Origin of the sequence: Streptomyces sp. NPDC091972 (assembly GCF_044756385.1) — a bacterium.
Classification (GTDB): Bacteria; Actinomycetota; Actinomycetes; order Streptomycetales; family Streptomycetaceae; genus Streptomyces.
Genome location: NZ_JBIVSV010000012.1, coordinates 226927 through 282507, shown reverse-complemented (window position 1 = coordinate 282507; position 55581 = coordinate 226927). Strand labels below are relative to the sequence as shown.

Annotated in this window: 42 protein-coding genes (1 of these 42 only partly in view); 28 read left to right on the top strand and 14 right to left on the bottom strand. The window is 71.3% G+C overall.

Annotated elements, in window-relative coordinates; translation table 11 throughout:
* Positions 1 to 176 precede the first annotated feature (176 nt).
* Positions 177 to 1385: a cation:proton antiporter gene (locus tag ACIQJT_RS31615; protein WP_365456339.1), complete on the bottom strand. Its 1209-nt coding sequence runs from the start codon at positions 1383 to 1385 to the stop codon at positions 177 to 179.
* A 5-nt stretch (positions 1386 to 1390) separates the two neighbouring features.
* Positions 1391 to 1876: a TrkA C-terminal domain-containing protein gene (locus ACIQJT_RS31610; RefSeq protein ID WP_365456342.1), complete on the bottom strand. Its 486-nt coding sequence runs from the start codon at positions 1874 to 1876 to the stop codon at positions 1391 to 1393.
* A gap of 161 nt (positions 1877 to 2037) precedes the next feature.
* Here ACIQJT_RS31610 and ACIQJT_RS31605 point away from each other — a divergent pair, with 161 nt between their 5' ends.
* Both ACIQJT_RS31605 and ACIQJT_RS31600 read left to right on the top strand, forming a co-directional pair.
* Positions 2038 to 2985, top strand: coding sequence for a HAMP domain-containing sensor histidine kinase (locus ACIQJT_RS31605; protein WP_402649277.1), 948 nt, complete (start codon positions 2038 to 2040; stop codon positions 2983 to 2985).
* Positions 2985 to 3638: a response regulator gene (locus ACIQJT_RS31600; protein ID WP_402649276.1), complete on the top strand. Its 654-nt coding sequence runs from the start codon at positions 2985 to 2987 to the stop codon at positions 3636 to 3638. Before ACIQJT_RS31605 ends, ACIQJT_RS31600 begins: the two co-directional genes overlap by 1 nt.
* On the opposite strand, the gene ACIQJT_RS31595 is transcribed toward ACIQJT_RS31600, so the two are convergent.
* The 4 genes from ACIQJT_RS31595 to ACIQJT_RS31580 all read right to left on the bottom strand — a co-directional run bounded on the left by ACIQJT_RS31595 (position 3625) and on the right by ACIQJT_RS31580 (position 9045).
* Complete coding sequence (locus tag ACIQJT_RS31595) at positions 3625 to 4071, bottom strand: hypothetical protein (RefSeq protein WP_365456351.1); 447 nt, start codon at positions 4069 to 4071, stop codon at positions 3625 to 3627. The genes ACIQJT_RS31600 and ACIQJT_RS31595 overlap by 14 nt on opposite strands.
* A gap of 99 nt (positions 4072 to 4170) precedes the next feature.
* Positions 4171 to 7059: a SpoIIE family protein phosphatase gene (locus ACIQJT_RS31590; protein ID WP_402649275.1), complete on the bottom strand. Its 2889-nt coding sequence runs from the start codon at positions 7057 to 7059 to the stop codon at positions 4171 to 4173.
* A gap of 213 nt (positions 7060 to 7272) precedes the next feature.
* Entirely contained in the window at positions 7273 to 8727 is a 1455-nt protein-coding gene (gene argG, locus ACIQJT_RS31585) for an argininosuccinate synthase (RefSeq protein WP_053851041.1), read from the bottom strand.
* A 27-nt stretch (positions 8728 to 8754) separates the two neighbouring features.
* Positions 8755 to 9045: a LuxR C-terminal-related transcriptional regulator gene (locus tag ACIQJT_RS31580; protein WP_402649274.1), complete on the bottom strand. Its 291-nt coding sequence runs from the start codon at positions 9043 to 9045 to the stop codon at positions 8755 to 8757.
* Between the two features lie 273 nt (positions 9046 to 9318).
* On the opposite strand from ACIQJT_RS31580, the gene miaB reads away from it, so the two are divergent.
* The 3 genes from miaB to ACIQJT_RS31565 are packed head-to-tail and all read left to right on the top strand — an operon-like array spanning position 9319 to position 11936.
* On the top strand, positions 9319 to 10845 hold the full coding sequence (gene miaB / locus ACIQJT_RS31575; protein WP_402649273.1) for a tRNA (N6-isopentenyl adenosine(37)-C2)-methylthiotransferase MiaB: 1527 nt from the start codon (positions 9319 to 9321) through the stop codon (positions 10843 to 10845).
* A gap of 13 nt (positions 10846 to 10858) precedes the next feature.
* On the top strand, positions 10859 to 11152 hold the full coding sequence (locus ACIQJT_RS31570) for a hypothetical protein (RefSeq protein ID WP_402649272.1): 294 nt from the start codon (positions 10859 to 10861) through the stop codon (positions 11150 to 11152).
* Positions 11153 to 11168: 16 nt separating this feature from the next.
* Entirely contained in the window at positions 11169 to 11936 is a 768-nt protein-coding gene (locus ACIQJT_RS31565) for a class III extradiol dioxygenase subunit B-like domain-containing protein (RefSeq protein WP_402649271.1), read from the top strand.
* A gap of 156 nt (positions 11937 to 12092) precedes the next feature.
* On the opposite strand, the gene ACIQJT_RS31560 is transcribed toward ACIQJT_RS31565, so the two are convergent.
* Both ACIQJT_RS31560 and ACIQJT_RS31555 read right to left on the bottom strand, forming a co-directional pair.
* Positions 12093 to 12362, bottom strand: coding sequence for an antitoxin (locus ACIQJT_RS31560; RefSeq protein WP_365456366.1), 270 nt, complete (start codon positions 12360 to 12362; stop codon positions 12093 to 12095).
* A gap of 24 nt (positions 12363 to 12386) precedes the next feature.
* Positions 12387 to 12713, bottom strand: a complete 327-nt coding sequence (locus ACIQJT_RS31555) for a hypothetical protein (protein ID WP_402649270.1) — start codon at positions 12711 to 12713, stop codon at positions 12387 to 12389.
* Positions 12714 to 12896: 183 nt separating this feature from the next.
* Here ACIQJT_RS31555 and miaA point away from each other — a divergent pair, with 183 nt between their 5' ends.
* The 6 genes from miaA (at position 12897) to hflX (ending at position 21874) form a co-directional block, all read left to right on the top strand.
* The gene (gene miaA / locus ACIQJT_RS31550) at positions 12897 to 13835 is read left to right on the top strand and encodes a tRNA (adenosine(37)-N6)-dimethylallyltransferase MiaA (RefSeq protein ID WP_365456372.1); all 939 of its coding nucleotides are present in this window, start codon (positions 12897 to 12899) and stop codon (positions 13833 to 13835) included.
* 108 nt (positions 13836 to 13943) lie between these two features.
* Positions 13944 to 14447, top strand: coding sequence for a hypothetical protein (locus ACIQJT_RS31545; protein ID WP_053851049.1), 504 nt, complete (start codon positions 13944 to 13946; stop codon positions 14445 to 14447).
* 519 nt (positions 14448 to 14966) lie between these two features.
* Positions 14967 to 15836, top strand: coding sequence for a diaminopimelate epimerase (dapF, locus tag ACIQJT_RS31540; protein WP_402649269.1), 870 nt, complete (start codon positions 14967 to 14969; stop codon positions 15834 to 15836).
* Between the two features lie 287 nt (positions 15837 to 16123).
* Positions 16124 to 18319, top strand: coding sequence for a RelA/SpoT family protein (locus ACIQJT_RS31535; RefSeq protein WP_402649267.1), 2196 nt, complete (start codon positions 16124 to 16126; stop codon positions 18317 to 18319).
* Between the two features lie 385 nt (positions 18320 to 18704).
* Positions 18705 to 20243 carry a M1 family metallopeptidase gene (locus tag ACIQJT_RS31530; RefSeq protein ID WP_402649265.1) on the top strand — a complete coding sequence of 513 codons (1539 nt, stop codon included), beginning with the start codon at positions 18705 to 18707 and terminating at the stop codon, positions 20241 to 20243.
* A 134-nt stretch (positions 20244 to 20377) separates the two neighbouring features.
* Positions 20378 to 21874 (top strand): GTPase HflX, encoded by a 1497-nt coding sequence (hflX, locus tag ACIQJT_RS31525; RefSeq protein ID WP_053853178.1) that lies wholly within the window; start codon positions 20378 to 20380, stop codon positions 21872 to 21874.
* A gap of 184 nt (positions 21875 to 22058) precedes the next feature.
* Here hflX and ACIQJT_RS31520 read toward each other — a convergent pair whose 3' ends face one another.
* The gene (locus tag ACIQJT_RS31520; protein WP_402649262.1) at positions 22059 to 23288 is read right to left on the bottom strand and encodes a trypsin-like serine peptidase; all 1230 of its coding nucleotides are present in this window, start codon (positions 23286 to 23288) and stop codon (positions 22059 to 22061) included.
* A 393-nt stretch (positions 23289 to 23681) separates the two neighbouring features.
* Here ACIQJT_RS31520 and ACIQJT_RS31515 point away from each other — a divergent pair, with 393 nt between their 5' ends.
* The 4 genes from ACIQJT_RS31515 to ACIQJT_RS31500 all read left to right on the top strand — a co-directional run bounded on the left by ACIQJT_RS31515 (position 23682) and on the right by ACIQJT_RS31500 (position 31358).
* A complete protein-coding gene (locus ACIQJT_RS31515) occupies positions 23682 to 25310 on the top strand; it encodes a diaminobutyrate--2-oxoglutarate transaminase family protein (protein ID WP_402649260.1) in 1629 nt (542 codons plus the stop codon).
* 526 nt (positions 25311 to 25836) lie between these two features.
* A complete protein-coding gene (locus ACIQJT_RS31510; protein WP_402649258.1) occupies positions 25837 to 27840 on the top strand; it encodes an IucA/IucC family protein in 2004 nt (667 codons plus the stop codon).
* 39 nt (positions 27841 to 27879) lie between these two features.
* Positions 27880 to 28872, top strand: coding sequence for a GNAT family N-acetyltransferase (locus ACIQJT_RS31505; protein ID WP_402649256.1), 993 nt, complete (start codon positions 27880 to 27882; stop codon positions 28870 to 28872).
* A 416-nt stretch (positions 28873 to 29288) separates the two neighbouring features.
* A complete protein-coding gene (locus ACIQJT_RS31500) occupies positions 29289 to 31358 on the top strand; it encodes an ATP-dependent DNA helicase (RefSeq protein ID WP_402649254.1) in 2070 nt (689 codons plus the stop codon).
* 144 nt (positions 31359 to 31502) lie between these two features.
* On the opposite strand, the gene lexA is transcribed toward ACIQJT_RS31500, so the two are convergent.
* Entirely contained in the window at positions 31503 to 32282 is a 780-nt protein-coding gene (lexA, locus tag ACIQJT_RS31495; protein WP_365456399.1) for a transcriptional repressor LexA, read from the bottom strand.
* Positions 32283 to 32843: 561 nt separating this feature from the next.
* Between lexA and nrdR the strand changes: the two genes are divergently transcribed.
* The 3 genes from nrdR (at position 32844) to ACIQJT_RS31480 (ending at position 37334) form a co-directional block, all read left to right on the top strand.
* Positions 32844 to 33422 (top strand): transcriptional regulator NrdR, encoded by a 579-nt coding sequence (gene nrdR / locus ACIQJT_RS31490; protein ID WP_402649252.1) that lies wholly within the window; start codon positions 32844 to 32846, stop codon positions 33420 to 33422.
* A gap of 162 nt (positions 33423 to 33584) precedes the next feature.
* Positions 33585 to 36485, top strand: a complete 2901-nt coding sequence (locus ACIQJT_RS31485) for a vitamin B12-dependent ribonucleotide reductase (RefSeq protein WP_402649250.1) — start codon at positions 33585 to 33587, stop codon at positions 36483 to 36485.
* 141 nt (positions 36486 to 36626) lie between these two features.
* A complete protein-coding gene (locus ACIQJT_RS31480) occupies positions 36627 to 37334 on the top strand; it encodes a DUF6215 domain-containing protein (RefSeq protein WP_402649248.1) in 708 nt (235 codons plus the stop codon).
* A gap of 4 nt (positions 37335 to 37338) precedes the next feature.
* Here ACIQJT_RS31480 and ACIQJT_RS31475 read toward each other — a convergent pair whose 3' ends face one another.
* The gene (locus ACIQJT_RS31475) at positions 37339 to 37863 is read right to left on the bottom strand and encodes a TerD family protein (RefSeq protein ID WP_365456411.1); all 525 of its coding nucleotides are present in this window, start codon (positions 37861 to 37863) and stop codon (positions 37339 to 37341) included.
* A 149-nt stretch (positions 37864 to 38012) separates the two neighbouring features.
* Between ACIQJT_RS31475 and ACIQJT_RS31470 the strand changes: the two genes are divergently transcribed.
* From ACIQJT_RS31470 to ACIQJT_RS31460, 3 genes are all read left to right on the top strand, one after another.
* Positions 38013 to 38618 (top strand): YdbC family protein, encoded by a 606-nt coding sequence (locus ACIQJT_RS31470; RefSeq protein ID WP_365456414.1) that lies wholly within the window; start codon positions 38013 to 38015, stop codon positions 38616 to 38618.
* Between the two features lie 119 nt (positions 38619 to 38737).
* Positions 38738 to 39397 (top strand): histidine phosphatase family protein, encoded by a 660-nt coding sequence (locus ACIQJT_RS31465; RefSeq protein WP_365456417.1) that lies wholly within the window; start codon positions 38738 to 38740, stop codon positions 39395 to 39397.
* An 11-nt stretch (positions 39398 to 39408) separates the two neighbouring features.
* A complete protein-coding gene (locus ACIQJT_RS31460; protein WP_402649244.1) occupies positions 39409 to 40314 on the top strand; it encodes an ADP-ribosylglycohydrolase family protein in 906 nt (301 codons plus the stop codon).
* A 290-nt stretch (positions 40315 to 40604) separates the two neighbouring features.
* Here the strand turns inward: ACIQJT_RS31460 and ACIQJT_RS31455 are convergent, their stop codons facing one another.
* On the bottom strand, positions 40605 to 42152 hold the full coding sequence (locus tag ACIQJT_RS31455) for an MFS transporter (protein ID WP_365456423.1): 1548 nt from the start codon (positions 42150 to 42152) through the stop codon (positions 40605 to 40607).
* Between the two features lie 187 nt (positions 42153 to 42339).
* Here ACIQJT_RS31455 and ACIQJT_RS31450 point away from each other — a divergent pair, with 187 nt between their 5' ends.
* From ACIQJT_RS31450 to ACIQJT_RS31440, 3 genes are all read left to right on the top strand, one after another.
* On the top strand, positions 42340 to 42963 hold the full coding sequence (locus ACIQJT_RS31450; protein ID WP_402649241.1) for a TetR/AcrR family transcriptional regulator: 624 nt from the start codon (positions 42340 to 42342) through the stop codon (positions 42961 to 42963).
* Positions 42964 to 43045: 82 nt separating this feature from the next.
* Positions 43046 to 43747, top strand: coding sequence for a ribonuclease HII (locus ACIQJT_RS31445; protein ID WP_365456429.1), 702 nt, complete (start codon positions 43046 to 43048; stop codon positions 43745 to 43747).
* A 68-nt stretch (positions 43748 to 43815) separates the two neighbouring features.
* Entirely contained in the window at positions 43816 to 44463 is a 648-nt protein-coding gene (locus tag ACIQJT_RS31440; RefSeq protein WP_365456432.1) for a hypothetical protein, read from the top strand.
* A 272-nt stretch (positions 44464 to 44735) separates the two neighbouring features.
* Here the strand turns inward: ACIQJT_RS31440 and ACIQJT_RS31435 are convergent, their stop codons facing one another.
* Positions 44736 to 45368 carry a hypothetical protein gene (locus ACIQJT_RS31435; protein WP_053853209.1) on the bottom strand — a complete coding sequence of 211 codons (633 nt, stop codon included), beginning with the start codon at positions 45366 to 45368 and terminating at the stop codon, positions 44736 to 44738.
* A 293-nt stretch (positions 45369 to 45661) separates the two neighbouring features.
* Entirely contained in the window at positions 45662 to 47833 is a 2172-nt protein-coding gene (locus ACIQJT_RS31430; protein WP_402649237.1) for a RecQ family ATP-dependent DNA helicase, read from the bottom strand.
* 151 nt (positions 47834 to 47984) lie between these two features.
* Here ACIQJT_RS31430 and ACIQJT_RS31425 point away from each other — a divergent pair, with 151 nt between their 5' ends.
* From ACIQJT_RS31425 to ACIQJT_RS31410, 4 genes are all read left to right on the top strand, one after another.
* Positions 47985 to 50069 (top strand): DUF4192 family protein, encoded by a 2085-nt coding sequence (locus ACIQJT_RS31425; RefSeq protein ID WP_402649234.1) that lies wholly within the window; start codon positions 47985 to 47987, stop codon positions 50067 to 50069.
* A 695-nt stretch (positions 50070 to 50764) separates the two neighbouring features.
* Positions 50765 to 52678 carry a glycogen debranching N-terminal domain-containing protein gene (locus ACIQJT_RS31420; protein ID WP_402649302.1) on the top strand — a complete coding sequence of 638 codons (1914 nt, stop codon included), beginning with the start codon at positions 50765 to 50767 and terminating at the stop codon, positions 52676 to 52678.
* 141 nt (positions 52679 to 52819) lie between these two features.
* A complete protein-coding gene (locus ACIQJT_RS31415; protein WP_053852313.1) occupies positions 52820 to 53578 on the top strand; it encodes an NUDIX domain-containing protein in 759 nt (252 codons plus the stop codon).
* Between the two features lie 40 nt (positions 53579 to 53618).
* Positions 53619 to 55581, top strand: partial view of an ATP-binding cassette domain-containing protein gene (locus tag ACIQJT_RS31410; protein WP_402649231.1) — the 5' portion only. Its footprint extends 5 nt past the window's final position; 1963 of the gene's 1968 nt are visible here — the first part of the coding sequence; the start codon lies at positions 53619 to 53621; its stop codon lies off the right edge, out of view.

Below are 55581 nucleotides of genomic sequence, written 5' to 3'. Positions count from 1 at the left end.
CGGGGTGTCCGTCCTCGGTCCGGCGGCTCGGCCAATTCAACAGTGCTCTGCAACGGACGCCGGCCGCTGCGGGCGGACACCCCCCACCCCGTCCCCTCACCGCCGTACGCGTCTGCACGAGCGTCCACATGGCCCACCCAGGGGCGCGGCCGCCCTACGACCGAACCGGCCTCCCCTCAGGCGCCGTCCACTGTGACTCGGGGTGGGGTCTCTGGTGTTGTCGGGGTGTCGTGGCGGGAGGTCAGTTTTGTGGCCAGGGGTTCTGTGTAGCGGGCTGTGAGGGGGCCGAGGATGACCAGGATGAGGACGTAGGCCGTGGCCAGGGGGCCCAGGGAGGGTTCTATGCCGGCCGAGACCGCCAGGCCCGCAATGACGATCGAGAACTCGCCGCGGGCCACGAGTGCGCCGCCCGTGCGCCAGCGGCCCTTGGGGGAGATGCCGGCCCGGCGGGCCGCCCAGTAGCCGGTGGCGATCTTCGTGGCCGCAGTGAGCAGGGCGAGGGCGAGGGCGGGCAGCAGGACGGGCGGGATGCTCGCGGGGTCGGTGTGGAGGCCGAAGAAGACGAAGAAGACCGCGGCGAAGAGGTCGCGCAGGGGGCTCAGCAGGGTGTGGGCGCCCTCGGCCACCTCACCGGAGAGGGCTATGCCCACGAGGAACGCGCCCACCGCCGCCGAGACCTGGAGTTGCTGGGCCACGCCTGCCACGAGGATGGTCAGGCCCAGGACGACGAGGAGGAGTTTCTCGGGGTCGTCGCTCGACACGAAGCGGGAGATCAGGCGGCCGTAGCGGACCGCCACGAAGAGGACCAGGCCCGCGGCGCCGAGGGCTATGGCAAGGGTCAGGCTGCCGGCCAGGAGGCCCGCGCCCGCGACCAGGGCGGTGACTATGGGCAGGTAGACCGCCATCGCCAGGTCCTCCAGGACCAGGACGCTGAGGATCACCGGGGTCTCCCGGTTGCCCACCCGGCCGAGGTCGCCCAGGACCTTCGCTATGACGCCCGAGGAGGAGATCCAGGTGACGCCTGCCAGGACAACGGCGGCCACGGGACCCCAGCCGAGGAGGAGGGCCGCGGCCGCTCCCGGGAGGGCGTTCAGGGCGCCGTCGACCAGGCCCGCGGGGTAGTGGGCCTTGAGGTTGGTGACCAGGTCGCCGGCCGTGTACTCCAGGCCGAGCATCAGCAGGAGCAGGATCACGCCTATCTCGGCGCCGATCGAGACGAACTCCTCGCTCGCGCCCAGGGGGAGCAGGCCGCCCTCGCCGAAGGCCAGGCCGGCCAGGAGGTAGAGGGGGATGGGGGAGAGGCGGAAGCGGGCGGCGAAACGGCCCAGGAGGCCCAGGCCGAGGATGATCGAGCCGAACTCGATCAGGAGGACAGCGGAGTGCATGCGCTCTACTCCCGACCGAGGATCGCCGCCGCCGCGTCCACGCCCTCGCGGGTGCCCACGACGATGAGGATGTCGCCGCCCGCCAGGCGGAAGTCGGGGGCCGGGGAGGGGATCGCCTCGGCGCGCCGCAGGGCCGCGACGACGGAGGCTCCCGTGTCGGTGCGCATCCTAGTGTCGCCGAGGACCCGGCCGTTCCAGCGGGAGCCCGCCGCCACCTCGATGCGCTCGGCCACCAGGCCCAGGTCGGAGGCGTAGAGGAGGCTCGCGCTGTGGTGGGAGGGCTTCAGCGCGTCGATCAGGGCGCCCGCCTCGGAACCCGTCAGCCGCAGCGACTGGGCGCAGGAGTCGGGGTCGTCGGCCCGGTACACGCTCACCGTGCGGGCACCGTCGCGGTGCGCCACCACGGAGAGATGGCGGTCCTCGCGGGTCATGAGGTCGTACTGGACCCCGATGCCCGGCAGCGGCGTCGCCCTCAGGCGTGGAGCAGACACGTTTCTTCCCCTTGTGGTTCGAGTGATCGCGGGTGCCGGGTTCGCATGCTGTCAGGTCGCCGTACGGTGGCGATATGGGTGACGTGACGGATATACGCGAGCGGCCGGCACCGGCGAGGCTGGGGCCTCGGGTGTGGTACGGGAGGAGTGAGGGCAGGGCCGTGTCGCTGTTCTGGCGGATCTTCTCGCTCAACGCCGCGGGCCTCGTCGTCGCCACCGCGCTGTTGCTGGGGCCGGTCACCGTGTCCACGCCCGTCCGGCAGGGGGAGGCCGTGGTCGTCCTCGGCGGGCTCGCCCTGCTGCTGGTCGCCAACGCCCTCGTGCTGCGGGTCGGGCTCACCCCGTTGCAGAAGCTGGGGCAGGCCATGGCCGCCGCCGATCTGCTGCGGCCCGGGGTGCGCGCCCCGGTCTCCGGGCCCGCCGAGACGGCCGCGCTGATCACGACGTACAACACCATGCTCGACCGGCTGGAGGCCGAGCGGGCGACCGGTGCCGCCCGCGCCCTCTCCGCGCAGGAGCGGGAGCGGCACCGCATCGCGCGGGAGCTGCACGACGAGGTCGGGCAGACGCTGACCGCCGTCCTGCTCCAGTTGAAGCGGGTCGCCGACCGGGTGCCCGAAGAGCTGCGGGAGGACGTGGGGCAGGCGCAGGAGGCGACCCGGGCCGGGCTCGACGAGATCCGGCGGATCGCGCGGCGGCTGCGGCCCGGGGTGCTGGAGGAGCTCGGGCTGCCGAGCGCCCTGCGCTCCCTCGCGGCCGAGTTCACCACGCACGGGCTGACCGTGCGCCATCACGTCGGCGGCGAACTGCCCCGGCTGACCGAGGAGTCGGAACTGGTGCTCTACCGGGTGGCCCAGGAGGGGCTCACCAATACCGCGCGGCACTCCGGCGCCGACCGCGCCGAAGTGCGGCTCCAGCCGGTCGCGGGAGGAGTCGAACTCCTCGTGCGCGACAACGGCAAGGGGCTGGGCGGGGCACCCGAAGGGGCCGGGATCCAGGGGATGCGGGAGCGGGCGCTGCTGGTCGGGGCGGGGTTCTCGGTGCGGGGCGGCCCCGGGCGGGGGACGGACGTACGGCTGCGCGTACCGGTCCCGGCGGTGGTGCGCTGATGGCCTCGCCGACCCGTGTCCTGCTCGCCGACGACCACACCCTGGTACGACGGGGGGTCCGGCTGATCCTGGAGGGGGAGCCGGACCTGACCGTCGTGGCCGAGGCGGGGGACGGTGCCGAGGCGGTCGAGCTGGCACGCGCGCGTGAGGTCGATCTGGCCGTGCTGGACATCGCGATGCCGCGGATGACCGGGCTCCAGGCGGCCCGTGAGCTGTCCCGGCGGCTGCCGGACCTGCGGATCCTGATCCTGACGATGTACGACAACGAGCAGTACTTCTTCGAGGCGCTCAAGGCCGGGGCCAGTGGGTACGTGCTCAAGTCCGTCGCCGACCGGGACCTCGTCGAGGCGTGCCGGGCCGCCGTGCGCGGTGAGTCCTTCGTCTACCCCGGGGCCGAGCGGGCCCTCGTCCGCTCCTACCTGGACCGGCTGCACCGGGGTGACGACCTGCCCGCGCGGGCCGTCACCGAACGCGAGGAGGAGATCCTCAAGCTCGTCGCCGAGGGGCACACCACGAAGGAGATCGGCGAGCTGCTGTTCATCAGCGCGAAGACGGTGGAGCGGCACCGGGCGAACCTGCTGCACAAACTGGGGATGCGGGATCGTCTGGAACTGACCCGGTATGCGATAAGGGCCGGCCTCATCGACCCCTGAGACGGGCCTGCGGGTGGGAGCCGCGGCGCCTGCGCACGACGTACGCGCCCGCGAGGCCGACCCCGCCGAGTGCGAGGGCCGCTCCGATCGCCCGCTCGAAGCCGGCCGGCCCCACACTGCCCCCGGAGCCGCCCTGGACGCCGAGCGTCGGCAGCGGTGTGACCAGAGGCGTGGTGGGCGTGGCGAGAGGCGTGGCGGCGCTCACGGCGGTGTCCCGTCGCGGCAGCACCTCACAGGCGATGCCGTCGTCCCGGCCCTGGTCCTCGTCGAGCCGGTTCGGGTCGGAGCGGTCGAGGTCGAACTGCGCCTGCGCGTCCTCCTGGTAGGCGAAGTCCGCGCAGTCCAGGTCGCCTGCGTGTGCGACACCGGTCAGCGGTCCGGCGATGGCCAGGACGGCCAGCGTGGCGCCGGTGAGCGTGGTGCGTATTCCCATGGGTCGTGCCTTTCGGGCGGGGCCGGAACAGCCGTCACCGCGAATCTAGGGACGCGCCCGGCGTCCGGCCCGTGGAGCTGGGCCGAACGGGCGCGCGTCTCACAGCAGCGCTTCCCAGTCCTCGTCGAAGTCGGCCGGGTTCAGGAACAGCAGGTCGGCCGGCTCGGCCGGGGCCCGCAGGGACTGTTCCGTCCAGATGCACTTGCCCGTGGGTGTGTAGCGGGCGCCCCAGCGGGTGGAGAGGGCCGAGACGAGCTGGAGGCCCCGGCCGCCCTCGTCGGTGTCCGCGGCGTGCCGGATGCGGGGCATGGTCTGGCTGCCGTCGTAGACCTCGCAGACCAGTTCGGTGGTGTGCAGCAGGCGCAGCCGGACCGGGCCGCGGGCGTGCCGGACGACATTGCCCACCAGTTCGCTGACCAGGAGTTCCGTGGTGGGGGACAGGTCGTCCAGGCCCCAGGCCGTGAGCTGCTCGCGGACGTGGCGGCGGGCCAGGCTCGCAGCCCTCGGGTCTTCGGGCAGGGCCCAGGCGGCCATCCTGTCGGCCGGCAGCGCGTGCAGCCGGGCCACCAGGAACGCCGCGTCGTCGGCCGCCTGCTGGTCCGCCGGCAGCAGACCGGCCGTCAACGTGTCGCACAGACGTTCAAGGTCCACGGCGGTCCCGTCGGCGTGGGCGGCGCCCAGCAGCCGCGCCAGCTCGGCCATGCCCTCGTCGATCTCCCGCGTCGTCGACTCCACCAGCCCGTCGGTGTACAGCACGAGCAGACTGCCCTCGGGCACCTCCAGCTCGGTCGTCTCGAACGGCGGCTTGGCCGCGCCCAGCGGGGGATCGGCGTCCGGTGCCGGGAAGTGCACGGTTCCGTCGGGCCGTACCAGAGCGGGCGGCGGGTGGCCGGCCCGGGCGATGGAGCAGACCCGGGTCGTCGGGTCGTAGAGCGCGTACAGACAGGTGGCGTACGACGCCTCGCTCATGCCGCCGACGATGTCGTTGAGGTGGCCGAGGATCTCGTCCGGTGCCAGCTCCAGGTCGGCCAGGGTGTGCACCGCGGTGCGCAGCCGGCCCATGGTGGCCGCCTCCGGCAGGCCGTGGCCCATCACGTCCCCGACGACCAGCGCGACCTGCCCGCCGGACAGCGGGATGATGTCGTACCAGTCGCCGCCCACGTCCGCGCCCTGCCCGGCCGGCAGATAGCGGGCGGCCGCCGTGCAGGCGGGCAGGTCGGGCAGCGCCTGGGGGAGCAGGCTGCGCTGGAGTTCCCGGGACCGGGTGTGCTCGGCGTCGTAGAGCCGGGCCCGTTCCAGGGACTGGGCGACGAGGGCGGTGATGGTGGTGAGCAGGGCGCGTTCCTCGTCGTCGAGGAGCCGGGGCCGGTCGAAGGAGACCACGCAGACGCCGAAGGTGTGCCCGGACGCCGTCAGCGGCAGGAACGCCCAGGACTTCTTGTCGCCGAGGGCGGGGAAGTCGGCCAGTTCGGGATAGCGGGTGGCGTACTCGCGTGCCGAGGAGAGGAACAGCGGCAGGCCGGAGGCGATCGTGTCCCAGGCGGGGTCGCCGGTCGCCGACCGGCGGCGGCTGTCCAGGAGGGCCACGAAGTCCCGGGGGTAGCCGACCGCGCCCACGTGGTGGAGCCGGTCGCCCTCGCTGACCTGGACCATCAGTCCGGAGGCGGCGAACGGCGGCAGCACCCGGCGGGCCACCGCCTCCACCACGTCCCGGGACGTCGTCGCCTTGGCGAGTTCCGTGGTCAGTTCCGCGATCCGCACCGCCCGCTCGGCCGCGGCCCGTTCCGCCGCCTGCCGCTCCTGCGCCAGCCGGCGCTTCTCCGTGACGTCCTGGAAGTACAGGGTGCGGCCGTCGGGCCCCGGCACCAGCCGTACGTGCAGCCGCCGCCGGCAGTCCGCGATGTACACGTCGAACCCGGTGGACTTCTCCTCGGCCCCGGCCTTCAGACAGCTCTCCTTGAGACCCGGGACCTGACGGGTGGCCGGCAGGTCCCACAGCAGGCGTCCGAACAACTCCTCCTCGGAGAAGCCGAGGAAGCGTTCAGCCTCCAGGTTGGCGAAGGTGATCCGCCACTCGTCGTCCACCGCGAGGAAGCCGTCGCTCATGTGCCGCAGGGCCCTGCTGAGGGCGTCCCGCGCGGTGCGCGACTCGTTGCTCTCCCAGCCGACCCCGATCATCCGCAGGGGCTCGCCCCGCTCGTCGTACGTCGCCCGGCCGCGGGCCCGGGTCCAGCTCCAGGTGCCGTCCGGGCGCCGGACGCGGTACTCGGCCTCGAAGACGCCGTGGCCGGTGATCGCCCGATCCACCGCGGCGAGCGTGGGTGCCAGGTCGTCGGGGTGGACGATCCGCATCCAGTCCTCGACCCGGCCGCTGAAGTCGGCCGGGCGGGTGCCGTACAGCTCCAGGGCCGCCTCGTCCCAGACGAGTTCACCGCTGCGGATGCCCCAGTCCCACGAGCCGACCCGGACCTCCTTGAGGGCGTGCCGCAACCGTGCCCGGTTCGGTTCGGTGTGCGGGGGGCGGGACGGCGGCGGGGCCTGGGCCAGGCGGTCCTCGGTCCAGGCGACGAGGTCCCGCAGGAAGTCCCAGTGCCGCGGGGTGGGTTCGCCCTGCTCTCCGGCGAGGACCGTCAGTGCGCCGATGCCGCGCCGGCCGCTGAACACGGGCAGCGCGGCGAGGCCGGTGCCGGGCCAGGGGGTCCCCTCCGACGGGTTCGGGGGCAGTGGTACCCAGACGCCCTTGCCCTGCTGGAGCGCCCGGGCCGGGGCCAGCGGGCCCTCCTGGTCGACGATCTCCCAGGATTGGGTGAGGGCGGGCGGCAGACCGGCGGACGACACCAGGCGCAGGGCGGACATCGGGCCGCGCAGGTGCACGGTCCCGCCGAGCGCGCCCAGTTCACCGACCGCGTGTCCGAGCGCCAGCCGGAAGACCTCGCTCTCCGTCGCACCTGGGGTGACCGTGCCGAGGAGAGCGAGCCGCGCGTTCATGCAGGGAACCTATCGTTCCCGTTTCCGTTCGAAACCTGCTTCACGGTTTCCGACGAGCTGCCCTCCGGCATTTCCTCACATCAACTCCCCATGTTTTACGAGAAGTTGACGGGACGGCGGTCGTGTGCGTGCCTTCGGGCCGGCGAGGCCATGCCGGGTGGACGCGAGAAGGGGGCCGGTGCGTGGTCGCACCGGCCCCCTCCGCGAGATGGCTCAGTCCGTGCCGAACTCCATCGCCGCCCGGTCGAGCAGGACCTCGTCCTCCGAGACCTCGCCCCGGGAGGCGATCGCCTCGGCGCCGCCCTCGGGGAGCTCGGGCATGGTGCCGATCAGCCCGGTCGCGGCGGCCTGGGAGGCGCCGATGGTGGGGCTGCCGGTGCCGATCAGGCCGAGGCCCGCGTACTGCTCCAGCTTGGCGCGGGAGTCGGCGATGTCGAGGTTGCGCATGGTGAGCTGGCCGATCCGGTCCACCGGACCGAACGCCGAGTCCTCGGTGCGCTCCATCGACAGCTTGTCCGGGTGGTACGAGAACGCCGGACCGGTGGTGTCGAGGATCGAGTAGTCCTCGCCCCGGCGGAGGCGCAGGGTGACCTCACCCGTGACCGCCGCGCCGACCCACCGCTGGAGGGACTCCCGGATCATCAGGGCCTGCGGGTCCAGCCAGCGGCCCTCGTACATGAGACGGCCCAGGCGCCGGCCCTCGTTGTGGTACTGGGCGAGGGTGTCCTCGTTGTGGATCGCGTTGACGAGACGCTCGTAGGCCGCGTGGAGCAGGGCCATGCCGGGGGCCTCGTAGATGCCGCGGCTCTTCGCCTCGATGATCCGGTTCTCGATCTGGTCGGACATGCCCAGTCCGTGCCGGCCGCCGATGGCGTTGGCCTCCATGACCAGGTCGACGGCGGAGCCGAACTCCTTGCCGTTGATGGTCACCGGGCGGCCCTGGTCGAAGCCGATCGTCACGTCCTCGGGCGCGATCTCGACCGACGGGTCCCAGAACCTGACGCCCATGATCGGCTCGACGGTCTCGATGCCGGTGTTGAGGTGCTCCAGGGTCTTGGCCTCGTGCGTGGCGCCCCAGATGTTGGCGTCCGTGGAGTACGCCTTCTCCGTCGAGTCCCGGTAGGGGAGGTCGTGGGCGACGAGCCACTCCGACATCTCCTTGCGGCCGCCGAGCTCGGTCACGAAGTCCGCGTCCAGCCAGGGCTTGTAGATCCGCAGGTTCGGGTTGGCGAGCAGGCCGTAGCGGTAGAACCGCTCGATGTCGTTGCCCTTGAAGGTCGAGCCGTCGCCCCAGATCTGGACGTTGTCCTCCATCATCGCCCGCACGAGGAGGGTGCCGGTGACGGCACGGCCCAGCGGGGTGGTGTTGAAGTACGCCCGCCCGCCCGAGCGGATGTGGAACGCCCCGCAGGTGAGCGCGGCCAGCCCCTCCTCGACGAGCGCGGCCCGGCAGTCGACCAGGCGCGCGATCTCGGCACCGTAGGTCTTCGCGCGGCCGGGCACCGAGTCGATGTCGGGCTCGTCGTACTGGCCGATGTGCGCGGTGTAGGTGCACGGGATGGCGCCCTTGTCGCGCATCCACGCGACCGCGACCGAGGTGTCGAGACCGCCGGAGAAGGCGATGCCGACGCGTTCGCCGGCGGGGAGGGACGTGAGGACCTTGGACATAGGAAGATTATGCATCACCACGTATGGTCATGCAAAGCCCCTGGTGCCGTCCCGCGCGTGATGCGCGTCATCACCGGCCGCTTGACCCTGTTTGAGGGCGCGCGGCGAACGCCGTACGGAAGAAGCGGGCGGGGCCGGATCGTCGGGCGGGCCGGGGCAGGTCGGAGTCCGGGTGGCCGCCGTAGCGGCGTCGCGGGCGCGCGGCGCGGCGGCCCGGTCGTGCACGTCCAGCTCGGTGCGGATGCGGGAGGCGTGGGTGCGCACGGCCTTCTCGGCGAGGAGGAGCCTCCGGGCGACCTGACGCGAGCCATCTCCCATGCGCCGAGCGTGTCCCGGGGCGTCGGCGCGAGGCATCTCCCGTGCGCGGAACCATTGCGGCCCGCCAGGCGGCTGATCGAGCACCTCGTCATCAGCATGCCCACGGTCAAGACTCACGTGGGCAGCCTCCTGGCGGCCAAGCTGCACGCCCGGTACCGCGCGCAGTGGGTGATCATCGCCTGGAGCGGCCTGGCCGAGCGGGGCTTGCCCGCCTGACCGCGTCCTGGCCGACGGCCGGGTCTCGCGGCTCCGGCGAGCGCCTACCCTTGACCCATGACCATCAGCAGCGACCGGAGCCCGGCAGTGGACGTTTCATCTCCGAAAACGTACGAAGTGCGCACCTACGGGTGCCAGATGAACGTCCACGACTCCGAGCGATTGTCCGGCCTGCTGGAGGAGGCGGGGTACGTGCCCGCCCCCGAGGGCTCCGACGGGGACGCCGACGTCGTCGTCTTCAACACCTGCGCGGTCCGGGAGAACGCCGACAACCGTCTCTACGGCAACCTCGGCCGCCTCGCGCCGCGCAAGGCCTCGCGGCCCGGCATGCAGATCGCCGTCGGCGGCTGCCTCGCCCAGAAGGACCGCGACACCATCGTGCAGAAGGCGCCCTGGGTGGACGTCGTCTTCGGCACGCACAACATCGGCAAGCTGCCCGTCCTGCTGGAACGCGCGCGCGTGCAGGAGGAGGCGCAGGTCGAGATCGCCGAGTCGCTGGAAGCGTTCCCGTCCACGCTGCCGACCCGGCGCGAGAGCGCCTACGCGGCCTGGGTGTCGATCTCCGTCGGCTGCAACAACACCTGCACCTTCTGCATCGTCCCTGCGCTGCGCGGCAAGGAGAAGGACCGCCGCACCGGCGACATCCTCGCCGAGATCGAGGCACTGGTCGGCGAGGGCGTCTCCGAGATCACGCTGCTCGGCCAGAACGTCAACGCGTACGGCTCCGACATCGGCGACCGCGAGGCCTTCAGCAAGCTGCTGCGCGCCTGCGGCACCATCGAGGGCCTGGAGCGCGTCCGCTTCACCTCACCGCACCCGCGCGACTTCACCGACGACGTGATCGCGGCCATGGCCGAGACGCCGAACGTCATGCCGCAGCTCCACATGCCCCTCCAGTCCGGCTCGGACACGGTCCTGAAGGCGATGCGCCGCTCGTACCGCCAGGAGCGCTATCTGGGGATCATCGAGAAGGTGCGCGCCGCCATGCCGGACGCCGCGATCTCGACCGACATCATCGTGGGCTTCCCCGGGGAGACCGAGGAGGACTTCGAGCAGACCCTGCACGTGGTCCGCGAGGCCCGCTTCGCGAACGCCTTCACCTTCCAGTACTCCAAGCGCCCCGGCACCCCCGCGGCGACCATGGACGGGCAGATCCCCAAGGAGGTCGTGCAGTCGCGCTACGAGCGTCTCGTCGCCCTCCAGGAGGAGATCTCCTGGGAGGAGAACAAGAAGCAGGTCGGCCGCACCCTGGAGCTGATGGTCGCCGAGGGCGAGGGCCGCAAGGACGGCGCCACCCACCGTCTCTCCGGCCGCGCCCCCGACAACCGCCTGGTCCACTTCACCAAGCCCGACCAGGACGTCCGCCCCGGCGACGTGGTCACGGTCGAGATCACCTACGCCGCTCCCCACCACCTCCTCGCCGAGGGCGCCGTCCTCGACGTGCGCCGCACCCGCGCGGGTGACGCGTGGGAGAAGCGGAACGCGGCCGAGGCCGCCAAGCCCGCCGGTGTCCTGCTGGGCCTCCCGAAGATCGGGGTCCCCGAGCCGCTGCCGGCGGCCACGGGCGGCTGCGCGGCGCACTGAGCCGGGGCGGGTCGTGGGGCGCTGGGTGGTCGTCCTCCAGTCGGACATTGGAAGCGGGTCCGACTACGTCTGCGAGGAGGTGGCCCGCTTCGAGGGCACACGGGAGCAGGCCCGCGCCCGTCTCTACGAGCTCGCCTGCACGCATCGCCCGCGCCCGAGGCTGCGCCAGAAGCGCCGTGACGTCCACCGGATCGGGGACGGCGACGCCTACTATGCGAGGATCGAGGGCCGGGTCCTGACCTTCGCCGTGATCTACCAGTTGGCCGAGCTGGTGTGGAGCACGGAAGGGGAGCCGGAACAGCCCTGACGATAGGCTCCCGATCATGCTTGTCGCCGCCGCCGTCTGCCCCTGCCCGCCCCTGCTCGTCCCCGAGGTCGCCGCGGGCGCCGCGCCCGAGCTGGACGCCGCGCGTGCCGCCTGCACGGACGCGCTCGGCGTGCTCGCCGCCGCCCGGCCCGACCGGCTCGTGGTCGTCGGTCCCGCGGAGCGGAGCGGGCGAGGCGTGTTCCCGGAGGGCAGCCGCGGGTCCTTCCGCGGCTTCGGCGTGGACCTCGACGTGCGGCTCGGCGGGGCCGTTGACGGGGGCGGGAACGGGGACGCGGGGCCCGGCGGGGAGGGGAACGGGGACGGGAGCGGGGACGCCGAGCGTGAGCTCCCTGCCTCCCTCGCCGTCGCCGCCTGGCTGCTGGAGCGCGTGGGATGGGCCGACGCCCCGATCGAGGGACTCGGGGTGGGGGAACCCCTGGAGCCCGAGCGGTGTATCCAGACCGGGAGGGACATCGCCGGCCGGGCCGAGCGGGTGGCACTGCTGGTGATGGGCGACGCCAGCGCCTGCCGCACGCTCAAGGCTCCGGGTTACCTCGACGAGCGCGCGGCCCCCTTCGACGCGGAGGTCGCGCGGGCGCTGGGCGCGGCCGACGTGGCCGCCCTGCGTGCGCTGGACACCGAGCTGGCGTACGCGCTGAAGGCCTCCGGCCGGTCCTGCTGGCAGGTCCTGGCGGGCGCGGCGGAGGGCGCAGGCCTCGGCGGCTCCCTGCTGTACGAGGACGCGCCCTATGGCGTGGGGTATGTGGTGGCGACCTGGTCCTGAGGACCGGGGAAAGCCGGGACCGGTGGTCTTGAGGGCCGCAGGAGAGCGGGGCTCTGTCGGCTTCGGTGGCTCCGCGAGCTTGAGCCCTTGAAACGGCGGACGGCCGGGAGCGTTCCGCCCCGCGGCCGTCCGTCGGTGTGCCGTGCTGTCGTTCCGTCAGGAAGCCGGCGGCGGCGCGGCCGGAGGCGTGCCGCCGGCCCCCGGTCCCTGTGTGCCGTCGTGGTGCGCGAGGCGGTCCATGGCGTCCTTGGCCTTGCCCGTGCCCGTCTGGATCTTGTCGCTGTACTTGCCCTTGGTCTTCTCGTCGACGACCTTCGCGGCCTTGTCGAGACCGTGCTGGACCTTGTCCCCGTGCTGCTGCGCGAGGTCGGAGACCTTGTCCTTGGCCGGGCTGAGCTTGGCCTTCAAATTGTCCAGGAGACCCATCGTTCACCTTCCCACGCGGGACAGTTACGTGCGGGCGCCTTCACCGGCCTCGTGATCGGCCGCCTCGTCGGCGGACTGCTGCTTGGGGATCTCGACACCCTCGGCGGCGGCGTCCTCGACGGCCTCCGTCGCCGTCGGTCCGTCCGTGCCGTCGGCCTCGGTGACCTCGGCCCCGGTCTCGCTCCCGGCCTCGGTCGAAGCATCGGCCTCGGCCTCGGCGCCGCTGGATCCCTTCGCTTCTGCCGTTTCCCCCGCCGCGGGCCCGGCCGTCGGGATGTCGGCCTGCTGCTCGGCGGTTGACGCCTCCTCCGTGGCCTTGGACCTGCGGAGAAGTCGTGCGAAAACGCCCATATCCACTCCATACGTTACTCGTGCGGGGGAAATCCCGCGTCATCCGGTGCGCCCGTTCGCGCTGTCCGGATCGCCGCCTCCGGGAACAGGGCGGCGGAAACCACGCAACTGGCAACGACGCCGAACCCGCGCCGTCACGTAACTCGTTCGAGGTGGCGCTCCGAGGTTTGCGAGACTGGGGCGGTGAGCAGCGCACCCCCCGCCCCCCGCGTCATCGCCGTCGTCGGACCCACTGCGGCCGGAAAGTCCGATCTGGGCGTGTTCCTCGCCCAGCGACTGGGAGGCGAGGTCGTCAACGCCGACTCCATGCAGCTCTACCGAGGGATGGACATCGGCACCGCCAAGCTGACGCCCGAGGAGCGCGGCGGCGTCCCGCACCACCTGCTGGACATCTGGGACGTCACCGTCACCGCGTCCGTCGCCGAGTACCAGCGGCTGGCCCGCGCCCGGATCGACGCACTGCTCGCCGAGGGCCGCTGGCCGATCCTCGTCGGCGGTTCCGGGCTGTACGTCCGTGGGGCCGTCGACAACCTGGAGTTCCCCGGCACCGACCCCGAGGTCAGGGCGCGGCTGGAGGAGGAACTCGTGCTGCGCGGCTCCGGCGCGCTGCACGCCCGCCTCTCCGCCGCCGACCCCGGGGCGGCCCAGGCGATCCTGCCGAGCAACGGCCGCCGTATCGTCCGGGCCCTCGAAGTGATCGAGATCACCGGCAAACCCTTCACCGCCAATCTCCCCGGCCACGACTCCGTCTACGACACCGTCCAGATCGGCGTCGACGTGGCCCGCCCCGAGCTCGACGAGCGCATCGCGCGCCGGGTCGACCGGATGTGGGAGGCGGGCCTCGTGGAGGAGGTCCGGGAGCTGGAGGCGCGAGGGTTGCGCGAGGGGCGCACGGCGTCCCGCGCACTCGGATACCAGCAGGTGCTCGCGGCGCTCTCGGGGGAGTGCACGATGGAGGACGCGCGGGCTGAGACCGTCCGTGCCACGAAACGCTTCGCGCGCCGTCAGGATTCATGGTTCAGGCGCGACCCGCGGGTGCACTGGTTGAGTGGGGCTGCGGCGCATCTCACAGAACTTCCGCAGCTCGCACTGGCGTTGGTCGAACGACCGGTTACAGCCTGATCACGTCCTGGCATCGGGACGCTCCGGCCGTCATCCCGGCATCCGGCGCCGTGCCATCATCGAGCTTCGATCGACCAAGTGGAGTCCGAGTTGGGAGGGCGCGTGGCGATGGAGGCCGGCCCTCGCGACACCGCACAAGGCACCGAGCCCCTCACCGCCGAGAGCGGTGGGCCGGAGCAGGACGCCGAGCGTCTGAGCCCCGACGGGCCCGACGACACCCAGGGCGGTGTGACCGACGACGGCCCCGAGCCCGAGGAGATGTTCCCGGGCGGCGAGGAGGTCGAGGTCGAGCTGCGCCCCCAGCGGCGCCTGCGGATCTGGCAGCTCGCGCCCATCGTCTCGCTGGCCGCGGTCGGCTCCCTGATGTTCGCCTTCCCCCTGGCCTTCGACTTCGGCGACAGCGGAGCGGTGATCGCGATGCTGGGCCTGCTCATCTGCTTCTGCGCGGCGGGCTGGGGAATGATGGCCGCGCGCCGCGTCGGTTACACGTGGCCGGGACTCCCGCAGCGCGGGTCCGGCCGCCGCGCGGACTGGCGGGTCGTGACCGGGTACGTACTGCTGGTGGCCGTGGTGGTCGTGCTCGCGGTGTGGCGGGTGGCGAGACTTCGCTGACGCGGGGCGCGGGGCGCGGGGCGCGGGGCGCGGGGCGCGGGTCGTCGGCGAGGGCTTGGCGGACGTCGGCCTGAGCTGGTGCGGACGGGTCTGGGTGCGGTGGAGACGACTGCGGCGGGTCCTGGTCCGGTGGGTCCGCGGGCGGGCGGATGCTGGACGCGGTCCTGACGGGCGCGGGGTTGGTGGACGTGCGCCCGGTACACGCGGGTCTGACGGACGCGTGCACGTGGAGGTGGCTGGACGGGCGCGGTTTGACTGGGTGCATGCCTGACGGACACGAGCCTGACGGGCGCGCGCCTGCGGGACACGGTTCCGACGAGCGCGGCCATTGCAGGTGGCCATGGCTGGCATGGGCCCGACGCACCCGGTCCCCACGGACGTCCGCTCGGCGGACGCGAGGGAATCGCGTGAGCAGCCAGCCAGCCAGCCAGCCAGCCAGCGAGCCAGCCGGCCCGGCCCAGCTCCGACCCCGCCCCACCGCCCCGCGGTCGAAAAGCCGCACTCCCTTACGATCGAGGAATGAGCACCCGGATCGCCTTCCTCAAGGGCCACGGCACCGAGAACGACTTCGTGATCGTCCCGGACCCCGAGAACGCCCTCGACCTGCCCCCCGCCACCGTCGCCGCCCTGTGCGACCGCCGGGCCGGCATCGGCGGTGACGGCCTGCTCCACGTCGTACGGTCCGCCGAGCACCCCGAGGCCAGGCACATGGCCGACGAAGCCGAGTGGTTCATGGACTACCGCAACGGCGACGGCTCCGTCGCGGAGATGTGCGGCAACGGCGTACGCGTCTTCGCCCGCTACCTCCAGCGCGCCGGCCACGTCACCGAGGGTGACCTCGCGGTGGCCACGCGCGGGGGCGTGAAGACCGTGCACATCGCGAAGAACGGCGACGTCACCGTCGGGATGGGCAAGGCGGTGCTCCCCGAGGGGGACGTCACGGTGAGCGTCGGTGACCGGAGCTGGCCCGCACGGAACGTGAACATGGGCAACCCACACGCCGTGGCCTTCGTGGACGACCTCGCCCACGCCGGCGACCTGCACTCCCCGCCGCCCTTCAGCCCGGCCGCCGCCTACCCGAGCGGGGTCAACGTCGAGTTCGTGGTCGACCGCGGCCCCCACCACGTCGCCATGCGCGTGCACGAGCGCGGGGCGGGCGAGACCCGGTCCTGCGGCACGGGCGCGTGTGCCGTCGCCGTGGCCGCGGCCCGCAGGGACGGCACCGACCCGGCGGCCACCGGCAGCCCGGCGACGTACACCGTCGACGTGCCCGGCGGCACCCTGGTGATCACCGAGCGGACCGACGGGGAGATCGAGATGACCGGCCCCGCGGTGATCGTCGCCGAGGGCGAGATCGACGCCGACTGGCTTGAAAACGCGGTTCGTTGAGCATGGGAATCGCAACGATCAGGGTGCTGGAGGCATCGAACCGCAGCCTCCTGCCCTATGTGCGATTCAGAACCGCAGTCAGTCACAGGTCAGGTGGCGCGAAATCGTAAACCTGCAAACCGTCGCTCGAATGGGTGATCCGTTTCACGCTCACCGAGAGGCGGTCAGCCGGGCGTGATGGGCTCGGTAGCATCAAGCACCGGCCCGGACGGGGGACAGATGCCATCCCCTGAGCCGTGTCCGCCATGGGGCACCCCGTCCGCCGGTCCACGCAGCCGGAGGTGCCCATGAGTGCGGAGGCGACGAACCCCGCGACCCCAGGTCCGGTAGCGGGCCCGGCCGCCCGCTGGCGGGCGCGGATCGACCTGCGCCGCCTGGGCCGCGCCGCGCTGCTCGGCCCCGCCGCCCGCGACCGGTTGCCCGACGCGATCAGCCACGTCGCCGAGGCCCACCGCGCCCACCACCCCGACGCCGATCTCGAACCCCTGCGCCGCGCCTGGGTCCTGGCCGAGTCCTCGCACCGCGGCCAGATGCGCAAGAGCGGTGAGCCGTACATCACCCACCCGCTCGCCGTGACCCTGATCCTCGCCGAACTCGGCGCCGAGACCACGACGTTGACCGCCTCCCTGCTCCACGACACCGTCGAGGACACCGAGGTGACGCTCGATCAGGTGGGGGAGGAGTTCGGCGAGGAGGTCCGCTTCCTCGTCGACGGCGTCACCAAGCTGGAGAAGGTCGACTACGGCGCCGCCGCCGAGCCCGAGACCTTCCGCAAGATGCTCGTCGCCACCGGCAACGACGTCCGCGTGATGTCGATCAAACTCGCCGACCGGCTGCACAACATGCGCACCCTCGGCGTGATGCGCCCCGAGAAACAGGCCCGCATCGCCAAGGTCACCCGCGACGTCCTCATCCCGCTCGCCGAACGCCTCGGCGTCCAGGCCCTCAAGACCGAACTGGAGGACCTGGTCTTCGCCATCCTCCACCCCGAGGAGTACGAGCAGACGCGCGCGCTGATCGTCGACAACGCCTCCCGCGCGGACGACCCGCTCGCCGAGATCGCCGACGAGGTGCGGGGGGTGCTGCGCGAGGCCGGCATCCAGGCCGAAGTCGTCATCCGGCCGCGGCACTTCGTCTCCGTGCACCGGACGGCCCGCAAACGCGGCCGGCTGCGAGGCGCGGACTTCGGCCGGCTGCTGGTCCTGGTCGGCGAGGACGCGGACTGCTACGGCGTCCTGGGCGAACTGCACACCTGTATGACGCCGGTCGTCTCGGAGTTCAAGGACTTCATCGCCGTACCCAAGTTCAACCTGTACCAGTCGCTGCACACCGCCGTGGCCCGCGGTGACGGCCAGGTCGTCGAGGTCCTCATCCGCACCCACCAGATGCACAAGGTCGCCGAGGCCGGAGTGGTCGCGCTCGGCAATCCGTACGTCGGTCCCGCGGAGGAGCCCAGCTCGGCCGACGGCGAGCGGGCGGACCCGACCCGGCCCGGCTGGCTCTCCCGGCTCCTGGACTGGCAGGCCGCCGCGCCCGACGCGGACACCTTCTGGTCCACCCTGCGCGAGGACCTCGCCCAGGACCGCGAGATCACCGTCTTCCGGCCGGACGGCGGCACCCTGGGCCTGCCCGAGGGCGCGACCTGTGTGGACGCCGCGTACGCGCAGTACGGCGAGGACGCGCACGCGTGCCTGGGTGCTCGTGTCAACGGCCGCCTGGCGACCCTGAGCACCGTCCTCAAGGACGGTGACACCGTCCAGCTCCTCATGGGGCAGGACCCGGCCGCCGAGCCGTCCAAGGAGTGGCTGGAGCACGCCCACACCCCCGCCGCGCGGATCGCCATCCAGCGGTGGATCGCCACCCATCCCGCGCCCGAGGCGCCGGAGCGGAGCGGGACGGCCGGCGGGGTCGCTGAGGCCGAGCGCACCTTCCGGCCCTCCGCCGCGGAGCCGCCGGCTGTCGACACGCCCGACAGCGCGGGCCGGAGCACCCCCGAGCCGCAGACCCCCGACGAGCGGGTCGACGACCGCCCCGGCGCCGCCGTCGCCCTCGTCGACCAGCCCGGCGCGACCGTACGGCTGGCCGGCTGCTGCACGCCCGTGCCGCCCGACGAGATCACCGGCTTCGCCGTCCGCGGGGGAGTGGTCACCGTGCACCGCGTCGAGTGCGCCGCGGTGGCCCGGATGAAGGACATGGGGCGCAGGGAGGTCGGCGTGCGCTGGGGCGACACCGCCGAGTGCCGGGTCACGCTGTTCGCGGAATCGTTCGGCCGCCCGCACCTGCTCGCCGACCTCACCGAGGCGATGGCCGGCGAGGGCGCCGAGATCGTCTCCGCCACCGTCGAACCCCCCAGCCAGCAGCGCGTCCGCCACACGTACACGGTCCAACTCCCGGACGCGGCCCTGCTGCCCGGCCTGATGAGGGCGATGCGCAACGTGGCCGGCGTGTATGACGTCAGCCGGGCGCAGGGGCCCGCGGGCTGAGGGGACCGCCCTGGGGGAGCGTGCCGGGGCAGCGCACCGCAAGGGTGCCTCGGGCAGGGGCGCCTCGGGCAGAGGTGCGTCGGGCAAGGGTGCCTCGGCGAGCAGGAAGGCACGGCGGCCGGCGAGCGGGGTCACCGGGATCGCCGCCCAGAGGAGCGTGTCCGCCCTCGGTGAACCCGTGGGTGAGTCGCCGTAGGTCACCGACATCGGCGGGCCCGAAGCTCCCTCGGCACGCCCCCACGCGTGCGTGGCACGCCGCACCGACACGCGCGCGTGCGGGCCACTGAACCGCCCGCGTCCCCTCTTCGTGACCGGAGGACCCCGTTCGGGTGGGCCGGTCGCGCGTCGTCGCCGTGGGACACGCGCGCGCTGGTAGCGGTGGTGCATGCCGCTCACCCTCCGCACGCACCCCGATCCCACCCTCGCCGACCGGCCCGCCCCCGACGCCCCCCGCCGCCGTACGGGAAGCGCCCGACGGCGCAGGGCGGCCGCGCTGCTCGCCTCCGCCGTCTCCGTGTGCCTGCTCGCCGCGAGCGCCCCGGCCGCGCCGCTCGGCGTGGGGGACCGCCTCTTCCCGCACCTCGGCAACCCCGGCTACGACGTGGCGTCGTACGACCTCTCCTTCACCTATCCCGGCAGCAACAGCAAGCCGCTCACGGCCGTCACCACGATCGACGCCTGGACGACGACGGACCTCGACCGCGTCAACCTCGACTTCGCGCACGGCGAGGTCCGGTCGGTGCAGGTGGACGGACGGCCCGCGACCTTCACCGGCGCGGGGGAGGACCTCGTCGTCACCCCCGAGGAGCCGCTGCCCGCCGGCAGCTGGATGCGCATCACCGTCCGGCACACGAGTGACCCCGTCTCCGCCGCGGACCGGGACGGCGGCTGGGTGCGCACCGCGGACGGGCTCGCCATGGCCAACCAGGCCGACGCCGCCCACCTGGTGTTCCCCTGCAACGACCACCCCTCCGACAAGGCGATGTTCACCATCCGGGTCACCGCCCCCGACGGTTACACGGCCGTGGCCAACGGCCTGCCCGCGGGCGTGGACCGCGTCGGGCCGGTGACCACCTGGACGTACCGCACCCAGCACCCCATGGCCACCGAACTCGCCCAGGTGTCCATCGGCCGCTCCACCGTGCTGCACCGCGAAGGACCGCGCGGACTGCCCGTCCGGGACGTCGTGCCCGCGAAGGACCGCGCCCAGCTCGAACCCTGGCTCAAGAAGACCCCTGCCCAGCTGGCCTGGATGGAGGACAGGGTGGGGCCGTACCCCTTCGAGACGTACGGCATCCTCATGGCCGCCGCCGACACCGGCTTCGAGCTGGAGACCCAGACCCTCTCCCTCTTCGAGAAGGACCTCTTCACCGAGCCCGCCTACCCCCAGTGGTACGTCGAGTCGATCATGGTCCACGAGCTCGCCCACCAGTGGTTCGGCGACAGCGTCAGCCCCCGCACCTGGTCCGACCTGTGGCTCAACGAGGGACACGCCACCTGGTACGAGGCCCTGTACGCGGAGCACAAGGCCGGCCGCACCCTGGAGGCCCGCATGAAGGCCGCGTACGGCGCCTCCGACCGCTGGCGCGCCGCCGGTGGACCGCCCGCCGCTCCCAAGCCGCCCAAGCCCGGCCAGAAGATCAGCATCTTCCGGCCGAACGTCTACGACGGCGCCGCCCTGGTCCTCTACGCCCTGCGCCAGGAGATCGGCCGCAGTGCCTTCGAGAGCCTGGAACGGGCTTGGGTGCAGGAACACCGCGACGGCACGGCGTCGACCGCCGACTTCGTGCACCTCGCCTCCGAGATCGCCGGACGCGACCTCGGCGGCTTCATCCACGGCTGGCTCTACGGCGAGAAGACCCCGCCCATGCCCGGGCACCCGGACTGGAAGCCCGTGGCGGCCACCGCCGCACCGGTGAAATAAGGCGGTGACGAGACGCCCCGTACCGTGCGACCATCTTCAGGTCGGCGCGGCACGGGGCACGGGAATCTCCCGGGACGTTCGTGCGTTGAGAGACATGACCGCCGAATCGGAATCCCCATCGACGTAAGGATCAAATGACCTCCTCTTCATCCCCTTCCCAGGACACGCAGCGCCTCGCGCACACCTACGCCGAAGGTCTTCGGGCCGATGCCCTGATGGAAGAGGACGTCGCCTGGAGCCACGAGATCGACGGAGAGCGGGACGGCGACCAGTTCGACCGCTCCGAGCGTGCGGCCCTGCGTCGTGTCGCCGGCCTCTCCACCGAGCTCGAGGACGTCACCGAGGTCGAGTACCGCCAGCTCCGCCTGGAGCGGGTCGTCCTCGTCGGCGTCTGGACCACGGGGACCGTGCAGGACGCCGACAACTCCCTCGCGGAGCTCGCCGCCCTCGCGGAGACCGCGGGCGCCCTCGTGCTCGACGGCGTCATCCAGCGCCGCGACAAGCCCGACGCGGCCACCTTCATCGGTTCCGGCAAGGCCCTGGAGCTGCGCGACATCGTCGTCGAGTCCGGCGCGGACACCGTCATCTGCGACGGCGAGCTCAGCCCCGGCCAGCTCATCGCCCTCGAGGACGTCGTCAAGGTCAAGGTCATCGACCGTACGGCCCTGATCCTCGACATCTTCGCCCAGCACGCCAAGTCCCGCGAGGGCAAGGCGCAGGTCGCGCTCGCGCAGATGCAGTACATGCTGCCGCGGCTGCGCGGCTGGGGTCAGTCGCTGTCCCGTCAGATGGGCGGCGGCAAGGGCGGCGGTCTCGCCACCCGTGGTCCCGGTGAGACCAAGATCGAGACGGACCGGCGCCGGATCCGCGAGAAGATGGCGAAGATGCGCCGGGAGATCGCGGACATGAAGACCGGCCGCGAGATCAAGCGGCAGGAACGCAAGCGCCACAAGGTGCCCTCGGTAGCCATCGCGGGTTATACCAACGCAGGCAAGTCGTCCCTGCTCAACCGCCTCACGGGCGCCGGCGTCCTGGTGGAGAACGCCCTGTTCGCGACCCTGGACCCGACCGTCCGCCGGGCCGAGACCCCGAGCGGCCGTCTGTACACCCTGGCCGACACCGTCGGTTTTGTACGGCACTTGCCGCACCACCTGGTCGAGGCGTTCCGTTCCACCATGGAGGAGGTCGGCGAGTCCGACCTGATCCTGCACGTGGTGGACGGCTCGCACCCGGCCCCCGAAGAGCAGCTCGCCGCCGTGCGCGAGGTGATCAGGGACGTCGGCGCCACCGGCGTGCCCGAGATCGTCGTGATCAACAAGGCCGATGCGGCGGACCCGCTGACGCTCCAGCGGCTCATGCGGGCCGAGAAGCGCTCCATCGCCGTCTCGGCCCGTACCGGCCAGGGCATCGCGGAGCTGCTCGCCCTGATCGACAACGAACTGCCCAGGCCGTCCGTCGAGATCGAGGCGCTGGTGCCGTACACCCACGGCAAGCTGGTCGCCCGCGCCCACGACGAGGGCGAGGTGATCTCCGAGGAGCACACGGCGGAGGGCACTCTGCTCAAGGTGCGGGTGCACGAGGAACTGGCCGCGGAGCTCGCGCCGTACGTCCCGGCACCGGTCGTGGCCTGAGCGCCGTAGCACTGCCGAAGGCCCGCCCCTTGCGACAAGGGGCGGGCCTTCTGCCTATTCAGGTCTACGGCTGGCGGCATGTGCGATCCGCTTCAGGTCAATGGCAGGCGGCACGGGCAATCCGCTTCAGGTCACCGGCTGGCGCATGGACGATCCCCCGAGCGCCCGTGACGACCGGCAGTCGTCACTGTCCCGCGAACTTCCCGCTGACCGCGTCGTACACGCCCTCGGCCACCTCTCCCAGCCGGGGCCCGGCCAGCCAGCCCGCGTTCACCGGCCCGATCGAGGTGTTGGACACCAGCGCCGGCCGACCGTCCACGCCGGTCGCGACCCAGCCGCCGCCCGACGAACCACCGGTCATCGTGCAGCCGATCCGGTACATCGTCGGATCCGAGACGTTGACCGACAACCGTCCCGGCCTGTCCTGGCACTGGTACAGCGTCTCCCCGTCGAACGGCGCCGCCGCCGGATACCCACTGGCCGTGATGCTCTCCACCTGCCGCACCGCCGGCGCGGCGAAGTCCACCGGCAGCGCCGAACCGACCGTCTCCTCCAACGACTTGCCCGTACCGCCCTCCTCCGGCGTCACATGGATGACGGCGAAGTCGTACGGGGCACCGTCCCCGCCGGTCGGGCCGCCCTGCGCGATCCACTGGTCCGAGGTCCCCGCCCAGTCGGCCCACCACACGCCGTACGGAGCGAGCTCCTCCTCGGTCGCACCGGCCAACTCCTCCGCCCCGAGAGCCTGGTCGTTGTACGACGGCACGAACGCGAGGTTGCGGTACCAGCCGCCGCTCCTGCCCGCGTGCACACAATGCCCCGCCGTCCACACCAGGTTGGACCGGCCCGGGGCGGCCGGGTCCGCCACGACCGTCGCCGAGCAGACCATCGTGCCTTCGGGGGAGTCGAAGAACACCTTCCCCGCCTCGGGAACCCTGTCGTGGTACGTAGGAGACACGGCCTTCGCGTCCACCGGCGCCGGCTCGGGATCGGTCACCCCCTGGTCATCCGAGAGGCCGCTCTCCTGGACACCGCGGTCGGGATCCTCCGCCTCCCGCATCCGCTCCGGGTCCCACAGTCCCTCGATGACGGGGTTGATGTAGTCCTGGGCCTCGCGCAGCCAGTCGTCCCGGTCCCAGTCCTTCCAGGCGCCGTCCTTCCACCGGTCGACATCGATCCCGTGCTCCTTGAGCCTGTCCCTGATGTCGTCCGGGATCGTGATCTTGCCGTCCCCCTCGGACGTGGCGGAGGCGGAGGCCTGCGCGTTCGCGTCCGGATCGCCCGAGCCGCAGCCCGTGGCGGTCAGCGCGAGCACGGAGGCGAGGGCCATGGCGGCCAGCACGGAGGGGGTTCTGCGGCCCGCACTCTTTCCGCCTTCACCGCGAGCCCTCGACGACAGTGGTTCGGATCCCATGCTCCGCCTCCCCCTGGTGTGGACGAACCCGGCACCGGAACCGGGGACTTCCCGCAGACGCCCCGCGAGCTCACCCCCGGCACCGCCCCTTGGAGCGCCATCACACACTATGCGCCCGCTATGGGGGACTTCCGACGGAACCGCAACAGTTTCGTCATGTCAAAGATCTTCGGACAACCCGTAACCCGGTGCACGGTCCGGGGTTGGTAGCGGTGGGGGCTTGCTGCCGGCGGACGGCTCGGTCCCCCACGCCCCAAACCCCGCCGGTTTCCCGACAGTCGGGGCATCGATGTGCCGGGAAGTCGAGCAAAGGGTCACGGGGCTCCGTATGTCGGGGCGGGCGAGTCCGCGAGGGAACCGCTTGCCCCTGCACAGCGCGACGACGGGAGAACCATGGCCGTGACCGAGACCGCACCCGGGGAGGCCACGGCGGAGCCCACCGCCGACGCCGAACCGTCGCCGGCCCGCTCCACGCACGAGGGGATCCTGCGCCGCCAGTCGGCCCGCGAGTCGGCGGCGCGCACCTACGCCCGCGCCCTCCCGATCGTCCCCGTACGCGCCCGCGGCCTGACCATCGAGGGCGCCGACGGCCGCCGCTACCTCGACTGCCTCTCCGGCGCCGGCACCCTGGCCCTCGGACACAACCACCCCGTCGTCCTGGAAGCCATCCGCAAGGTCCTCGACTCGGGCGCCCCCCTCCACGTCCTCGACCTTGCCACCCCCGTCAAGGACGCCTTCATCACCGAACTGTTCCGCAACCTCCCCCCGGGACTCGCCGACCACGCGCGCGTGCAGTTCTGCGGACCGGCCGGCACCGACGCCGTGGAAGCCGCCTTCAAGCTCGTACGCGCCGCCACCGGCCGCAACGGCCTGCTTGCCTTCGCCGGCGCCTACCACGGCATGACCGCCGGCGCCCTCGAAGCGTCCGGCGACGCCTCCGACGGACGGGTCGCCCGGCTGCCCTACCCGCAGGACTACCGCTGTCCTTTCGGCGTCGGCGGCACCCACGGCGCCGAACTCGCCGCCCGCTGGACGCAGTCCGTCCTCGACGACCCCAAGTCCGGGGTGCCGCTGCCCGCCGGGATGATCCTCGAACCCGTCCAGGGCGAGGGCGGGGTCCTTCCTGCCCCGGACGAGTGGATGCGTCGCATGCGCCGGATCACCGCCGACCGGTCGATCCCCCTCATCGCCGACGAGGTCCAGACGGGAGTCGGCCGCACCGGCGCCTTCTGGGCCGTGGAGCACAGCGGCATCACCCCCGACGTGATGGTCCTCTCCAAGGCCATCGGCGGCAGTCTTCCGCTCGCCGTCGTCGTCTACCGCGACGACCTCGACGTCTGGGAACCCGGCGCCCACGCCGGCACCTTCCGCGGCAACCAACTCGCCATGGCCGCGGGCACGGCCACGATGGCCTACGTCCGCGAGAACGACCTCACGGCCCGAGCGGCCACGCTGGGGGCACGCATGCTGGAGCAACTCCGGTCGCTGGCACGGGAGTTCCCCGTGATCGGTGAGGTGCGGGGGCGGGGGTTGATGATCGGGGTCGAGATGGTGGAGGTGAGCGGCGCGGAGGGCGCGAGCAGCGCTGAGGAGAGGCGCGGGCTCCTTGGACCGAGTGGCCTCGTCGGGTCTGGTGGGCTCGGTGGGACCCATGAGGCAGGTGGTCTGTCGCGCCCGGTCGGGTCGGGTAACGCGAGTGGAGGTGGAGGGAGTGGAAGGGGTGGAGCGGGTGGAGCGGGTGGTGTGGATGGAGCGGGTGACGCCGGTGCCGCGGTGCTGCCCTGGGCCGTCCCATCCCCTCGCCCCGCCGCTCCGGAACTCGCCGCCGCCGTCCAGCGGGAATGTCTCCGACGTGGCCTGATCGTCGAACTCGGCGGCCGTCACGCGAGCGTCGTCCGCCTGCTCCCGCCTCTGACGATCACCGACGAACAGGCGATCGCCGTCATCGACCGCCTCGCCGACGCCGTGGCTGCGGTGGCCCGCGATCACGGCCGTGGCGAGGGTAGGCGCCGGGAGCATTGAGGTGGGGATCGGGGCAGAGGGGTGGGGCAGCTGGGGACGGGGGTGGGGCAGCCGGGCGCAGGGGCGGGGCAGCTGGTCGCACCCACATCGGCAACCGGAGTGACCTGCCCACCCGAAGTCGACGGGACGGCTTCCCGGGGCGGGATCTGTGTCCAGCGCCGAGAGCTGAGCCGAGCTGTGGTCGGGATCGGGGTCCATCACTGGGATCGCGCCTGGGGGGAGCTGGTGCGCTGACCGGAGTCGAGGCGGGGAGTGGAGCTGGTGCGCTGACCGGAGTCGAGGCCGGGATCGGAGTCGGGGCCAGGTCAGAAGCCGGAGTCCGAGCCGCCCCCACCGCAGGGACCACCCGTCGCTCCCGAAGAACCGCCATCGTCCAGCAGGTTGCTCAAGGAACCCCAGTTGCCCAGCCTTGGCACGAGCACGTCGGCCTGCCACCCACAAGGCAACAGCAGCTCCTGAGGCAAACCCCCACGGAACACCCCCGAGCAACAACCCCGAAGCAGAACCACCCCGAGGAACACCGACCTTGAACATCACCCCCACCCCCCGCAACTCAACTCCCAGACTCCCGCTCGACAACTCCGACGCTGCCCCCTCCCCGCAGCACCGTTCCCGCCCCGCCCACACCCCGTCTCAGGGCGGGCCCCCCGAACAAGAACTTCTGCGCATTGTCACCACCGACCCCCTGAACCACTCCGATCCGCACACCGCAGCCGAAGCCGCGACCGTGGAGAACCTGCTCCGCTGCTGGGTCCGCGAGACCGGCCTGCCCGCCCCCGCCGACGGCACCCTCCGCATCCCCCTCCCCGCCACTGGCACGTCCCTCCTCGTCCCCGTCCACTACTGGTCCCCGACGGGATGGCACCGCTTCGGCCACCCCCGCCTCGCCGACGCCTCCGACCAGGCCCCGCCGGCCGACGCGGTCACGGTCGCCGCACTGCTCACCCGCGAGTCGGTGCGGACGGAGACCCCTGCCGCCACAGGCGGAGCCGAGCTCGTGGCTCGTGTGGCCGACTCCGCCCGCCGCACCGCCACCTTCGTCTGCGAGCGCCGCAAGGACCCCGACGACGGCCCTGACCTCTTCCTCACCGCCGAGCAGGCACTCGTCCTCGGCCACCCTCTGCACCCGGCACCCAAGAGCCGAGAAGGTCTCTCCGATGCCGAAGCGGCCCTGTACTCACCGGAACTGCGCGGCTCCTTCCGCCTGCACTGGCTGGCTGTCGACCCCTCCCTCCTCGCCACCGACTCGGCCTGGACCGAACGAGGCCGTCCCGTCACCGCCCCTCAGCTCACCCAGCGACTGGCCGGCCCCGACCTCTCGCTGCCCGACGGACGCACAGCCCTGCCGCTGCACCCCTGGCAACTGCGCGAGGTCCGGCACCGCTCCGAGACCGCCCCGCTCTTCGACACCGGACTGCTCCAGGACCTGGGCGCCCACGGCGACCCCTGGCACCCCACCTCCTCCGTACGCACTGTGCACCGCTCCGGTGCCCCCGCCATGCTCAAGCTGTCCCTGGGCCTGCGCATCACCAACTCCCGCCGCGAGAACCTCCGCAAGGAACTCCACCGCGGTGTCGAGGTACACCGGCTCCTTCGCAGCGGCCTGTCCAGGGAGTGGCAGGCAGCGCACCCCACGTTCGACATCGTCCGCGACCCGGCCTGGCTCGCCGTCGACGGGCCCGACGGCGATCCCGTCCCCGGAATCGACGTAGTGATCCGGCACAACCCCTTCACCCCCTCCCATGACGTCACCTGCATCGCCGGACTCGTCTCACCTCGCCCCGTCGCCCGAGCCGGCGCCACGGAGGACGGTCAGGGCAGGAGCCGGCCGGACAGAAGTCGTCCCGGGAGGGACCCTCAGGGCACGGACGGCTCGGGCAAGGAAGGCCCGGAGACGGACAGGCCGGCCTGGCGGTCCCGGCTGGCCGAGATCGTCACCCGCCTCGCCGCCCGCACCGGCCGTCCGCGAGGCGCCGTGGCCGCCGAGTGGTTCCTGCGCTACCTGGAACACGTCGTCCGCCCGGTGCTGTGGCTCGACGGGGAGGCGGGGATCGCGCTGGAGGCACACCAGCAGAACACGCTGGTCCTGCTGGACGGCGACGGCTGGCCCGCCGGTGGCCGCTACCGCGACAACCAGGGCTACTACTTCCGTGAGTCCCGGCGGGCGGAACTCGACGCCCGGCTGCCCGGCATCGGCACACACAGCGACACCTTCGTCGCGGACGAGGTCACCGACGAGCGCTTCGCCTACTACCTCGCTATCAACAACGTCCTCGGTCTCATCGGCGCCTTCGGATCCCAGCACCTGGCCGACGAACGGCTGCTGCTCGCCGCTTTCCGCCGCTTTCTCACCGACGCGGCCTCCGGGCCCTCCCCACTGCGCACCCCGCTTCCCGGCCACCTGCTCGACTCACCCGTCCTGCGCTGCAAGGCCAACCTGCTGACCCGTGTGCACGGCCTGGACGAACTCGTCGGCCCGGTCGACACCCAGTCCGTCTACGTCACCATCGCCAACCCCCTTCACTCCTGAGGAACATGACCCGCCCCGCCTTCTGAGAGGAGCGCCCCCGTGTCTCCCACCGACGCGACCGCCGACGCCGTTTCCACCCCAGTGCCCGACGTCGGCGACGGCACCTGCCCCAGCCGGGGCGAGGACCACACCGCCCGGACCGACCACGGGGGCACCGGGGACCGCACCACCGCCCAGGGCGCTGAGCGGAGCACCCGCTGCGAGGACACGGAGGGCGGCACCATCCGGCCAGCTCACCGCAGCGCCGACCACGAGGACACCCTCGACCTGCGTCTGTCGGACGAACTCATCGCGCTCATCGAGACGGGTCGCTCCGGCTCGGGCGTCGGCGCAGGCGACACCGACACCGACACCGAGACGGACACGGGAACTCGACAGGCGCACGGGCGTGCGCACGGGCAGGGGCACCACAGCCGACACATCGGCGTCACACCCTCCGCCTCACTCCGACCGGACGCCTACGACCTCCTGGACGGAATCGCCGAATGGGGGCCGATCACGACCCCGGCGGGCGTGTTCCAGCTCGTGCCCGTGCGCATCGAGCGGGACCTTCCCCTCGTCTCCCGCTGGATGAACGACCCCGCCGTGGCCGCGTTCTGGGAGCTGGCCGGGCCCCAGAACGTGACGGAGGAGCACCTGCGGTCCCAACTGGACGACGACGGACGCAGCGTTCCCTGTCTAGGCGTGCTGGACGGTGCACCGATGAGCTACTGGGAGATCTACCGGGCAGACCTGGATCCGCTGGCCCGCCACTATCCGGCCAGACCGCACGACACGGGTATCCATCTCCTCGTCGGTACCGTCGCCGACCGGGGGCGAGGTCTCGGCAGCACTCTCCTCAGAGCCGTGGCCGATCTCGTACTCGACAAGCGACCTGCCTGTGCCCGCGTCGTCGCGGAACCCGACCTTCGCAACATTCCGTCCGTCACCGCCTTTCTGAGTGCAGGGTTCCGCTTCTCCTCCGAGGTGGACCTGCCCGCCAAGCGGGCCGCCCTCGTGATCCGCGACCGTTCCCTGCGCGACCTGATGTAGCAACGCGTCATCGTGCAATCACTTTTGGTACACCGCCGGTGCCGGGTCGGTTCCCACCCACCGCAGAATTTTTTCCGCCGGTTCGCAGCGGGCGGTTGCCGCCACACCGCCCCGCCACACCGTTCCGCCACACCGCCCCGCCACACCGCCCCGCTCCGCCGGTAAGCGAACGAAATTTGGTCGCCGCTTGATCGAAGTCGGTCCTGATTGGCTCCCACCGATCCCGGCCCGTCCCTATCGGACCCGACCCGGCCGAAGTCGAACCGATGCGGACTTTCGTGATCTGTTGCGATCCGATCTGGAGCCGCTCCGACCTGCACCCCTTGCCTCTCCGAGGAGGTCCCGGTCTTGATCCCGCCTCTCGTCCCCGCCTTGATCACCCCTTTGTCAGTGCTGAGCCGTAGGGTGGTCGCGCTATGACGAAGCCCTCACTCCCCGAACTCCTGCATGCTGCCGTCACTGCCGTCGGCGGCACGGAGCGCCCCGGCCAGGTGACCATGGCCGAATCCGTCGCGGACGCGATCGACGACGGTTCCCACCTGCTGGTGCAGGCCGGCACCGGTACCGGAAAGTCGCTGGGCTACCTCGTGCCCGCGCTCGCGCACGGGGAGCGGGTCGTCGTCGCGACGGCAACCCTGGCCCTGCAAAGACAGCTCGTCGAGCGCGATCTGCCGCGCACCGTCGACGCGCTGCACCCGCTGCTGCGCCGCCGTCCGGAGTTCGCGATGCTCAAGGGCCGGTCGAACTACCTGTGTCTGCACCGCCTCCACGAAGGCGTCCCGCAGGACGAGGAGGAAGGCCTCTTCGACCAGTTCGAGGCCGCCGCGCCCAGCAGCAAGCTGGGCCAGGACCTGCTGCGTCTTCGGGACTGGTCGCAGGACACCGAGACCGGTGACCGCGACGACCTCACGCCGGGTGTCTCCGACCGTGCCTGGGCGCAGATCTCCGTGTCCTCCCGGGAATGCCTGGGAGCGAGCAAGTGCGCGTACGGCGCCGAGTGCTTCGCCGAGATGGCCCGCGAGCGCGCCAAGCTCGCCGATGTCGTCGTCACCAACCACGCGCTGCTCGCGATCGACGCCATCGAGGGCGCGCCCGTCCTGCCCCAGCACGAGGTGCTGATCGTCGACGAGGCGCACGAGCTGGTCTCCCGGGTCACCGGTGTCGCCACCGGCGAGCTCACCCCCGGCCAGGTCAACCGCGCGGTGCGCCGTGCCGCGAAACTCGTCAACGAAAAGGCGGCCGACCAGCTCCAGACCGCCGCCGAGGGCTTCGAGCGGCTGATGGAGCTCGCGCTGCCCGGCCGGCTGGAGGAGATCCCCGAGGACCTCGGCTACGCGCTGATGGCCCTGCGGGACGCCGCCCGTACGGTCATTTCCGCGATCGGCGCGACCCGTGACAAGTCGGTCCAGGACGAGGACGCGGTCCGCAAACAGGCGCTCGCCTCCGTGGAGTCGGTGCACGACGTGGCGGAGCGGATCACCAACGGTTCGGAGTGGGACGTCGTCTGGTACGAACGCCACGACCGTTTCGGCGCCTCCCTGCGTGTGGCCCCCATGTCGGTGTCCGGCTTGCTGAGGGAGAAGCTGTTCGCCGACCGCTCCGTGGTCCTGACCTCGGCGACCCTGAAACTGGGCGGCGACTTCAACGGCGTGGGGGCGTCCCTGGGGCTCGCTCCGGAAGGAACCGAGGGCGAGGACCTGCCGAAGTGGAAGGGCCTCGACGTCGGCTCGCCCTTCGACTACCCCCGGCAGGGCATCCTCTACGTCGCCAAGCACCTCTCGCGCCCCGCGCGGGACGGCGACCGAGTGGACATGCTCGACGAACTCACGGAACTCATCCAGGCGGCCGGCGGTCGCACCCTGGGACTCTTCTCCTCCATGAGGGCAGCCCAGCTGGCGGCCGAGGAACTGCGCTCCCGTATCCCGGAGTTCCCCATCCTCCTCCAGGGCGAGGAGACACTCGGCGAACTGATCAAGAACTTCGCAGCCGATCCCAAGACCTGTCTCTTCGGCACGCTGTCGCTGTGGCAGGGCGTCGACGTGCCCGGCCCCAGTTGCCAGCTCGTCGTCATGGACAAGATCCCGTTCCCGCGCCCCGACGACCCCTTGATGAGCGCCCGCCAGAAGGCGGTGGAGGAGGCGGGCGGCAACGGCTTCATGGCGGTCGCGGCCACGCACGCGGCCCTGCTCATGGCCCAGGGCGCCGGCCGCCTCGTACGCGCGTCGGGAGACCGTGGCGTGGTCGCCGTACTGGACCAGCGGCTGGCGACGGCACGGTACGGCAGCTATCTGAAGGCGTCACTGCCGGACTTCTGGTACACCACGGACCGTAACCAGGTACGGAAGTCACTGGCGGCGATCGATGCCGCGGCGAAGGCCGCGGAGGCTGCGGAGGTCGCCGCGGAAGCGGAGAAGGCCCAGGCGGAGCTCGCCCCCGAAGCCGCCGAAGCCGAGGAAGCCGAGGAGGCCGAGGCGGAGCTCGGGTGAACGCCTGTGGGCCTGACCCGGCGTCGGGTCAGGCCCACAGGCGATGCGCGCAGCGGCCCGTCATCGGGGCCGAAGAATGCAGGGCCCCGGAACCGGCGCAGGGGTTCCGGGGCCCGGTCGGGACGGCGAGGCCTTCCGCGGTGCTCAGACGCGCCGCAGCACCGCGACTACCTTGCCGAGGATGGTCGCGTCGTCGCCCGGGATCGGCTCGTACGCGGCGTTGTGCGGGAGGAGCCAGACATGGCCGTCCTCGCGCTTGAAGCGCTTGACGGTGGCCTCGCCGTCGAGCATGGCGGCCACGATGTCGCCGTTCTCGGCGACGGGCTGGCGGCGCACGGTGACCCAGTCGCCGTCGCAGATCGCGGCCTCGATCATCGAGTCACCGACGACCTTCAGCACGAAGAGCTCACCGTCACCGACGAGCTGGCGGGGGAGCGGGAACACGTCCTCGACGGATTCCTCGGCGAGGATCGGGCCACCGGCGGCGATCCGGCCCACCAGCGGGACGTACGACGCGGCGGGCTTGCCTGCGGTGTCCGTGGGCTGCACCGAGGCGCCCTGGTCCGAGCCCCGCACCTCGTACGCGCGCGGGCGGTGCGGGTCGCGGCGCAGGAAGCCCTTGCGCTCCAGTGCCATGAGCTGGTGTGCGACGGACGAGGTGCTGGACAGGCCCACCGCCTGGCCGATCTCCCGCATGGACGGCGGGTAGCCGCGCCGCTGGACGGAGTCCCTGATGACCTCGATCACCCGGCGCTGCCGGTCGGTGAGTCCCGAGCTGTCGGCCCGGATGCCTGGAGGTCGGCCCGGCAGGGAGCGCTTGTGCCCCTCGGGATTCACGCCTTCGTTCATCGCATGCACCGGCTCGAGTCGGCCCTGGGTACGGTCCTGGGCAGTGATGGTGGCACTGTCTGCGGTCGTGGTCACGTCGGCCCCTCTCGATGGTCTCCCTGCTGGACAACGGTAGTTGCTTTCGAAAGGTTGCGCCAAACACACGTTCGAGTGAAAAATCGCGAAGCGCCTGACGCGATCACGTGTCTGGGTGTATGGCTAACGCGCCGCCTGCCGAACAAAAGGGCCCATTGCTGTACTCTTCACCGCCGGATGGCGACCTCGCCGGTTGTTGCCCCAGTCTGCCATCCGGTGCCCCGTCGGCCCCGTACCGGCTCTCATCTGTGCGGGAATCCCACGTCCCCTCCTTGTGGCGCCCACGGTATCTCCGCATGCGCCGCAGCGATACGGCTGTGCGCCGTGTTCGCCGGGAGCCGGGACGGTCGTATGGCACACGCCAATACGGGCGCGACACGGGTGTACGGCGTGTATGGCGTGCCAATCCCTACATGTAGTGCTTGGATTGCTACAGCAGCCCAGAAGTTGTGGTCCCCCGGGTCTTCACGCCCGCAGCGATCGCCTATGCTTGGGGCTGCTTCGAGGGGCCCATGGGGCTCAGCGAGGCTATTGAGTCTGCTGTGAGGAGGTTGGGAGTTCATGCACTGCCCCTTCTGCAGGCACCCCGACAGCCGCGTCGTCGACAGTCGTACGACCGACGACGGCACGTCGATCCGCAGGCGCCGCCAGTGTCCGGACTGCTCCCGTCGTTTCACGACCGTGGAGACGTGCTCGCTGATGGTGGTCAAGCGGTCCGGGGTCACCGAGCCCTTCAGCCGCACCAAGGTCATCAACGGTGTGCGCAAGGCGTGCCAGGGACGGCCTGTCACCGAGGACGCGCTCGCCCAGCTCGGCCAACGGGTCGAGGAGGCGGTGCGGGCCACCGGAAGCGCCGAGTTGACCACCCATGACGTGGGGCTGGCCATACTCGGCCCGTTGCAGGAGCTCGATCTCGTCGCATATCTGCGATTCGCCTCCGTGTACCGGGCGTTCGACTCGCTCGAGGACTTCGAGGCCGCGATCACGGAGCTGAGGGAAGACACGGGACCCCCCGCCGCGGACGACGAGGACCGCGGCGAGGCTGAGGGCGGCGACGAGGCCGTCGTGGGGAGCCAGGAAGACGATCGCGGGCCCGGAGGGACTGCTCAGGTCCCCGAGCCCGCCCGCGCCGCCGACTGATCGGCGGGCCGGACCGGGTCAGCACCCCGGACCGGCCGGACGGCGGCGAACCAGGACCTGTTGCGGGCGGTAGCGAGTGGGTGCCCGCAATACCAGACAGAACACCGTGCCACGGGAACAACGGGGCACTTCAGGGCGTTTACGCCCGTACAGGGAGGCGGCATGACAGAGACGGCGAGCGGTCCGGCACGGAGTTCCCGCGCCAAGGGCACCAAGGCGACTGCGAACAAGGGCCTGCGCATCGAGCGCATCCACACCACCCCCGGCGTGCATCCGTACGACGAGGTGGAATGGGCGCTTCGTGACGTCGTCATGACCAACTGGCGCGACGGCTCGGTCAACTTCGAGCAGCGTGGCGTCGAGTTCCCCGACTTCTGGTCGGTGAACGCGGTCAACATCGTCACCAGCAAGTACTTCCGCGGTGCCGTCGGCACCCCGCAGCGCGAGGTGAGCCTCAAGCAGCTCATCGACCGCATCGTGAAGACGTACCGGAAGGCCGGCGAGGACTACAAGTACTTCGCCTCGCCCGCCGACGCGGAGATCTTCGAGCACGAGCTGGCGTACGCCCTCCTGCACCAGATCTTCAGCTTCAACAGCCCTGTGTGGTTCAACGTCGGCACGCCCCAGCCGCAGCAGGTCTCCGCCTGCTTCATCCTGTCCGTCGACGACTCCATGGAGTCGATCCTCGACTGGTACAAGGAAGAGGGCATGATCTTCAAGGGCGGCTCCGGCGCCGGCCTGAACCTCTCCCGCATCCGCTCCTCCAAGGAACTGCTGTCCTCGGGCGGCAACGCCTCGGGTCCCGTTTCCTTCATGCGCGGTGCCGACGCCTCCGCGGGAACCATCAAGTCGGGTGGCGCCACGCGCCGCGCCGCCAAGATGGTCATCCTCGACGTCGACCACCCCGACATCGAGGACTTCATCGAGACCAAGGTGAAGGAGGAGGAGAAGATCCGCGCCCTGCGCGACGCGGGCTTCGACATGGACCTGGGCGGCGACGACATCACGTCCGTCCAGTACCAGAACGCCAACAACTCGGTCCGCGTGAACGACGCGTTCATGAAGGCCGTGGAGCAGGGTGGCAAGTTCGGCCTGACGTCCCGCATGACCGGCGAGGTCATCGAGGAGGTCGACGCCAAGGCGCTGTTCCGCAAGATGGCCGAGGCCGCCTGGGCCTGTGCCGACCCGGGCATCCAGTACGACGACACCATCAACCACTGGCACACCTGCCCGGAGTCCGGCCGTATCAACGGCTCGAACCCCTGCAGCGAGTACATGCACCTGGACAACACGTCCTGCAACCTCGCCTCGCTGAACCTGATGAAGTTCCTGAAGGACGACGGCAAGGGCAACCAGTCCTTCGAGGTCGAGCGCTTCGCGAAGGTCGTCGAGCTCGTCATCACGGCGATGGACATCTCCATCTGCTTCGCGGACTTCCCGACCCAGAAGATCGGCGAGAACACGCGCGCGTTCCGCCAGCTCGGCATCGGCTACGCCAACCTCGGCGCCCTGCTGATGGCGACCGGCCACGCCTACGACTCCGACGGCGGCCGTGCCCTCGCCGGCTCCATCACCTCCCTGATGACCGGCACGTCGTACAGGCGCTCCGCCGAACTCGCCGCGGTCGTCGGCCCCTACGACGGCTACGCCCGCAACGCGCAGCCGCACCTGCGGGTCATGAAGCAGCACGCCGACGAGAACACCAAGGCCGTCCGCATGGACGACCTGGACACGCCGATCTGGGCCGCCGCCACGGAGGCCTGGCAGGACGTGCTGCGCCTCGGCGAGAAGAACGGTTTCCGTAACGCCCAGGCGTCCGTCATCGCCCCGACCGGCACCATCGGTCTCGCGATGTCCTGCGACACCACCGGTCTTGAGCCCGACCTCGCGCTGGTCAAGTTCAAGAAGCTGGTCGGCGGCGGCTCGATGCAGATCGTCAACGGCACTGTCCCGCAGGCCCTGCGCCGCCTGGGCTACCAGGAGGAGCAGATCGAGGCGATCGTCGCCCACATCGCCGAGCACGGCAATGTGATCGACGCCCCCGGCCTCAAGCACGAGCACTACGAGGTGTTCGACTGCGCCATGGGCGAGCGCTCCATCTCCGCGATGGGCCACGTCCGCATGATGGCCGCGATCCAGCCCTGGATCTCCGGTGCGCTCTCCAAGACGGTCAACCTGCCGGAGTCGGCGACCGTCGAGGACGTCGAAGAGGTCTACTTCGAGGCCTGGAAGATGGGCGTCAAGGCGCTCGCCATCTACCGCGACAACTGCAAGGTCGGCCAGCCCCTCTCCGCGAAGACCAAGGAGAAGGAGAAGACCGAGGTCACCGAGAAGACCGAAGCGACCATCCGCGAGGCGGTCGAGAAGGTCATCGAGTACCGCCCGGTCCGCAAGCGCCTCCCCAAGGGCCGTCCCGGCATCACCACGTCCTTCACGGTCGGCGGCGCCGAGGGCTACATGACCGCCAACTCCTACCCGGACGACGGTCTCGGCGAGGTCTTCCTGAAGATGTCCAAGCAGGGCTCCACCCTCGCGGGCATGATGGACGCGTTCTCCATCGCGGTCTCCGTCGGCCTCCAGTACGGCGTGCCGCTGGAGACGTACGTCTCGAAGTTCACCAACATGCGCTTCGAGCCGGCCGGTATGACGGACGACCCGGACGTGCGGATGGCGCAGTCGATCGTCGACTACATCTTCCGTCGCCTGGCGCTCGACTTCCTGCCGTTCGAGACCCGCTCCGCGCTCGGCATCCACTCCGCCGAGGAGCGTCAGCGCCACCTCGAGACCGGCTCCTACGAGCCGACCGAGGAGGAGGTCGACGTCGAGGGTCTGGCGCAGTCGGCGCCGCGCGCCCAGGAGCTGAAGGCGGTCGCCACGCCCAAGGCCGAGGTGCAGGCGGCCAAGCCCGCCCCGCAGCAGGCCCACACCAGCGCCGAGCTGGTGGAGATGCAGCTGGGCATCCAGGCGGACGCCCCGCTGTGCTTCTCCTGCGGTACGAAGATGCAGCGGGCCGGTTCCTGCTACATCTGCGAGGGCTGCGGTTCGACCAGCGGTTGCAGCTGATCTGAGCTAGCTGTCCAGGCGGTGCGGTCGGATCCCGACCGCACCGCCTTCCTGCTTTTCCGTTTCTCCACCGGACGATCACACGTTAGGCTCCCCCAGCGCACGACCGGCGCGAACGGCAGGGTGGGGGACACGGGGAACATGGCCGAGCAGCAGACCGCCGACGTGGCGGAGGGCGTGAGACAGCCGGAGAAGGCACCGAACGAGTGGGGACAGGCCCTGGCGGCACTCGTGCTGGTCGGGGGACTCGCCGCTCTTGTGTTGTCAGGGACCTTTCAGCAGGAGCCCGGTGATCCCGAGCCGGCCGAGTGTCACACGTCGGACGACGCCCGGCCGTCGAAACCCCTCTCGGGCATGCGGTTGTGCACGGCGCTGAACCGGGCGGACCTGCCCACACTGCTCGGCACGCCGACCGACCATGCGATGACCGCCAGCGGCAACGAGACCGTGGGCGACTGGGCCGACGGCACCAGGACCGTCACACCCGAGGCGGAGGTCCAGCTCTCCACCTACTCGGTGAAGCTCTCGACGTCCGAAGACGACATCCCCGTGGCCGAGATGGCCGGCCTCCTCGGGAGTTCGGCGCAGAACCGGACGGTGGGCGGGCACCCGGCGGTCCTCTACTCGAACCGGACCATCGCCCTCAAGTTCCACCTCGGTGGAGGCAAGGTCGACACCGGCCCCGGCGGCATCGCCCGCAGCCTGCTGGTCGCCAAGGACACCGAGGACGGCGGCGGGTTCTACGAGGTCTCGCTATGGCGTCAGGACGACGTCCTGCCCGATGACCTCGCCTTGTTCCGTGTCGCCGAGACCGTGCTGCCGACGGTCCCGGGCTGGACCGCCGGCTGACGCGTCACGCCCGGCCCATGCTCCGGGTGAACGTCGCGGGGTCGTCGTCGAAGCCGGTGATCCCCGGGTGGAAGTCCCAGGTGCCGTCTTCCTGGCGCACGAACTCCGCGACCTTCGCGGCCGTGGCGCCGAGGACGCCGCCGAAGTCGTCCTCGGCCAGGACCGTGTAACCCTCTCGTATGCGCAGGCCCGGGTTGACCACGCCGACAAAGGTGCGGTGCGCGGAGCGCTGCTGGATGACAGTGCCGACGACCACGCGCGTGTACCGGGCGTCCAGCCGGTCGAGTTCGAGGGTCATGACCTCGTCCCAGCCGAAGCCCTTGCCGTCCTTGCTGTCCCGGTTGAGGTAGATCGTGCCGTCGGGTGAACGGCTGTCGAAGTGCACCACATAGGCGGGATCACCGTACGGATCGCCCGCCACGTAGGTCGCGGCGACGATGTCCAGGTCGGTGGCCGGCTGCCCTGCCGGACTCGGATCCCACTTGAGCGAGACCTCGACCTTGCGGATCCCCTTGTTGATGCCGCTCACCAGAAATTCCCCTTCCCCCTGCGCCCGCGGCCCGAACTGCCGGTCAGGCAGGACCGGTTGTCCATCCTGCCACGCGCGTCTGTCACTCGTGGGTCACCTCTGCCGCCGAGCGTGACCGGCGCCACGCTCCGTGGCCTTACCATGGCGCGGTGCTGGTCAAGTGGATTCGCTGCACCGTGGTGGACCGCCGCGGGTTCGAGCGGGGGCAGCGAAAGTGGGCGGGGCTTCTGGGAGAGCCGGGGTTTCGGGGACAGGGCGGAGGCTGGAGCCGGGGGCGGCAGGGTGTGGCGCACATCTTCTCCTTCTGGGAGAGCCGTTCCTTCTACGACTCCTTCATGGCGCGTTCCCACGACCGGCTCGCGGCGGCCCAGTCAGGCACGTTCAAGGACATCCAGGTCAAGCTGTTCGACTACCGCTTCGACGTGAAGACGGGCTTCGAACCCCGCTTCACCGACGCCGATCTGGTGCGGTTCGCCCACTGCCGCGTCCATGAGGAGCGGGCGGAGCACTTCACCCTGATGCAGGAGAAGGTCTGGAACCCGGCGATGGCCGGCTCGCCCGGCATGATCCGGGGCCTGTTCGGAGAGGCCCCGGGCAACGAGTTCCTCGTCCTCTCGATGTGGCGGTCGGCCGCCGAGCACGGCAAGTACCGCACCGAACGCGTGGAACGGCTCGCGCTGCGGGCCCAGACCGAGGCCGACGTCGCCGCCCTCACGGGTGACATCGTGGACCTCGAACCGGCCTGGACGGTTTGAGATCCCGACTCACCAGAAGTGCGCCTCCGGGTGGACGATGGTGCGGGAAATGTGTGACCTACGCCGTATGGAGCCCGTACGAGTGCTCGATACGACCTCTCCCGATCTAGGGTCTTGGCATGGCACGACCACGGCGAATCGTCCTTGTCCGGCACGGGGAGTCAACGGGCAATGTTGATGACACCGTGTACGAACGCGAGCCCGACCACGCCCTGGCCCTGACGGAACGGGGCTGGCGGCAGGCGGAGGAGACCGGTAAACGGCTGCGAGAGGTGCTGGGCCGCGAACGCGTCAGCGTGTACGTCTCCCCCTACCGCCGCACCCACGAGACCCTGCGCGCCTTTCATCTGGACCCCGAGCTCATACGGGTGCGCGAGGAACCCCGGCTCCGGGAGCAGGACTGGGGGAACTGGCAGGACCGTGACGACGTACGTCTCCAGAAGGCGTACCGCGACGCCTACGGGCACTTCTTCTACCGCTTCGCCCAGGGTGAGTCCGGGGCCGACGTGTACGACCGGGTCGGCGGCTTCCTGGAGAGCCTGTTCCGCAGCTTCGAGGCGCCCGACCATCCGCCGAACGTCCTGATCGTGACGCACGGCCTGGCCATGCGACTGTTCTGCATGCGCTGGTTCCACTGGACCGTCGCCGAGTTCGAGTCGCTGTCGAATCCGGGGAACGCCGAGATGCGGATGCTCGTTCTCGGGGACGACGGCAAATACGCACTTGACCGGCCCTTCAAGCGCTGGCGGGAGCCGGAGCCGTACGGGATCACCGATTAGAGTGCAGTCCGATGACCGCTGACTCCGCCACCGACGACCGCCTGCACCGCGCTCTGTCCAGTCTGCGTGGCCTGGCCGTGGGAGACGCGCTGGGCTCGCAGTTCTTCGTGCCGGTGAACTACCCCCTGCTGAAGAATCGAGAGCTGCCGCCCGGTCACTGGCAGTGGACGGACGACACCGAGATGGCCTGCTCGGTCGTGGCCGTGCTGGCCGCCCACCACCGCGTCGACCAGGACGCCCTGGCCCGCTCCTTCGCCGAGCACCACGACTTCGACCGGGGCTACGGACCCGCCGTCAACCGGCTGCTGCGGCTGGTCCGCGAGGGCGGTGACTGGCGCGAGCTCGCCGCGGCCCTCTTCAACGGGCAGGGGTCCTGGGGCAATGGCGCCGCGATGCGTATCGCGCCGCTGGGAGCCTTCTACGCCGACGATCCGGAGCAGGCGACCCACCAGGCCGAGATCTCGGCGTACCCCACGCACCAGCACCGGGAGGCCGTCGTCGGCGCCATGGCCGTCGCCGCGGCCGCCGCGCTGGCCGCCGGCCCCGGCGGTCCGCCCAGCCCCGGTGCGCTGCTGGACGGTGTCATCGCGCTCGTCCCGAAGAGTGCCGTCGGTGCGGGGCTGCGGCGGGCCCGCGACATGCTCGACTACGGCGACGCCTCCACCGTGGCGGCTGTCCTGGGCTCCGGGCGCCGTACGACGGCCCATGACACCGTGCCGTTCGCCCTGTGGTCAGCCGCCCGGTCCTTGGGCGACTACGAGGAGGCGTTCTGGACGACCGCCCAGGTCGGCGGTGACGTGGACACGAACTGCGCCATCGTGGGCGGTGTGCTCGCCGGAGGCGAGGCCGGAACGCCTCCCGCCGAGTGGGTGCAGCGCACCGAGGCGTTCCCGGAGTGGTTGAGGGCGTCGGTGTAGGAGCCGCCGACCCTACCCCGCACCGACCGACCTCGATCACATCCTCGAAACTCTCCGTGCATGTCGGGAACTCTGTGTAACCGGGCGCTCGTTGTCATGACAGTCGCCTTGCGACGAGCGGGTCAGTACGCGGAATGCACACGAGAGGGCGGGGTGTGGTGATGGGGTGGTCGGCGCTGTTCGTTCTGCTGTGCCTGGTCCTTTTGATGCGGATGGCCGGACCGTCGTCCTCGCCGTCGATTCCCCGGATCTGGTCCGGCCATCCGCGGCTCATCGGGAAACCGGTCCCGTCAGCCGATACCCGGGCCCGCCGTGCCGGCGAGAGCCTCCAGGTCGCTCTTGCGGACCTTGATCACCAACCAGGCGCTGACGAGGGCGAGTACGGCCATCGAGGCGGCCGCCACGAAGCCCGAGGAGATGCCCTGGGCGAGCACCTCGTGTCCCCACGGGGCGGGGAGCTGGTGCGTCTTGGCGAACTCGGCCTTCTGCTCCGGCGAACCGTCCGCCATGAAGTGCGGGAGTTGCTTCTCCGCCTCGTCCTTGCTGGCCGACCCGAACACCGTCGTCAGGATGGACAGGCCGAGCGAACCGCCCACCTGCTGCGTGGTGTTGAGCAGCCCGGAGGCCGCGCCGGCCTCGTGCTGGGCCACACCGGAGACTGCGGTGATCGTCAGCGTCACGAAGTTCAGGCCCATGCCGAAACCGAAGATCAGCATGGGGCCGAGCACCCCGCCGACATAGGAGCTGTCGGAGCTGATGAGGGCCTGCCAGGCGAGTCCGGTCACGGCGAGCGCCGAGCCCGTGAGCATGAACGGCTTGGGGCCGAGCACCGGCAGGAACCGCTGCGACAGGCCTGCGCCCAGTGCGATGACGACCGTCACCGGCAGGAAGGCCAGACCGGCCTCGATCGGGGTGTAGTCCAGGACGTTCTGGACGAAGAGCACGATGTAGAAGAACATGCCGAACATCGCGGCGGCGAGACTCAGCATGATCACGTACGTGCCCGAACGGTTGCGGTCGGCGAACATCCGCAGGGGAGTGATCGGCTCCTTGGCGCGCGACTCGATGAAGGCGAAGGCGAGCAGGAGTACCACGGCCGCACCGAAGGACCCGAGGGTCAGGTTGTCGCGCCAGCCTTCGTCCGCGGCACGGATGAAGCCGTAGACCAGCAGGGCCATGCCTCCTGTGGAGGTCAGGGCGCCCGCGATGTCGAAGCGGCCGCTGTGCCGTTCGGACTCGCTGATGTACAGCGGCGTGAGGACGGCGATCAGCACACCGATGGGCACGTTGACGAAGAGCACCCACCGCCAGTCGAGCCACTCGGTGAGCATGCCTCCCGCGAGGAGGCCTATGGCGCCGCCACCCGCGGAGACCGCGGCGAAGACTCCGAACGCCCTGTTCCGCTCGGGCCCTTCGGGGAACGTGGTGGTGATCAGCGCCAGCGAGGTCGGCGACGCTATCGCGCCGCCCACGCCCTGCAGAACCCGGGCGGCCAGCAGTTGCCAGGGCTCCTGGGCGAGACCGCCGAGCAGCGAGGCGAAGGTGAACAGCAGGATGCCGGTCATGAAGACCCGGCGGCGCCCGAGGATGTCACCGGCGCGGCCGCCCAGAAGCAGCAGGCCGCCGAAGGTGAGCGTGTAGGCGCTGACGACCCACGTGAGGTCGGTGGTGCTGAACTGGAGAGCGTCTTGAATGTGCGGCAGCGCGATGTTCACAATCGTCGCGTCGAGGACCACCATGAGTTGGCAGGCCGCGATGACGGCGAGCGCGATTCCGGGGCGTCCTTCCCGGCGGGCCGCACCTGGTTTCTGATCTTTGATCAACGGAGAGGTTGTCACTATGGGTCCCCCACGAGCGCATTAGTGAACGGTGGCGTTCACTGTTGCGTCAACGGTAGTGAGTCCCCGGTAGTGAACGCAAGCGTTCACTTAAGTTTGTTGGCGCGCGGCGTGTCCCCCCTTGTCGCCGCGCGGTGTTCCGTCCCTCCCCGCAATCACCGCTTCCCTGTTCGCTGGAGACATTCAGATGGTTACCTCGCGCTGGACGGCCGCCCCCGCTCAGCCGGCCTCCCCCCGTCGGCGCGGCGCCGTGCTGGAGCGGGCGATTCTCGACGCCGCGCTGGAGCAGCTCGGCACGGTCGGCTGGAACGGCCTCACGATGGAAGGGGTTGCCGCCGGTGCCCAGACCGGCAAGGCCGCGGTCTACCGCCGCTGGCCGTCCAAGGAGGACCTCGTCGCGGACGCCCTCCGGGCCGGCCTGCCCCGCTTCGAGGAGGTCCCCGACCTCGGCGGTGTGCGCGAGGACCTGCTCGAGCTGTGTCGCCTGGCGCGCGAGGCGATGTTCTCGCGACCTGGCTTCGCGCTGCGTTCCGTCATTCACGAATGCGACCAGGCTCAGGCGGAGCGCTTCCATGCCGTGATCTTCAACGGCGTCGTGGAACCGAGCACCAAGTTGCTTCGCGAGATCATCACCCGGGGAATGGAGCGGGGCGAGGTGCGTCCTGACGCGGCGAACGACTATGTCTTCGATGCCATCCCCGCCATGATGATGTATCGCTCCAAGATGCGCGGTAGCGAATGGGACGACCAGGATCTCGAAGAGATGATCGACCAGTTCGTGCTGCCGCTGCTGCGGTCGAGCGGACGGTGAGTGCTCCTCGTGGACGTCTCGGCGCCTTCCGGGGAAACCGGGGTGTCGCCGGGTGATCCGAGCGGCGTACGCTAAGGGCGCCATGCCGTACGAACCGCCTACTCACACCGTCGAGCGCTCTCTTCGTGCCACCACCGGAGCGAAGATCATCGCAGGTGTCGACGAGGTGGGGCGAGGTGCCTGGGCCGGCCCGGTCACCGTCTGCGCGGCGGTCACCGGACTGCGCCGACCGCCCCAAGGCCTCACCGACTCCAAGCTGCTCAGCGTCAAGCGCCGCACCGAACTCGCCGAGGAACTGCGGACATGGGTGACGTCGTACGCCCTGGGACACGCGACTCCGCAGGAGATCGACGACCTGGGCATGACGGCCGCCCTGAGGACCGCCGCCGTGCGCGCCCTGGAGGCACTCCCGGTCCGGCCGGACGCGGTGATCCTCGACGGGAAGCACGACTATCTCGGTACGCCCTGGAAGGTGCGGACCGTGATCAAGGGCGACCAGTCCTGCGTGGCCGTCGCGGCGGCCTCGGTGATCGCCAAGGTCCAGCGCGACAAAATGATGGCCGAACTGGGTATCGACCATGCAGACTTCGGTTTCGCGGCCAACGCCGGGTATCCCTCACCCGTGCACAAGGCCGCGCTCGAGGTTCGGGGCCCCACCCCTTACCACCGCTTGTCGTGGGCGTATCTTGATGCGCTGCCCCAGTGGCGGCACCTCAAGAAGGCCCGTAGCTGGGCGGACGGAAGCGTTCCGAAAATCGAGGGCCAGCTCGGCTTCGATTTCTGACGATTCCGCTCGCACTGATGTGCCACCCGCTGACGCGAGCCGCGCCATCGTTTGATAAAAATCAGCCCATGCCTCTCATTCCCGAGGAGCCTCAGATTCACGAGAGTGCCCAGGGTCCCCGCGCCACTCCGGCCAGCGGCCGCACCGCGCCGACCCCCCGTCCCGTACCCGGTCCACGCCCTGTGGCTCCGCCGCGCCCCGGTCGTCCCGGCCCCCTGCGGCCCGCGCCGCCGGTGCAGCGGACGCCCCACGACGTGGCCGTGGCCAAGCCCGCAGTGCCGGGCCCCGCATCCACCCCTTCCCCCGCTCCGGTCCCGGCTTCGGCGGCCCCGCAGATCCAGCTCATCCCGGCCTCGGCCACCGGTGCGCTCGACGCTGCCGAGGAAGCCGTCGATCTCCTGCTGGAGTCGGGCCGTGCCCCCGGTGAGGTGCTGGTGATCACCACCGGCGACCAGCACCCCTGGGCCGCACATGAGCTGTCCTTCGGCGAGACCGCCTACTGGGCCCAGCACGACGCCGGTGACGACGTGTTCTACGCGGACGCCACCGCAGCCTCGCGTGCCGTGTCCCGCCCGGTGGTCGTCGTCGCCGTCAACGGGGGTTCCGCCGCGGCCGTCGCCGAGGCGCTGCCTCTGGCCCACGCCCGGGCCGGTGCCCTGCTGATCGTCTGCGGTGACCCGCAACAGATCAACTCGGTGCTGGGCGCCGGCGTCTGAGCCGGTTTCAGTGGGTCCGGAAGGACCCCGGGGGGTGAGGAAAGGTGCCGCTCACGCGGCACCTGCACGGCGAGTCCTTCGGCATGCCCGCGTCTGAACGAGCGGCCGACCCGGACCTCACCCGCCATGCCCGATCCAACGGTGTACGCCCGCCGCCACGTCATCTCGGGGACGCCCGTGTCCGGCACATGAGGTGCTGTGCGTGATCAACGCGCCGGAGGCCGTACGTCACCGACGTACGGCCGGAGAACCGGTGACTGGCGGACCCGACCTCAGCGAGCCGCCACGCGGCGCAGGACCTCCGAGGCTGCGCCACCGGTGCGCGGCAGCATGGGCGGTGACTCGGACGTGGCGAAGGGTTCCGGCTCCGAGTCCGCGTTCGGCCGCCGTCCGCCGCGTCCCTCGCCGAGCACCTGCCATCCGTCGCGCGTCAGCGTGATGTAGGCCCCGCAGCGCAGCCCGTGCAGCGTGCAGGCGTCACGCAGCCCCCACATCCACGCGCCGTCCTCCTCCGTCCAACGCGCGTCGCCCTCACGGCAGTAGAGCAGCACGGCGGTCCGCACGGGGGTGCGGCGCCGCAGGTCGTGCGGGATCACCCGGCGCAACTGCGCCAGCAGCGTGTTCCGGAACATCCAGCCGTCAGCCGGCGCCGGGCGACGCGTGAACGAGGCACTCGCCCGCAGCCGTTCGTCCGGGTCGAGGACCGCCACGATCGCGGTCGCCGGTTTGGGACGGTGCCGCGAGTGCAGCCCGCTGACGACCTCGCGTGGGTTGCGCAGCAGCGGGATGCCGGCCTCGGCCCACTCGGCGGGTTCGAGCAGACGGGCCAGAGGGTTGGCGGATGCGGCGGACAGGTCGGCTGACGACGTGGACGCCGCGGAGGACGGAGCGAATCCGAAGGTCACGGTCCTCCCTTCGGCTACGCGCCCATACGGCGGGCGGGGTCGGATTCGGGGGAGCGCGCACCGCAGCAGAGCCCTACCGGTCAACGGACGAGGCCGTGCGGGGAGCGGACCTCAATTCTTCCTGTCGAACTTGGTTGCGGCAACGAGCAATTGGGCTCGCCGACCCGAATCAGACGCTTCGTGGCATATATCCCTACCCAGTGTTTTGCCGGGCGACGCCTGAGTCCTCCGAGCCCGGTGACCGTTGACCGACATCGAGGCACGGGCGGAGCACTGACGCCTCCGGCGCCCGCTCAACCGCGTACCGCCAGCACCAGAGGCAACACCCCCTGGGCGCCCGACCGCAACAGCAGCCGGGCGGCGACCGCGAGCGTCCAGCCGGTCTCGGTCATGTCGTCGACGAGCAGGACGGGACCCTCCGCCGCCTGCAACGCCTCCCGCAGGGACTCGGGCACGACGAGTGCCCCGTGCAGTGCCCGGAGCCGCTGAGCGCTGTTGGAGCGGGGCAGGGAAAGGTCGTCGGAGTGGTCCGTGTACGCGAGGGACCCCAGGAAGGGGAGGCGTCCGACGGTGGAGATCCGGCTTCCCAGCGAGTGCACCAACTGGGGCCGGCTGCGGGAGGGAACGGTCACCACGCCGACGGGTCGGGCCGGTGCGTCCGGGGCGCCGGAGGCCCAGCCGTCGGGCGACTTCGCCCAGTCGGCCAAGACGGTCACGACGGCGTTCGCCACGTCGTCGGGGACGGGAGCGTCCGGAGTCTGGGGCGCGAGCAGCGGCCGGAGACGGTTGCCCCAGCCGATGTCCGACAGCCGGCCGAGAGCCCGGCCGGGCCAAGCCTGTTCGCCGGGCGGGATACGGCCCTTCAGGTCGACGCCGATGGCTGGCAGACCCGTGGGCCACATGCGGCGGGGTTCCACCACGACACCCGCGCGGGCGAGCGAGCCACCGGCCGTGTCCAGGGCGGCCGGGGAGATGTCGGTGGTGAATCGCGGACCGGCGCAGTTGTCGCAGCGACCGCACGGAGCCGCCTGCTCGTCGTCCAACTGCCGCCTCAGGAACTCCATTCGGCAGCCCGTGGTGGTGGCGTAGTCGCGCATGGCCTGCTGTTCGGCGGCGCGCTGCTTGGCGACCCAGGCATAGCGCTCGGAGTCGTACGACCAGGGCACTCCGGTCGCGATCCAGCCGCCCTTGACCCGGTGGACCGCGCCGTCCACGTCGAGCACCTTGAGCATGATTTCCAGGCGCGTGCGGTTCAGCTCCACCAGCGGTTCGAGCGCGGGAAGTGACAGGGGGCGGTCCGCGCGGGCGAGGGCGTCGAGGGTGCGTCGTACGGCTTCCTCGGGCGGGAACGCGACGGACGCGAAGTAGGACCAGATCGCCTCGTCCTCGCGGCCGGGCAGGAGCAGCACCTCGGCGTGCTCGACGCCTCGTCCGGCGCGGCCGACCTGCTGGTAGTAGGCGATGGGGGAGGAGGGCGAGCCGACATGGACGACGAACCCGAGGTCGGGCTTGTCGAACCCCATGCCGAGCGCGGAGGTGGCCACCAGCGCCTTGACCTTGTTCGCCAGGAGGGCTTCCTCGGCCTGCTGGCGCTCGGCGTTCTCCGTCTTGCCGGTGTACGAGGCGACGGTGTGCCCGCACTGACGCAGGAAGGCGGTGATCTCCTCGGCCGCGGCCACCGTCAGCGTGTAGATGATGCCGGAGCCCGGCAGGTCGTCCAGGTGGTCAGCGAGCCAGGCCAGCCGGTGAGCCGCGTCGGGCAGTTGCAGCACGCCGAGGCTCAGGCTCTCGCGGTCGAGCGGACCGCGCAGGACCAGCGCGTCCGAGCCGGTGCCGGTGCCCAGCTGCTCCGCCACGTCAGCGGTGACCCGGGCATTGGCCGTGGCGGTGGTGGCCAGCACCGGCACTCCGGCGGGCAGCTCGGTGAGCATCGTGCGCAACCGGCGGTAGTCGGGGCGGAAGTCGTGCCCCCAGTCGGAGATGCAGTGCGCCTCGTCGACGACGAGGAGGCCGGTGGCGGCGGACAGTTCGGGCAGGACGTTGTCGCGGAAGTCCGGATTGTTGAGCCGCTCGGGGCTCACGAGCAGCACGTCGACCGTCCCCGCGGCGACCTCGGCGCGGATGGTCTCCCACTCCTCGGGGTTCGAGGAGTTGATGGTCCGGGCGTGGATGCCGGCTCGGGCGGCGGCCTCGACCTGGTTGCGCATGAGCGCGAGCAGCGGAGAGACGATCACGGTCGGCCCGGCGCCTCGCTCGCGCAGCAGGGCCGTCGCCACGAAGTACACCGCGGACTTGCCCCACCCGGTGCGCTGGACGACCAGGGCCCGGCGCTTGTCGGCGACCAGCGCCTCGATCGCCCGCCACTGGTCCTCGCGCAGCCGCGCCGACCCGGTGCTGTCCCCGACAAGCCGGACGAGGATCTCGTCGGCAGCCTCGCGCAGCTCCGTCTTGCTCATGTGCGTCATGCCCCCATACAACAGGACGCCTCCGACATCGGGGCGGCTCGGCGGTCAGGCTGTGGACGACGGGACGGGGCACGTCGTGGCTTGTCGTGACCCTGATCGGATTTATCCACAGGCCCAAGCGGAACGCTGAGATCCGCGAGATCGTCTGCGCATGACGAACCACAGCGAAATGACGGGACCCACCGCAAACAGCAACAACAGCGGACGGAACGACAGCGAACGGCAGGGCGGCGTTCGCGGCGGCGGACGGAGTGGCGGCGAAGGGAACAGCCACGGACCTAGCAGCTACGGAGGGAACGGCGGGAGGAACGGAGAAGGGCGCAGCAGCAGCGCCGCCGCACGGCACGGCGGGAGGAAGAGTGAAGGGCGGAGCAGCAGCGCCGCCGCACGGCACGGCGGGAGGAAGAGTGAAGGGCGGAGCAGCAGCGGGCGGGACAGCCACGGGCCGGACAGCCACAGCTCGGACAGTCACGGTGGCTCGGAGATCGGCGACCGGGTCGGATTCGAGGCGCATGGCACCGAACACCAGGTCACTCTGAGGACTCCGGGCGAACTGGCCGACGCCCTTCCCTACCTCCTCGGATACCGGCCCGAGGACAGCATCGTCCTGGTCGCGCTGCACGATCGGGGCGGCCGCGGCCGGTTCGGAGGACGGGCCCGGCTGGGCATTCCCGCGAACAAGGACGACTGGCCGGCTGTGGCCCGGCAGCTCGCGCACGGCCTGATCACCGGCAGCGAGCGCAGGGGCGCCCGCCCCGAGCAGATGGTCGCCTACATCTGTCAGGAGCCGGGGCCCGGTGAGACGGGCAGGCAGATCACGGAGCGGCTCGCCCCGCTCGCCGGGCTGCTGCGCACGGAGTGCGGCCGACTCGACGTCCCTGTGATCGAGGCGTTGTGCATTTCCGCCGGCCGCTACTGGTCGTACTGCTGTCCAAGCCAGGATTGCTGCCCCCCGGAGGGACTTCCCATGGGGCTGCCCGGCACGTCGGTGCTCGCCGCCGCGGCCACGTACGCCGGACTGCAGGTGCGCGGCACACTGCGCGAGCTGCGGGCCAGGCTGCAGCCCTGGGAGACGGCGGCCGCGCTGGAACAGGAGGTCGCTTTGGACACCGCCGGCATGGCCCTGGTCCCCAGGATGCTCGACGAGGTGGGCCGGGCGACCGTGGCCGAGGAGACGCTGCGCCTCGCCAGGCGCACCATGGCACGCTTCGCCGAGGCAGGACCCGTGACGGGCCCGCTCCGGGCCGACCTGTGCGACGACGAACTGCTCGGGCACGACGACGCGGCGCACCTCATCCTCGGGCTGCAGGACCGCACCACCCGGGACCGTGCGGCCGAGTGGATGGAGGCGGAGGAGGCCGGGCCCGCCCTGCGTCTGTGGCGCGCACTGGCCCGCCGGTGCGTGGGACCCTACGGCGAGCATGCGGCGGCACCGCTCACTCTCGCCGGTTGGGTCGCCTGGTCCGCGGGTGACGAGATCGAGGCCAGGGAGGCGCTGGCCATGGCCCTGGGCGCAGATCCCAGCTATCTCTTCGCCCGACTTCTGCATCAGGCCTGCAACGAGGGGCTCGACCCGGAAGCCATCCGTCGCTGTCTGCGCGCGGAGCGCGAGAGCCGCAAGGACCGTGATGGGTGCGCGCGGTCGGAGGCCGATCAGTCCGTGGACGCGCACACAACCGAGGACATGAAGTGGCCGGACACGCCCGGTCCCGACGAGGGCCGGGCAGCGTCCCTGCCTGGTGCTGACGGGACCCAAGGGGCATCCCTGCTCGATCCTGAGGTGCGTCAAGGGGCATCCCTGCCTGATCCTGTCGGGAGTCAGACGGCGTGCCGGTCCGCCGCCGAAGTCGAAGACGCGTTGCCGCCTTGTTCGTCCGACAGCCAGGACGTGTCGCCGCCTCGCCCGTCGGGCGCCGGAGACGCGTCGCTGTCGTGCCCCTCCGCCACCGAAGACGCGCAGCCGCAACCCCCGTCCAATGCCGATGCGCTTCTGCCGACGCCGCAACCCGCCACAGCCTCCCGCCGACGCAAGCGCGTACGTCCCGGCGCTCGCACCGACGTCGGTCCCCGACCCGTGAATGCGGAGGGGCACGATCCCTGTGCCGAGGGATCCCGCCCTCGCTCCCGGTCTGCCCGCGGTACACGTCCCGGTGCCGTCCGACGCACCACGGGCAAGGACGTCGCGCGCCGACCGGAGGGCACAAGGTCCGGAGGCGCAACCGAGGAGGAGGGATGAGCGACCGCTGGAAGGGGGTCGCGCGCGAGTGGTCACGCCTGTGGCGCCGGGTAGCGGTTCCGGGCCGCCGCCATTCGGTCGGCTTCCGGGCCCGGGGGCGTGACCCTGAACAGGCCCGCCCCGTTCACCTGAGTGGCGGAACCTCCACTGGAACCCCACCGCCGCACCGCCCATGTTCTTCAGGAGCCCCGCACCGAGCGGCTGAGACCCCCGAGCCGCGCAGAGCGCAGAGGAAGCGCCCCTTGCATCAGCCGACTCCGCCTTCCACCGACGACGGACGTTCCGCCCTCGGCGCGCCGGCGACGGAGTGGAGAGGAACCACGGGCCCGTCGGCGGGCGCCACGGACACCGGAGGGCCTGAGCCGAGGTTCCCGACCAGCACCCAGCACACCGGGACGGCCCCGGAACACCACGGGAACCCGACCCCGGGAGAGGTCAGGAAAGCCACCACGCCTTCACCGTCATGGGACCGTGAGCCGTCTACACCGGCAGCGCCCGTAGGCCCTCCGTCGTCCACACCGCGCAGTGCGCGTCTGCCGGGGGAGGGCCTCGCGACGAGGCAGGGCTGGTCTCCGCCCCCGTCGGCGACCCGGTCTGCCCGTCCACCTTCATTCGTTCCGTCCGGTCGGCCCCCACAGAACGCCTTCTCGGCTCCCAGAGGGCCGGCCGAACTTCCCCCGGCCCACTCCGTGATCATCTGCGTGGCGCTTCCGGGCCTCGCCATCTCCACGGAGGGGCAGTTGACGGGACAGGGGCTGGAGGGCTTCTACCGCGCAGGCAGACGTGTGCTTTCCCGCTGTCAGGTGCGTGTCGCCGGCCGGGAGCCACTCGGAGTCCAGGCCCGGCCGACCGCGGCGGATCGCGCACGCTTTGTCGCCACCGCGCGGGTTTCCCAAGGGGGAGGCCCGGACCCCGACGTAGTCGTGGAGCGCACCCGCCACGCGGACGGGACCGAGCGCATCGTGCTGCACAGCGCTGCGGCTCGGCCACTGCGACTGCCTGTGGAGGTGGCCCTCGGTACGGATCTGGCGGACCTGGGTGCGATCGCGTCGGGCCGAGCGGGGCCGGAGCTGCCCGCGATCGTCCACGACTCCGGGCTGCGCTGGTCCTGCGCGGCCGGCGGAGCGTCGGTCACCGCCGACCCGCCACCCACCGACGCGCTCGCGTCCGCCGGCCTGCTCCGCTGGGAGTTCGACCTGCCTCCAGGCGGCACGGTCGGCCTGGAACTGCGCGTGCGTCCGGAGGGCGCGGGCCCCGTCCGGGGTGTGGGGCGCGCGGCGACCAGCCCGCTGGCGTCCGCCCGCGCGACAGGAGACCACGCAGCCGTTCAACCGCTCCTGCACACGAGCATCGACGATCTCCAGTCCCTGCTGCTGCGCGACCCGGCACACCCCACCGACACCCACCTCGCGGCCGGAGCCCCGTGGCGCTGCGGTCTCGCCCCGGCCGACGCGCTCGTCGCGGCCCGTATGGCACTGCCGCTCGGCACCCGCCTCGCCGCCGGGACGCTTCGCACCCTCGCGCGCACCCAACTCCGCGGACAGACAGCCCAGTCCGGCATGATCCCAGGGCCGCGTCGGGACGCGGGCGCGCACCTTCCAGCCGGTTGTACGGGCACCGAGGCAACCCTGCTCTTCCCCGCCCTCCTCGCCGAGGCGTTCCGGTGGGGCCTCTCACCGCAGGAGACGGAAGAGCTGCTTCCGGCGGCCGAACGGTGCCTGCGCTGGTTGCGGGCAGCCGTGGGGGAAGGCACGTACCTGTGCGACCCGCATCCCGGCGGCCCCGTCCGATGCGAGACACAGGCACACGCGCATCGCGCGGCCGTCCTCGGCGCCGACCTGCTCGACGCGTTCGACAGACCCGGCGCGGCCGCGTTGCGGCAGTGGGCCCGCGAACTGCGCACGGCTTTCCGCGAGGACTTCTGGATCGACGACCGCAGCGGCGGCCGGCCGGCGGCAGCGCGAACTCCCGACGGACGCCTCGTGCCGCATCTGGGTGCCGCTTCTGTCCATCTCCTCGACACCGGCCTGCTGGGCGGAGGCGAACAGGCACCGTGCCTGCTCGACAGGGTCCAGATCGAGCAACTCGCACGGCTGCTCGGAAGCCCGGCCCTGGACTCGGGCTGGGGGCTGCGCGGACTCGGCACGAAGGAGACGGGCTACAACCCGTTCGGGCATCGCACCGGTGCCGTGAGAGTCCAGGAGACGGCGATCGGCGTCGCGGGCCTCGCCGCCGCCGGGTACGAGAAGGAGGCCGGCTCGCTCCTGCGCGGTCTGCTGGCCGCGGCCGAGGCGTTCGGTCACCGGCTCCCCGAGATGTACGCGGGTGAGCAGCGCACCGACGGGAGTGCTCCTGTTCCCCACCCGGCGGCCTGTCGTCCGGCGGCAACGGCTGCGGCCGCCGCAGTGCTGCTCCTGAGCGCCCTCGCGGGAATCCGCCCCGACGTCCCGGCGGGGACGGTCACACTGCGCCCTGTGCGCAGCGCGCCTCTGGGCGAGATCGGTCTGACCGGACTGAGGATCGCGGGGGCCCCGTTCTCGGTACGGGGCAGCAGACTCGGGCTCGCCCTGGTCGAGGAGGCCGCCGAGGGACTGCAACTGGGCGCTTGACCTCGCACGACACCGGCACGACACCTCTCCCGGCAGTGGCAGGCGGGGAAAGGCGGAACCTGTTCGGGTGGCAGGGGCGCAGCCCTTGATGCGACTGGCGAATGGAGTGTTTATCGTCAGGCAGACGACTATGATCGCCGCATGCCCTACGACCCGTCAGCCTTTCCGCCCTTCGCCGTCACCGTGGACCTGGTCGTACTGACCGTGCGCCGTCACGCCTTGTGTGCGCTCGCGGTACGCAGGGGCGAGCCGCCGTTCCAGGGGCGCTGGGCGCTTCCCGGCGGTTTCGTACGGGCCGATGAGGATCTGGCGCAGGCTGCCGCCCGCGAACTGGCCGAGGAGACGGGGCTGCGAGCCCACGACCCGTCGGTCCCCGTCCAGGACAACGGAGCACACCTGGAGCAGCTCGCGACCTACGGAGATCCCAAGCGTGATCCCCGGATGCGTGTGGTGAGCGTCGCCCACCTCGCCCTCGCCCCCGACCTGCCCGCCCCCCGGGCGGGGGGAGACGCCAGCAACGCCCGGTGGGCGCCCGTCGAGGAGCTGTTGCAGCAGGGCGGCTACGGCCGGGACGGCGAGCCGGTCGCGCCGCTCGCCTTCGACCACGCGCAGATCCTGTCGGACGGAGTGGAGCGCGCCCGTTCGAAGATCGAGTACTCGTCGCTGGCCACCGCGTTCTGCCCGCCCGAGTTCACCGTCGGCGAGCTGCGCCGGGTCTACGAAGCGGTGTGGGGCGTCGCGCTGGATCCACGCAACTTCCACCGCAAGGTGACGGGCACACCGGGCTTCCTGGTCCCCACCGGCGGCACGACCACACGCCAGGGCGGCCGCCCCGCTCAGCTCTTCCGGGCCGGCGGCGCCACTCTCCTCAACCCCCCGATGTTGCGCCCCGAAGTGTGACAGCCCCGAAAACCGGACATAACGCGCTATCTTGCTACGGGTGATCCAGGCGTTCGGACTGACCAGCAATTCCCGCAAGGACTTTCCGCCCGCGGTGGACGACGTGTCCTTCGAAGCCCGTTCGGGCCGCGTCACCGCGCTTCTCGGAGCGACGGGCGCGGGCAAGACGACAGTGCTGAGACTGATGCTCGAACTCCAACAGGGGCGTGGGCTGACCTACTTCAGAGGCCGTCCGCTGCGTCGCATCGCGCACCCTTCGCGCGAGGTCGGCGTACTCATGGGCGAGGTGCCCGGCCATCCCGCGCGCACGGTCCGCGGTCATCTGCGCATGCTGTGCGCCGCCGCAGGCGTACCGGTGCGGCGTGCCGACGAAGTACTCGAAGCGGTGGGCCTGGTCAGCCTGCGCGACGAGCGGCTCGGCACCCTGTCACGTGGCATGGACCGCCGCCTCGGGCTGGCCTGCGTCCTGTTGTCCGACCCGCACACCCTCGTGCTGGACGACCCCGCAGACGGGCTGTCCCCGCGCGAGAGCCAGTGGCTGCACGGCATGCTGCGAGCGCACGCCCAACAGGGCGGCACCGTCCTGTTCACCACGTCCGAGCCCAAAGAGGCCGCGCGCACCGCAGATCACGTCATCACGCTCGAGCAAGGCATAGTCGTCGCCGATCAGGCCGCCACGGAGTTCGCCCGCACCAGGCTCCGCCCCCGTGTCGCCGTCCGTACCCCTCATGCCGTCCGCCTCGCCGCCCTGCTCGCCAAGGAGGCCCGCACGGCTCGGCGCTCCGTCGAAGTCGTCCGGGAAGACGGCAACCGCCTTTCGGTGTACGGCAGTACGTGCGCCGAGGTCGGCGAGACGGCCTTCCGGCACGGCGTCCTGGTCCACCAACTCGCCGACGAGATCGGAGACATGGGGCCCGGTGCGGGACCGCTGCCCGGGGATGGCGCCGATGCGACTCAGGACGCGCGACCGGCCGGCATGGGCAAGGGGAGTGCCGGGACGGCGGCACAGGGCGGCCGAGCGCAGGACGGCCTCACCTCGCAGAGCGGCTCACCCACGCACGATGACGGGGCGATGCCCGACGAGCGGGGCGCGCACGGCGATCAGGCCGGGCACGGCAGTCCGGGCGGCCGCAGCGGCCCGACAGTGGGAAGGGATGTCACCGCTTCGAGTCCCGTCACCGTCTCCAGGCCCCCCGCCTCCCTACCCCCCCTCCCGCCCCCCATCTCCGTCCGGTCCGCCCCCAGCCCCTTGCGCCCCCTGCGGTACGAATTCCGCCGGGCGACGGGGATCAGCACCGGATTCCTGACCGGCGCGGCCGTACTCGTCACGTCCGCCCTCACCGCCGTGCTCCTGGCGCGAGTCGGTCACACCCCGCAGGCGCGGCTGCTGGCCGCGTGGCCGAGGGAACTGCCCCTGCCCCCGGCCGCACTCGGGGCCGGGCTGCTGGGCGCGCTCGCGTTCGGCGACGAGTTCCGCCACCCCGCCCTCGCCGCGGACCGCGGCACCGTCCCCCGCCGGCTGGGACTGCTCACCGCGAAACTCGTGGTCGCCGCCGTCACCGCGCTGGGGCTGGCCTTCCTCACGGTGGGCTGCGACGCCGAAGTGCTCTACCTCGTCTACGGACGGGAACTCGCGGAAGTTCCCGCGGACTGGTTGTCACTGAGCGCGAGTTGGTCCGGGCTCGTCGTCGGATGCGCCTGGGCCGGCGTCCTGGCCGCCGGGCTCTTCCGGTCCACCACGGCCGGGCTCGCCGCGGTGGTCGCCGTGCCCGTTCTCGTCGTACCCGTGGTGCACAAGGCGTTGGAGGGGGGGTCGGTGCGAGTGGCGGCGGGGCTTCCCGCGCGGCTGCGCGAGGTCTTCCTTCTGCAGTGGCCCTTCGGTGGGGAGCGTTATCTCGCCGGGGTGGTGCGGGTGATCGCCCAACCCGTGGGCGGGGCACTGGCGTTGTCCCTGACCGCCCTGCTGTGCGCATATCTGCTCACCACCCTGCGGAGCAGGGTCC

Coding starts and splice junctions, on each gene's coding strand:
- ACIQJT_RS31590 (WP_402649275.1), bottom strand. CDS start 7,059: ATGAACGCGCGGCTCGCTCTCCTCGGCACGGTCACCCCAGGTGCGACG.
- ACIQJT_RS31580 (WP_402649274.1), bottom strand. CDS start 9,045: ATGGGAGATGGCTCGCGTCAGGTCGCCCGGAGGCTCCTCCTCGCCGAG.
- ACIQJT_RS31515 (WP_402649260.1), top strand. CDS start 23,682: ATGGCCGTGACCGAGACCGCACCCGGGGAGGCCACGGCGGAGCCCACC.
- hflX (WP_053853178.1), top strand. CDS start 20,378: ATGACCTCCTCTTCATCCCCTTCCCAGGACACGCAGCGCCTCGCGCAC.
- ACIQJT_RS31430 (WP_402649237.1), bottom strand. CDS start 47,833: ATGACGCACATGAGCAAGACGGAGCTGCGCGAGGCTGCCGACGAGATC.
- ACIQJT_RS31555 (WP_402649270.1), bottom strand. CDS start 12,713: ATGGGCGTTTTCGCACGACTTCTCCGCAGGTCCAAGGCCACGGAGGAG.
- ACIQJT_RS31485 (WP_402649250.1), top strand. CDS start 33,585: ATGACAGAGACGGCGAGCGGTCCGGCACGGAGTTCCCGCGCCAAGGGC.
- ACIQJT_RS31530 (WP_402649265.1), top strand. CDS start 18,705: ATGCCGCTCACCCTCCGCACGCACCCCGATCCCACCCTCGCCGACCGG.
- ACIQJT_RS31520 (WP_402649262.1), bottom strand. CDS start 23,288: ATGGGATCCGAACCACTGTCGTCGAGGGCTCGCGGTGAAGGCGGAAAG.
- ACIQJT_RS31450 (WP_402649241.1), top strand. CDS start 42,340: ATGGTTACCTCGCGCTGGACGGCCGCCCCCGCTCAGCCGGCCTCCCCC.
- dapF (WP_402649269.1), top strand. CDS start 14,967: ATGAGCACCCGGATCGCCTTCCTCAAGGGCCACGGCACCGAGAACGAC.
- ACIQJT_RS31535 (WP_402649267.1), top strand. CDS start 16,124: ATGAGTGCGGAGGCGACGAACCCCGCGACCCCAGGTCCGGTAGCGGGC.
- ACIQJT_RS31480 (WP_402649248.1), top strand. CDS start 36,627: ATGGCCGAGCAGCAGACCGCCGACGTGGCGGAGGGCGTGAGACAGCCG.
- ACIQJT_RS31615 (WP_365456339.1), bottom strand. CDS start 1,385: ATGCACTCCGCTGTCCTCCTGATCGAGTTCGGCTCGATCATCCTCGGC.
- ACIQJT_RS31565 (WP_402649271.1), top strand. CDS start 11,169: ATGCTTGTCGCCGCCGCCGTCTGCCCCTGCCCGCCCCTGCTCGTCCCC.
- ACIQJT_RS31460 (WP_402649244.1), top strand. CDS start 39,409: ATGACCGCTGACTCCGCCACCGACGACCGCCTGCACCGCGCTCTGTCC.
- ACIQJT_RS31415 (WP_053852313.1), top strand. CDS start 52,820: ATGCCCTACGACCCGTCAGCCTTTCCGCCCTTCGCCGTCACCGTGGAC.
- ACIQJT_RS31545 (WP_053851049.1), top strand. CDS start 13,944: ATGGAGGCCGGCCCTCGCGACACCGCACAAGGCACCGAGCCCCTCACC.
- ACIQJT_RS31560 (WP_365456366.1), bottom strand. CDS start 12,362: ATGGGTCTCCTGGACAATTTGAAGGCCAAGCTCAGCCCGGCCAAGGAC.
- nrdR (WP_402649252.1), top strand. CDS start 32,844: ATGCACTGCCCCTTCTGCAGGCACCCCGACAGCCGCGTCGTCGACAGT.
- ACIQJT_RS31445 (WP_365456429.1), top strand. CDS start 43,046: ATGCCGTACGAACCGCCTACTCACACCGTCGAGCGCTCTCTTCGTGCC.
- argG (WP_053851041.1), bottom strand. CDS start 8,727: ATGTCCAAGGTCCTCACGTCCCTCCCCGCCGGCGAACGCGTCGGCATC.
- ACIQJT_RS31595 (WP_365456351.1), bottom strand. CDS start 4,071: ATGGGAATACGCACCACGCTCACCGGCGCCACGCTGGCCGTCCTGGCC.
- ACIQJT_RS31600 (WP_402649276.1), top strand. CDS start 2,985: ATGGCCTCGCCGACCCGTGTCCTGCTCGCCGACGACCACACCCTGGTA.
- miaB (WP_402649273.1), top strand. CDS start 9,319: ATGACCATCAGCAGCGACCGGAGCCCGGCAGTGGACGTTTCATCTCCG.
- ACIQJT_RS31465 (WP_365456417.1), top strand. CDS start 38,738: ATGGCACGACCACGGCGAATCGTCCTTGTCCGGCACGGGGAGTCAACG.
- ACIQJT_RS31500 (WP_402649254.1), top strand. CDS start 29,289: ATGACGAAGCCCTCACTCCCCGAACTCCTGCATGCTGCCGTCACTGCC.
- ACIQJT_RS31440 (WP_365456432.1), top strand. CDS start 43,816: ATGCCTCTCATTCCCGAGGAGCCTCAGATTCACGAGAGTGCCCAGGGT.
- ACIQJT_RS31425 (WP_402649234.1), top strand. CDS start 47,985: ATGACGAACCACAGCGAAATGACGGGACCCACCGCAAACAGCAACAAC.